35 protein-coding genes and 1 pseudogene (1 of these 36 running past the window's edge) are annotated in these 57,671 nt (G+C 61.0%); 18 read left to right on the top strand and 18 right to left on the bottom strand.

What is annotated here, in order from left to right; genetic code table 11:
• Both J4G38_RS20685 and J4G38_RS20680 read left to right on the top strand, forming a co-directional pair.
• A protein-coding gene (locus J4G38_RS20685) for a tetratricopeptide repeat protein (protein WP_210514007.1) crosses the window boundary here: on the top strand, window positions 1-516 show its 3' portion. Its footprint begins 255 nt before the window's first position; 516 of the gene's 771 nt are visible here — the last part of the coding sequence; its start codon lies off the left edge, out of view; its stop codon occupies window positions 514-516.
• Between the two features lie 80 nt (window positions 517-596).
• Window positions 597-1,334: a hypothetical protein gene (locus tag J4G38_RS20680; RefSeq protein WP_210514005.1), complete on the top strand. Its 738-nt coding sequence runs from the start codon at window positions 597-599 to the stop codon at window positions 1,332-1,334.
• A gap of 30 nt (window positions 1,335-1,364) precedes the next feature.
• Here the strand turns inward: J4G38_RS20680 and J4G38_RS20675 are convergent, their stop codons facing one another.
• Both J4G38_RS20675 and J4G38_RS20670 read right to left on the bottom strand, forming a co-directional pair.
• Entirely contained in the window at window positions 1,365-2,936 is a 1,572-nt protein-coding gene (locus J4G38_RS20675; protein WP_210514004.1) for a M4 family metallopeptidase, read from the bottom strand.
• A gap of 327 nt (window positions 2,937-3,263) precedes the next feature.
• Window positions 3,264-4,577 (bottom strand): amidohydrolase, encoded by a 1,314-nt coding sequence (locus J4G38_RS20670; RefSeq protein ID WP_210514003.1) that lies wholly within the window; start codon window positions 4,575-4,577, stop codon window positions 3,264-3,266.
• 151 nt (window positions 4,578-4,728) lie between these two features.
• Between J4G38_RS20670 and J4G38_RS29025 the strand changes: the two genes are divergently transcribed.
• Complete coding sequence (locus J4G38_RS29025) at window positions 4,729-5,433, top strand: phosphatase PAP2-related protein (RefSeq protein ID WP_210514001.1); 705 nt, start codon at window positions 4,729-4,731, stop codon at window positions 5,431-5,433.
• A gap of 95 nt (window positions 5,434-5,528) precedes the next feature.
• Here the strand turns inward: J4G38_RS29025 and J4G38_RS20660 are convergent, their stop codons facing one another.
• The 5 genes from J4G38_RS20660 to J4G38_RS20640 all read right to left on the bottom strand — a co-directional run bounded on the left by J4G38_RS20660 (window position 5,529) and on the right by J4G38_RS20640 (window position 13,821).
• Window positions 5,529-5,741: a PID-CTERM protein-sorting domain-containing protein gene (locus J4G38_RS20660; protein WP_210514094.1), complete on the bottom strand. Its 213-nt coding sequence runs from the start codon at window positions 5,739-5,741 to the stop codon at window positions 5,529-5,531.
• A gap of 91 nt (window positions 5,742-5,832) precedes the next feature.
• The gene (locus tag J4G38_RS20655) at window positions 5,833-9,672 is read right to left on the bottom strand and encodes a T9SS type A sorting domain-containing protein (protein WP_210514000.1); all 3,840 of its coding nucleotides are present in this window, start codon (window positions 9,670-9,672) and stop codon (window positions 5,833-5,835) included.
• Window positions 9,673-9,705: 33 nt separating this feature from the next.
• A complete protein-coding gene (locus tag J4G38_RS20650) occupies window positions 9,706-11,550 on the bottom strand; it encodes a DUF4331 domain-containing protein (RefSeq protein ID WP_210513999.1) in 1,845 nt (614 codons plus the stop codon).
• Window positions 11,551-12,115: 565 nt separating this feature from the next.
• The gene (locus tag J4G38_RS20645; RefSeq protein ID WP_210513997.1) at window positions 12,116-12,898 is read right to left on the bottom strand and encodes an SDR family NAD(P)-dependent oxidoreductase; all 783 of its coding nucleotides are present in this window, start codon (window positions 12,896-12,898) and stop codon (window positions 12,116-12,118) included.
• Window positions 12,899-13,005: 107 nt separating this feature from the next.
• The gene (locus tag J4G38_RS20640; RefSeq protein ID WP_210513995.1) at window positions 13,006-13,821 is read right to left on the bottom strand and encodes a phytanoyl-CoA dioxygenase family protein; all 816 of its coding nucleotides are present in this window, start codon (window positions 13,819-13,821) and stop codon (window positions 13,006-13,008) included.
• A gap of 577 nt (window positions 13,822-14,398) precedes the next feature.
• On the opposite strand from J4G38_RS20640, the gene J4G38_RS20635 reads away from it, so the two are divergent.
• The 4 genes from J4G38_RS20635 (at window position 14,399) to J4G38_RS20620 (ending at window position 18,131) form a co-directional block, all read left to right on the top strand.
• Complete coding sequence (locus tag J4G38_RS20635) at window positions 14,399-14,737, top strand: hypothetical protein (RefSeq protein WP_210513994.1); 339 nt, start codon at window positions 14,399-14,401, stop codon at window positions 14,735-14,737.
• A gap of 138 nt (window positions 14,738-14,875) precedes the next feature.
• Window positions 14,876-16,438, top strand: coding sequence for a hydroxymethylglutaryl-CoA reductase (locus J4G38_RS20630; protein WP_210513992.1), 1,563 nt, complete (start codon window positions 14,876-14,878; stop codon window positions 16,436-16,438).
• Between the two features lie 57 nt (window positions 16,439-16,495).
• Window positions 16,496-17,242: a hypothetical protein gene (locus tag J4G38_RS20625; protein ID WP_210513991.1), complete on the top strand. Its 747-nt coding sequence runs from the start codon at window positions 16,496-16,498 to the stop codon at window positions 17,240-17,242.
• A 187-nt stretch (window positions 17,243-17,429) separates the two neighbouring features.
• Window positions 17,430-18,131, top strand: coding sequence for a hypothetical protein (locus J4G38_RS20620; protein ID WP_210513989.1), 702 nt, complete (start codon window positions 17,430-17,432; stop codon window positions 18,129-18,131).
• Window positions 18,132-18,228: 97 nt separating this feature from the next.
• On the opposite strand, the gene J4G38_RS20615 is transcribed toward J4G38_RS20620, so the two are convergent.
• Both J4G38_RS20615 and J4G38_RS20610 read right to left on the bottom strand, forming a co-directional pair.
• On the bottom strand, window positions 18,229-19,434 hold the full coding sequence (locus tag J4G38_RS20615) for a homogentisate 1,2-dioxygenase (protein WP_210513988.1): 1,206 nt from the start codon (window positions 19,432-19,434) through the stop codon (window positions 18,229-18,231).
• Between the two features lie 282 nt (window positions 19,435-19,716).
• A complete protein-coding gene (locus J4G38_RS20610; RefSeq protein ID WP_210513986.1) occupies window positions 19,717-21,393 on the bottom strand; it encodes a S41 family peptidase in 1,677 nt (558 codons plus the stop codon).
• 425 nt (window positions 21,394-21,818) lie between these two features.
• Between J4G38_RS20610 and ruvX the strand changes: the two genes are divergently transcribed.
• The 3 genes from ruvX to J4G38_RS20595 all read left to right on the top strand — a co-directional run bounded on the left by ruvX (window position 21,819) and on the right by J4G38_RS20595 (window position 24,017).
• Entirely contained in the window at window positions 21,819-22,244 is a 426-nt protein-coding gene (ruvX, locus tag J4G38_RS20605; protein ID WP_210513985.1) for a Holliday junction resolvase RuvX, read from the top strand.
• Between the two features lie 105 nt (window positions 22,245-22,349).
• Window positions 22,350-22,958, top strand: a complete 609-nt coding sequence (gene def / locus J4G38_RS20600) for a peptide deformylase (RefSeq protein ID WP_210513983.1) — start codon at window positions 22,350-22,352, stop codon at window positions 22,956-22,958.
• Window positions 22,959-23,039: 81 nt separating this feature from the next.
• Window positions 23,040-24,017 carry a zinc dependent phospholipase C family protein gene (locus tag J4G38_RS20595; protein WP_226163616.1) on the top strand — a complete coding sequence of 326 codons (978 nt, stop codon included), beginning with the start codon at window positions 23,040-23,042 and terminating at the stop codon, window positions 24,015-24,017.
• Between the two features lie 79 nt (window positions 24,018-24,096).
• On the opposite strand, the gene J4G38_RS20590 is transcribed toward J4G38_RS20595, so the two are convergent.
• A complete protein-coding gene (locus J4G38_RS20590; protein ID WP_210513982.1) occupies window positions 24,097-25,008 on the bottom strand; it encodes an ion channel in 912 nt (303 codons plus the stop codon).
• Window positions 25,009-25,127: 119 nt separating this feature from the next.
• On the opposite strand from J4G38_RS20590, the gene J4G38_RS20585 reads away from it, so the two are divergent.
• Window positions 25,128-25,502 (top strand): DMT family protein, encoded by a 375-nt coding sequence (locus J4G38_RS20585; RefSeq protein ID WP_210513980.1) that lies wholly within the window; start codon window positions 25,128-25,130, stop codon window positions 25,500-25,502.
• Between the two features lie 245 nt (window positions 25,503-25,747).
• A complete protein-coding gene (locus tag J4G38_RS20580) occupies window positions 25,748-28,036 on the top strand; it encodes a patatin-like phospholipase family protein (RefSeq protein ID WP_210513979.1) in 2,289 nt (762 codons plus the stop codon).
• Window positions 28,037-28,062: 26 nt separating this feature from the next.
• Here the strand turns inward: J4G38_RS20580 and J4G38_RS20575 are convergent, their stop codons facing one another.
• Window positions 28,063-28,776 carry an alpha/beta fold hydrolase gene (locus J4G38_RS20575; protein ID WP_210513978.1) on the bottom strand — a complete coding sequence of 238 codons (714 nt, stop codon included), beginning with the start codon at window positions 28,774-28,776 and terminating at the stop codon, window positions 28,063-28,065.
• Between the two features lie 467 nt (window positions 28,777-29,243).
• Here J4G38_RS20575 and J4G38_RS20570 point away from each other — a divergent pair, with 467 nt between their 5' ends.
• On the top strand, window positions 29,244-29,798 hold the full coding sequence (locus J4G38_RS20570; protein WP_210513977.1) for an RNA polymerase sigma factor: 555 nt from the start codon (window positions 29,244-29,246) through the stop codon (window positions 29,796-29,798).
• Window positions 29,799-29,808: 10 nt separating this feature from the next.
• Here J4G38_RS20570 and J4G38_RS20565 read toward each other — a convergent pair whose 3' ends face one another.
• The 3 genes from J4G38_RS20565 to J4G38_RS20555 form a co-directional block, all read right to left on the bottom strand.
• Window positions 29,809-30,735, bottom strand: a complete 927-nt coding sequence (locus J4G38_RS20565; protein ID WP_210513975.1) for an NAD(P)/FAD-dependent oxidoreductase — start codon at window positions 30,733-30,735, stop codon at window positions 29,809-29,811.
• Between the two features lie 144 nt (window positions 30,736-30,879).
• Window positions 30,880-38,013: an IPT/TIG domain-containing protein gene (locus J4G38_RS20560; RefSeq protein WP_210513973.1), complete on the bottom strand. Its 7,134-nt coding sequence runs from the start codon at window positions 38,011-38,013 to the stop codon at window positions 30,880-30,882.
• Window positions 38,014-38,840: 827 nt separating this feature from the next.
• Window positions 38,841-41,669, bottom strand: a complete 2,829-nt coding sequence (locus J4G38_RS20555; RefSeq protein WP_210513971.1) for a 4-alpha-glucanotransferase — start codon at window positions 41,667-41,669, stop codon at window positions 38,841-38,843.
• A gap of 205 nt (window positions 41,670-41,874) precedes the next feature.
• On the opposite strand from J4G38_RS20555, the gene J4G38_RS20550 reads away from it, so the two are divergent.
• A complete protein-coding gene (locus J4G38_RS20550) occupies window positions 41,875-47,121 on the top strand; it encodes a translocation/assembly module TamB domain-containing protein (RefSeq protein WP_210513969.1) in 5,247 nt (1,748 codons plus the stop codon).
• An 83-nt stretch (window positions 47,122-47,204) separates the two neighbouring features.
• A complete protein-coding gene (tamL, locus tag J4G38_RS20545; RefSeq protein WP_210513967.1) occupies window positions 47,205-49,526 on the top strand; it encodes a translocation and assembly module lipoprotein TamL in 2,322 nt (773 codons plus the stop codon).
• A 110-nt stretch (window positions 49,527-49,636) separates the two neighbouring features.
• On the opposite strand, the gene J4G38_RS20540 is transcribed toward tamL, so the two are convergent.
• Window positions 49,637-50,809 carry a hypothetical protein gene (locus J4G38_RS20540; RefSeq protein WP_210513965.1) on the bottom strand — a complete coding sequence of 391 codons (1,173 nt, stop codon included), beginning with the start codon at window positions 50,807-50,809 and terminating at the stop codon, window positions 49,637-49,639.
• Window positions 50,810-51,156: 347 nt separating this feature from the next.
• Here J4G38_RS20540 and J4G38_RS20535 point away from each other — a divergent pair, with 347 nt between their 5' ends.
• A complete protein-coding gene (locus tag J4G38_RS20535) occupies window positions 51,157-53,154 on the top strand; it encodes a tetratricopeptide repeat-containing sensor histidine kinase (RefSeq protein WP_210513963.1) in 1,998 nt (665 codons plus the stop codon).
• Between the two features lie 539 nt (window positions 53,155-53,693).
• On the opposite strand, the gene J4G38_RS20530 is transcribed toward J4G38_RS20535, so the two are convergent.
• From J4G38_RS20530 to J4G38_RS20520, 3 genes are all read right to left on the bottom strand, one after another.
• Window positions 53,694-54,599, bottom strand: a complete 906-nt coding sequence (locus J4G38_RS20530; protein ID WP_226163615.1) for a YeiH family protein — start codon at window positions 54,597-54,599, stop codon at window positions 53,694-53,696.
• A gap of 503 nt (window positions 54,600-55,102) precedes the next feature.
• On the bottom strand, window positions 55,103-55,468 hold the full coding sequence (locus J4G38_RS20525) for a hypothetical protein (protein ID WP_210513959.1): 366 nt from the start codon (window positions 55,466-55,468) through the stop codon (window positions 55,103-55,105).
• A 72-nt stretch (window positions 55,469-55,540) separates the two neighbouring features.
• The gene (locus J4G38_RS20520; protein ID WP_210513957.1) at window positions 55,541-56,440 is read right to left on the bottom strand and encodes a LysR substrate-binding domain-containing protein; all 900 of its coding nucleotides are present in this window, start codon (window positions 56,438-56,440) and stop codon (window positions 55,541-55,543) included.
• A gap of 130 nt (window positions 56,441-56,570) precedes the next feature.
• On the opposite strand from J4G38_RS20520, the gene J4G38_RS20515 reads away from it, so the two are divergent.
• Window positions 56,571-57,335 carry an SDR family NAD(P)-dependent oxidoreductase gene (locus J4G38_RS20515; protein WP_210513955.1) on the top strand — a complete coding sequence of 255 codons (765 nt, stop codon included), beginning with the start codon at window positions 56,571-56,573 and terminating at the stop codon, window positions 57,333-57,335.
• Between the two features lie 76 nt (window positions 57,336-57,411).
• Window positions 57,412-57,671, top strand: a pseudogene (locus tag J4G38_RS20510) (ureidoglycolate lyase); the annotation flags it as partial.

The raw sequence follows: 57,671 nt of genomic DNA, 5'->3' as shown, positions 1-57,671 counted from the left end.
TTCACTAATAAAGACGAAGCCAGCGCGTTTTTCACCACCAAAGGCTACGATTATCTGCGCGAAAACAAGCCCGACACGGCCACCTACCGCTTCAACCTGGCCTGGCTCCTCAACCCGCAGAATGCCGAAGCCTATCGCGGCTTGGGCATCATCGCCAGCTCCCAGCCCTCGCCCGATGCCGCCATCGGCCTCCTGGCCAAGGGCCTGGCCCTCTCGCCCGGCAGCACCCTGCTCATGAGCGACCTGGGCGCCAGCTACCTCATCCGCTACGGCCAAACCAAGAAGAAAAAAGACCTCACCGCCGGCATGGAGCTCCTGCAGCGCGCAACTGCCGCCGAGCCCACCAACGCCGTGGCCTGGCAGCAGCTGGCCCGCGGCCTCTACTACCAGGAAAAATACCCCGAAGCCTGGGCCGCCGTGCACAAAGGCCAGAGCCTGAGCGTCACCAGCCTCGATTTCGACCTCATCACCGACCTGCTGGCCAAGCTGCCCGACCCCCAGGGCACCTTCAAATAAAGCCGGGGCCACAGACGGATTTCAGCCGTTTGGTCGTTACTCGCCGTATGGGCGGTTTTCCTCACCTTCATTTGAATAGTATGCGGATTCGCGCAATGATTTTTGGCGTGTTGGTGGCGGCCAGCCTTTTCAGCGGCCACGCGGCCATGGCCCAGTATCACTACCAGGTGCGCCACTACAATCACAAGGGGCGGCCCTTCTACCAAGGGCCGCTGCACGTCACGCTGGGCGGCGGCACGGCCTTTTACGACGGCGACCTGGGCCGTAGCCCCGGCAACGATTTTCTGGGGCCCGCCATTAGCCTGGGCGTGCTCTACCGCCTCACCGCGCACCTGCACCTGGGCAGCGAGTTTTCTTACTTCAAGATGGGCGCCCACGACAAAGCCCCGGAGCGCGGCCTGGCCTTCACCAGCACCAACGGCATGGGCACGGTTTTCCTGCGGTTCGATTTGCTGCCCGATGAGTCCATATTCGCGGCCTCGACGGCGGAAGCACCCATCTTTCAGGTGTACGTGCAGGGCGGGGCCGGCCTGCTGCTCTACGACCCACAAGCCTACATCGGCACGGCACGGGCCAACTCCAACACCTCCTTCCTGGCCCCGGAACGCAACGACTACCCGGCCATGGCCGGCGTTGCGCCGGTGGGCCTCGGCTTCGCCGTGCGCCTCACCGACCAGCTGCGCGCCAACCTCGAAGGCAATTACTACTTCACCACCACCGACCAGCTCGACGACATCAACGTGCGCCTCGGCGGGGCTTCCCTCAACAACGACGGCTTTGCCACGCTCATGCTAAAGCTGGATTATTCCATCAAATAAGCGGTTCGTAATTAGCCCAAAAAAGAGCACCTATTCTTTCACGAAGCGCTGACGGAAGGTTTGCTGCCCGTCGCTCACGCGGATGAGGTACATGCCCTTGGCGAGGCTGCTCACGTCGAGCGTGCCGTTGCCGTTGTAGCGGGCCGTGCCAACGGCTGCCCCGCGAACATCGGTCACGCGCACACTGCTGATTTCGGCATCGCCGCCCAGCATCGGGTGCAGTTCGTTGGTAGCAGGCACCGGATACAGGCTGAGGGCATGGGCGGCATCGGCCAAAGCGCCGGAGAGGCTGGCGTTGGCGGCCGGGCTGCTGGTGCTGCCGGTGCCGGTGTTGGCAACGAGGGCCGCGCCGGTGGTCACGCCCACGGCATTCCAGGCATTGGTCACGGCCGTTACCTGGGTCGAACCCATACCGTACAGGTCGGTAGCGGCCTGGATGGAGTAGGTGCGCGCCTGCTCATAAGTCGAGCTGGCCACCATGTACACGTCTTCCATGCGGAAGGTGATTTTGGCCGCGGCGTTGATGCCAATGCCGGGCACGGTGTAGGCCACGCCCTTCTCGTTGGTGCCCGACTTACCCACCGAAATCAGGTAGTACCAGTAGTTAATCACGCCGGAGTTGGTGTGCACCCCGCCGTTGTCGGAGGTGCCGGTGTACCAGTTGATGCCCTTGTAGTAGTCGGGCTGGCCCTGCGATTTGGGGGCGCTCATGGAGCGCAAGGCCGCCTGCTGCTTGTCGATTTCCTCGCCAATCAGCCAGGTGCTTTTTACTTTGGCCCCGCTGGAAGTCACGCCCAGGGTGGTCACGGCATAATCCTCGATGCTGGCACCCCAGATGTCGGAGAGGCCTTCGTTCATGGCGCCCGACTCGTTGGAATAAGTCTGGTTGGCCGGATTCTCACACACGGCGTGGCCGATTTCGTGGCCGCATACGTCCATGGCTGTCAGCGGGCGGAAGCGGGTGGCCCCGGCGTTGTAGGTCATGCGCGTGCCGTCCCAGAACGCATTTTCGTAGCTGCGGCTGTAGTGCACGTAGCTTTTGATGCTGGCCCCGGCGTTGTCGTAGGAGTTGCGGGCGTGCACGTTTTTCCAGTAGTCGTAGGTGCACTGGGCGCCCAGGTGGGCATCGCCGGCTACGTTGTCGAAGTTGGCGTTGTTGTATTCGGCGGCGGTCCAGTAGTTGTCGGCATCAATGAAATCGACGGCCCGGTTGTACTGGGTGCCCTTCTTCATGTTGTAGGTCTGGATGCCACTGCCGCGCGTGGTTTCGCGCAGGAAGTAGCCGCCCGTGGTGGTGCCGTCGGCCACGAAGCGGGTGCCGCTGTAGGCCGTAGCGAAGGTGCCCGTAGCGCCCGCGTGCTTGATGATGTTGTCCTGCAACACCACCTCGCCGGTTCTGGCGTCCACGTAGATGTAGGCGCGGCTCACCGGCTCCTGGGCGTAGATGTCGAATTTCCAGGCCAGCACCGGCTGGTCCTTGGCGCTGCCTTTGGTGGCCAGCTCATTGCGCACAATCACCAGCTCGCCCTGGGGGTAGTAGGTGGCAGCCGAATTGTTGGTTTCCTGCTTCAGGCCGGCTTCTTCGCCTAGGTCCTGCCACATGTATGTGGTGGCGCCCGCAGCCCACATGGGCCAGCGCGCGTTTCAGGGCCGCCGAGGCACTCAGGAAGGCGTAGTATCGAAATCAACAAGTTTCTCGAAATCGCCGCTGATGCTCTCAATCGTGCCTGCCCTGGCGGCAATTATGAATTTCGCATTTAATAAGATGAAACATACTTATTAAATGCGAATAAACTTACTTATTGCTGAAAATTTTATTACAAATACCCAAATTGCACACACCACGGGCAAAATAAACTGCATTCACGCAACTCGAATCCGCCTTTAAACATGAACATCAGGTGAGCGGCTCAATCGGTCCGTTTTTTGCTAACGGGGTTTCTCGCTGAGATAGTCGGCGGCCAGCGTGGCCAGGGTTTTTACGCCCAACGTCAGGCCGCTTTCATCGATGCGAAAACCGGCCGTGTGGTGGTCGGCCGTGGTGGCGGGGTCCTGGCCTTTGGCCATGCCGCCCACGAACAGAAACAGGCCGGGCACCTTCTCCTGGTAAAAGGAAAAGTCTTCGGCGCCGGTCACGGCCTTGATTTCGCGGACGTGGGCCGGGCCGGCCGCGGCCTGCAGCGTGGGCAGCATCCGGGCCGTGAGGGCGGGGTCGTTGGTGGTCACGGGCACGTAAGGGTCGATGGTGACGTCGGCCGTGGCGCCGGCGCTTTCGGCAATGTTGGTGGCAATGCGGCGGATGGAAGCCCATATTTGCTTCTGCACCTCCGGGTTCAGGGCCCGGATGGTGCCCGACATCTCCACATCGGGCGGGATGACGTTGTAGCGCACGCCGCCGTTGATGGTGCCGACCGTGACCACGGCGGCGTCGTCAATCAGCTTCACCTGCCGGCTCACGATGGTTTGCAGGCCCATAATAATCTGGGCGGCCGTCACCACGGGGTCCACGCTGTTCCAGGGGTAGGCCCCGTGCGAGCCCTTGCCATGCACTTTGATGGTGAACCGGTCAGACGAGGCCATTTCGCCGCCGGGGCGGTAGGCCAGGTTACCCACCTCGGTTTGGGCGTTGATGTGCACGCCGAACACGGCATCCACCTTGGGTTTGTCGAGCACGCCTTCCTTCACCATGAGCCTGGCGCCGCCTTCCACACCGGGCAGCGAGCCTTCCTCGGCGGGTTGGAAAATAAACTTCACGGTGCCGGGCAGGTCGTTTTTCACCTGACTCAGCACCTCGGCAGCGCCCATGAGCATGGCTACGTGGGTGTCGTGGCCGCAGGCGTGCATCACGCCCACGGACTGGCCCAGGTAGGTGGTCGTGACTTTGGAAGCAAAGGGCAGGCCGCTGGTTTCGGTGAGGGGCAGGCCGTCCATATCGGCGCGCAGGGCCACCACGGGGCCGGGCTTGCCGCCGCGCAGAATGCCCACCACGCCGGTGCGGCCCACGCCGGTCTGCACCTCCAGGCCCAGTTTTTTGAGGTGCGCGGCGATGAGGCCGGCCGTGCGGGTTTCCTGGTTGCCCAGCTCGGGGTGCTCGTGAATGTCGCGCCGCCAGGCGATGACCTTGCTTTCTTCCTGGGTGGCCAGTTGGGCGATGCGGGCATCGAGGGCGGCGTTTTGGGCCTGGACCGGGCTGGCCAGTAGCAGGGCCAGGCCAGTTGAAAAAGCGGGGATATAATTGCGCATGAAGAAAAAGTAGGGTGCGAATGATTTCGGCGCGGCACATTTTGGCCGGTTAGCAATGTTACGCCAGCGTTGCTGACTAGCGCGCTACTGTTCAGCCTCTGATGTATTTTTGTGCTTTATAATTTGTTAATTCTCCGATTGCTTCTATCTCGTGGCCACACTCCTCAAACCTCTTGACTTCCCCCAAACTGCCAGCCGGTCACGGGAAAATCATTCGGAAACGCAGTCCTGGCCCGTGGCCTGGGCGCAGCCGGGCTTTCGCCTGCGGCTGGGGCTGGTGGTGGCATTGCTGCTGAGCCTGCTGCCGGTAGTGCCCGGGTTTTACCACTTCATTCAGGCGCGGCCCGGCCGGCTGCTGGCCGACCCCCTGCTGGCGCTGCTGCCGGTGCACGACGTGTCGGTGCCCACCTTCACGCTGATTTATGGCGCCATCGCGGCCACGCTGGTCTACCTGCTGCCCCGGCCGCAGCTGCTGCTACGGGCCTTCTGGGCCTATTATTTCCTGCAATTGCTGCGCATGGGCACGCTGTGGCTGCTGCCGCTGGAGCCCCCCACTACCCTGCTCATCCTGCACGACCCGGTGATGGACCGCATTTTTGAGGTGACCACCCAGCCCATTGTGCGCGACTTGTTTTTCTCGGGCCACACCGCCACCATGATGCTGCTGGCGCTGGCCGGCCGGGGCCGCGCCTGGCGCTGGGTGCTGGGCCTGATGATGGTGGCCGTGGGCCTGCTGGTGCTGGTGCAGCGCGTGCACTACTCCTACGATGTGCTGGCGGCGCCGTTTTTCGGCTGGCTGGCGTATTGGCTGGCGGGCCGGGTGGTGCTTGGTCAGGCGCCCAAGCCGGCCGCCTGATGCCAGGCTAATTCGACCAACTCGTCATTTACCGAACAAACAAAAAGCCCTGCCGGACCGGCAGGGCTTTTTGTTTGGGGCCAATATTCAGCCGGCTATTTTTTGGCTCGGCTGGCCCGCAGACGTTTCAGGCCATACGCCCCACCGGCGGCCAGCAGCAGCGAAACGCCGCCATCAATGGGAGTATCGGTGGGAGTAGTGCCGGGCGTGGGGCCACCCGAGCCGGGCTGGGCCACCGCAGCGGCAGCCGTGAACAGCACGCATCCGACCGTGGCGTAGATGGCGCGTAAGAGAAAGGTTTTTTTCATCAGAAAGGCTATTTGAGGAAAACTGAATAAGAAAACTTCGGCATCAACCCAGACCGGAAAAGCCGGCCTGGGTTGTGTTACCGACCATTTGCTACTCTACCACCACGCGCTTCACTACCTGGGCCGGGCCACCGGTCAGGCGCAGTGAGTACACGCCGGGAGTGAGGCCCGACACATCGAATTGCGACGAGGCACCAGCAGCCGTCACCGTCAGGGTGCGCGTGGATACGAGCTGGCCGAGCTGGTTGTAGAGCTTGGCCGATACGGCGGCGCGGCCCATTTCGGCGGGCAGCATCAGCGTGAAGCTGGCATGGGCCGGGTTGGGGTAAAGCTGCACCATGTCGGCCAGGGCGGCGGCCGTGGTGGCCGTGGGGCTCAGGGCCGGGCCGAAGTACAGGCTGAACCGACCAGCCAGCGACGTTACCTGCGTGGTGAACGTGTAAGTAGGCTGCTGGGCCAGGTTGATGCGCGCCCCGGTCTGGGTATCGAGCAGGAACACCTGGTTGGTGCCGCCGAAGTTCAGCAGGTCCACCGCGTTCAGGGTGTAGGTGCCGGCCACGGGCAGGCCCACGTTCAGGGGTACCGTGACGGGCGCCGTGGCGAGGGGCATCAGGCCATTAATCGACAGCTCGTCGCCGGCAATGATGCTGCTCAGGTTCAGGCCCGTGGAGTTGGGAATCTTGTAGGCATCGAAGCGCGGGTCGAAGGCCGCCGTGGCGCCTTGCTCAAAGTATACCGTCGTTTCGTCGATGAGCGGGCTGCTGCTTTGCAGGCGCAGCTTCACCATGGGGCGGGTTTCGGTGGTTTTGTTAAAACTCGGAGTAGCGCCGAAAGTGGTGACGCGGGCCGCGTTATTCAGCGCAAAGCTGCCGGGGGTGCCGGCCGTCGTCACGCGGGTGAAGAATCCCTGCATGGCCGCCACCTGCGGCGTACCCACGCCGTTGACGTAGCTGCGGTACTGGCCTACGTACTGGCCGGTGCTCTGGTACACGTAGATGGCGTCGTCCACGTTGGTGCGCGTCACGCCGGCCGTCTGGCTGAAGTCGACGGGCGACGGGTACGGGTTGCCAAGCAGCTGCCAGCCGCTCTGGGCCAGTGCCCCGCGAGTAAGACTGCCGCGCGTCACCACGCCCGTGTTCAGCGTGCCGGTCAGGTCCACCACCGAGCTGGCCCCGATGTTCACGGTGTAGCCGGTCAGCAAGCCCATGGGGTCGCTGGCCAGGGGCACGAAGAAGCCCTGGTCGAACGCGGCTACCGAGTTGGCGGCCAGGGTCACGCGGCTCTGGTCGTAGCCAAACACGTTCGGGAACGGCGTTACGTTGGCCGGTATCGGGGCCGTGTTGTAGGTGGTGTTGAATATCGGGCTGAAGCCAGCGGTGCCAGTGGTCAGGTCGGCCAGCGTCCCGTTGGTCAGCGGCGAGCTGTAGTGGCGGTAGCCCGCGCCGGCGTTCAAGCTCGGGTCGATGGCGCGCTGCATGGTGGCCGGCCCAACCACGGAGCCGTTGGTATTCACTACCAAGGCAGTGCCAGCGGTCGGCGTCGAGAGCAGGGTCAGCATCTGGCCATTGGCCGTATTCAGGTTGCCATTGGTGAGGGCCAGGGTCTGGGCCACGCGCACGCCGCCGTTGTTCACGGTGAGGCCGGTGGCGTTGTTCACGGTCAGGCTGCGTACCTGAGCAGGCAGGCCCGCGCCGGTGGTCTGGGCTTCGCTGCCGTTGTACACATAGCTGGCATCGGTAGAGTAGCTGCGCGAGCCGGTGAGCTGAACAGCGCCGGTAGCACCCGTGGCAGTGAGGCCATCGGGGTTGCATACGCGTAGCGTGGCGCCGGCTTGCAGCACAAAGCTGCCGGGGCCGGTGATGGGCAGGCAGCTGGTGGCCAGCACGCCCTGGGTGCTCAGCGTGCCACCCGTTTGCACGGTCAGAACGCCATTTACCTGTACGGGGCCATTGAAGGAAGCTACGCCGGTGCTCGTGATGGTCACGTTGTTGTACGTGCCGGCATCAACACCCGTAGCGGTGCTCACCGTCAGGTCAGGGTAGGTAATGGTGTTGGTCGGGCCGCTGGCCGAACCGGTGCCGTTCCAGGGCGTTTGCACGTAAGGGAAGGCGGCGCGGAAAGTTGTGTCATTGGCTTCTACGCCGCTGGTGAAAGTCACTTGCCCGAGCAAGGCGGGCGTTACCGGCGAGGGGCTGGTGGGCGTGTAGTCATCAAACCACAAGCCAATAGCAGCCAGCACGAGGCCACCGGCAGCTTTTAGCTCAATCTGGTCCACGGCATCCTCCAGGCGGCGGCCGTTGGGGAAGCCGTCCATGTTGGGGATGCGCTGCAGCAAGGTAGGCCGGGCGGTGAAGCGCGGGTCGGTGAGGCCCAGCACGGCGGCTTTCAACAAGCCCTGGTTGCTGAAATCAGCCGAGTTGCGCGGGGTGGCGGGCACGGCCATGTTCAGGCGCAGCATGTCGCCACCGGGGTTGGCACGGCCCCCAGCCTGCAACGGCAGGAAGTTGTTGATGAACGGCTTGCCGGCCGTGAGCGGGTTGCCGGGCGTTTTGCCCGTGGCCAGCTGGTAAGGAATCAGGTTCGGCACGCCGGTGTGGAAGATGGGCTTCACGTCCACCGAGCGGGGCTTGCCAGCCACCAGCAGGTATTCGCCAAAGCCGCCCTGCGCAATGGGGGCCAGCGCCGTGCCAGCCACGTTGGGGCTGCCGGCCAGGCCGGAAAGGCCCGAAGCCTGGTTGCGGAAGTCGAAACCCGTGAAGGCATTGCCGCCCAGGGCCGGCTGCCCGGCCAGCGATTTGGTCTGGATGCGCAGCGCATTCAGGGCCGGCACGGCCTCACCGTAGAAGGTTTGGCCGTTGGCCTTGGGTGCGGCCGGAGCCACGGGCGTGTTGTCGGCCATGTACAGGTCCACTTCAGGGTTCGAGAGGTAGTCGTCGGTCACGGCGGCTTCGGCGTAGGGCGTGGTCGCGTTCCAGGCATCTTTGCCCCCGATGGGGTTAATCACCTCGTTGGTGAGCGGCATGCCCAGGCGCGATACCTGCACGTAGCCACCGCTGGCGCCCTCGCCCGTACCGGTGCTGAAGGTGCGCATCTGCGGCCGGCTGGCCGAGGCCCACACGCCAATCACGTAGTTGGGGTCAAGAATGTTGGTGGCTGCCGTCACTGGCTGACCAGTTTTTTGCAGCGTCGCAATCGGAATATTCAGCGCGATGGTGTGGCAGTTCTTGCGCGAGAGGCCATCGGTGGCCGAGCCGGGCCGCAGGCCGGCCAGGTCGAAAATAGCGCCCAGGTCGGCGAAGAACGGGTCATCGGCCGGGCCGCAGTATATCTGTTCGCCGCCGCCGCCCGTGGCCGGCGTAATGGCCGCCGTCCGCAGCGATTCATACGGCGCGGCTTGGTTCAAGCCGGCAGCACCGTTGATGGAGCGCGGTCCGATGTTGTTGGGCGGCACAACGCCGCTGGCCACGATGGTGGAAAACGTGGCGCCACCGTCCGTGCTTTTCTCGCAGAGGTAGGTGGTTTTCAGGTTTTGCTGGCCCAGCCGGATGTTGAAGAACGTGCTCGGGTCCTGGTTGGTGCGCGTGAAGGTGAACCGGTAGGTGATGTCGTCGCCGGCCGTCGTGCTCTTGTTCTTCACGTGCACTTCGTAGCGAATATTCTCACCGAACGTCGAATAGTTCGGCCCGCCCTGGGGCAGCTCGAAGGGAATATAGTTGGCGATGATGTTAATCCGGGTGCTGTCGTTGGGGTCGCGGAAGGCGTACAGGTCGGTGTTGTCGGCCAGCGGGTCTTCGGAAATCAGCGGGGCCTCGCGGTGCGAGGAAGCCTCCAGGGGAGTGTGCCGCACCTGGCCCCACAGGGCGAGGCCAACGGCCGCCGTGGCCGCCACGGCGGGCAGCATCACGAATTTACGTAAACGTTTAAAAGTCATTTGCTTCGGACGATTCTAGGTTGAGAAATTGAGTTAGCGCTTCACGGCATAGCCTTCCCAGGGAGCGGCCACGTAGGGGAACGTGGCGCTGAAGGGCAAGTCGTTGTGCTCCACCCCGGTCGAGAAGTTGAGCACGCCTTTCAGGCGCGGCGTCACCGGCGAAGTGCTGGCAGTCGTGTAGTCGTCGTACCACAGGCCGATGGCGGCCAGCGCCGCGCCGCTCACCGCTTGTAACTCAATTTTCACCACGTCGTCCTCCAACCGGCGGCCGTTGGGGAAGCCGTCCATGTTGGGGATGTTCTGGACGGTGGTGTTGCCGTTGAAGCGCGCATCCGTCAGGCCCAGCACGGCAGCGGCAAACAGGCCTTCGTTGCTGAAATCAGGCGAGTTGCGGGGCGTGGCGGGCACGGCCATGTTCAGGCGCAGCATGTCGCCGCCGGGGTTGCTGCCGCTCAGGGGCAGGAAGTTGTTCACAAACGGCTTGCCAGCCGCCAGCGGGTTGCCGGCCTTGCCAGTAGCCAGCTGGTAGGGAATCAAATTCGGCACGCCAGTGTGGAAAATAGGCTTGATATCCACCGAGCGCGGCTTGCCCGATACCAGCAAATAGTTGCCAAACGCGGCGTCGTCGAGGGCCGTACCGGCCACGGCCGAGCTGCCTTTGAGCGGAAATAAGCCCGACGCCTGGTTGCGGAAGTCGAAGCCCCCAGCAGGTAAACCGGGCTGGCCAGCCAAGGACTTGGTTTGCACGCGCAGCGCATTCAGGGCCGGCACGGCCTCGCCGTAGAAGGTTTGGCCGTTGGCCTTGGGCGCAGCCGGGGCTACCGGCGTGTTATCGGCCATGTAGAGGCCCAACTCGGGGTTCGAGAGGTAGTCGTCGGTGATGGCGGCTTCGGCGTAGGGCGTGGTGCGGTTCCAGGCGTCCTTGCTGCCCACGGGGTTGATGGCTTCATTCAGCAGCGGCATGCCCAGGCGCGACACTTGCACGTAGCTGGTATTCACGGTGGTAGCACCAGTGCCGCCCGTGGCGCTCAGCGTGCGGATGCTGGGGCGGCTGGCCGAAGCCCACACGCCAATCACGTAATCCGCATCGAGGATGCCGCCGGGTGCGGGCAGGCCCTGTCCCGTCTTTTGCAGGGTGGCAATCGGAATAGTCAGCGCGATGGAATGCACGTTGTATTTACCGAGGCCGTCGCGGGCTCCCTGGTTCACGCGGAAACCGGCGAGGTCAAACGTAGCGCCCAGGTCCACGAAAAACGGGTCGTCGGAAGGACCACAAAATATCTGTTCGCCGCCGCCGCCGGTGGCGGTCATCACGGCATTCTGGCGCAGGGTGGCGTAGGGCGACGGCTGGTTCAGGCCCGCAGCGCCGTTGATGGAGCGCGGCCCAATGTTGTACACCGGCACCGTGCCGCCCGTTACGATGGTGGTAAAGGTGTTACCACCGTCTGTGCTTTTCTCGCAGAGGTAGGTAGTTTTCAGGTTCTGCTGGCCCAGCCGCACGTTGAAAAACGTGGTCGGGTCCTGGTTGGTGCGGCTGAACGTGAAGCGGTAAGTGATGTCATCACCGGGCGTTGTGCTCTTGTTTTTCACGTGCACCTCGTAGCGAATGTTCTCGCCGAACGTGTAGTAGTTCGGCCCGCCCTGGGGCAGTTGGAACGGGATGTAGTCGGCGATGAGCACGACGCGGTTAGGGTCGTTGGGCGACACGAAGGCGTAGACGTCGGTATTGTCGGCCATGGGGTCGTCGGCAATCATCGGTGCTTCACGGTGGCTACTCGCCTCCAATGGCGTGTGGTGGGCGGTGCTCCACACCGAAAGCCCCGTGACGGCACAGACCCCAAACATCCAATGCAGGGGCTTGCTTAAAAGGTTTTTCATAAGGTTCAGCAAACGAAAAAGTGTAAAAAAAAGGACCAAACAACAAGTATTAAAAAGGAAACAAAATCTTGATTTATAACGACTTAAATATTGCATAGGAATCCAGCAACTAGCATTCGAATAGATTGACGAACGATAGGCGAACTAGCAGTAAGAATAGCAAACGGCCCATTTGGGCGCGGGAATCCAATAGTGCGGACCAGCAAAATCCAACGAGCGTTAAGAGGCTCGTCGTTCGGCACCGCCAGGCTCAACACTGAGCCCATAATCAGCCCCTGGTCAGCAATTAATTTGCGGCCAACAGGCTGGATAGGAAATAGAATATTGAACTACTGCAGGTGCCCTGGCACCGGTCGATAATTATTACGTACCCGATTATGAAATTGGATTTACCAGATGAAACTATTTTGTATTAAATAATTACAATCCTGCTTCCCAGTGGCAACAGGCCTTTTTTGCCCTCAAAATCTACTGACCGGACAACCAAACGAGGAGCTGTAAAACCAAAAAAGGGCTGCTCCCAACGGAGCAGCCCTTTTTTGGCAACTATTCAACTGACCATAGCCTATAAATACTTCTCGTAAATCCCGGCCGCGATTTTCTCCACGAGGCCCTTGGGCACGAAGCTGGTGAGGCCCGCCGACACCTTGTTGAGCACGCCGGGCACGATTTCTGCCTCGCCAGCCAGCAGGCCCTGCACGGCGGCTTCGGCCACGGCTTCGGCGGTCATCGATACTTTGTTGGCGGTGGCTTGCAGCTCGGCGCCCATGCCGGCGCGGTCGGCAAAGTTGGTGGTGGTGGCGCCGGGGCACAGGCAGGAAACCGAGACGTTGGTGGGTTTCAGCTCGTAGCGCAGGCCCCGGCTGAAGCTCAGCAAAAAGGCCTTGCTGGCCGCGTAGAGCGACAACGACGGCACGGCCTGGTAAGCCGCGGTGCTGGATACGTTCAGAATATAGCTTTTGGGTGCTTGGTGCAGGGCCGGCAGCAGGGCGTGGGTGAGGGCCACGGGCAGCGCCATGTTCAGCTGCAACATGTTTTGCTGCTCGGCCAGGCTGAGCTGCTCGAAACGGCCCCAGAGGCCGTAGCCGGCGTTGTTTACCAGCACGGCCAGCTGGTCGGTTTGCGCGGCAGCCCAGGCCGCCACCGTTTCGGCCGCACCGGGCGCAGCCAAATCCAGGGCCAGCACGCGGGCCTGATGCTGGTGCTTCTGCCCTATTTCCAAGGCCAGCGCGGTTAGCTGCGCCTCGGAGCGCGCCACCAGAAGAAGGTCGTAGCCGCGTTGGGCCAACAGGAGCGAGATGGCGCGGCCAATGCCGCGCGAAGCGCCGGTAACGAGGGCGTAAGCCATTTCGGTTATTAGTTATCAGTGAGCAGTTGGCAGTTGGCAATGCGCGGATATTAGCTGGCAGCCATTCGGCGCTGCTAACTGCTCACTGATAACTGATAACTAATTTTCTACTTTACCAGGTGCAGGAAGCGCAGGTAAAATGGCGTGGGGCTGTCCTCGCTTTTGGGCTGGTACTTGCCCGAAATAATGGGCACGTACATCACGCGGCGGCGGCTGGCTTCGCCAATAAGCGGCGACTGGGCCACGCGGTGCCACATGCGGCCGTCGTGCACGGTGAGGTCGCCGGGCTCGGTTTCGATGGCTATTTCGTTGGGGTCGTAGAACACGTCCTTGTAATATTTCTTGCGAAACAGCATCTTGTGCAGGCCCTGGCGGTGGGTGCCGGGAATCACGCGCAGGCCGCCGTTGGTGGCCTTGGTGCCGTCGAGGTGCAGGCCCACGTTCAACATCGGGCCAATGCGCTTGCCGTAGAACACGTCGCGCAGCGAGTCGGTATGCCAGCCCATTTGCGAGAATTCGGAGCCGGCTACGTTCACGTAATGGTTCACCACGAGGCCGTCCTTTTCGTTTTCGCCCACCCGGCCGCCTTCGGCTTCGAGCAGCGGAAAAAGGGCTTTAAACCGGTCGTCCTGCAGCAGCTCATGCAGCACGGGGTTGTGTTGCGAGGCAAAGGCAAACCGCTGCACAATGCGCGAGCCGTCCACGTCGTGGCCGTACTTGATGGGCACACCGTTCACTTTCTCCACGCCCTCGGCCAGCCACTTAGCTTGCACGTCCTGGGTTGCTTTCAGGATTTGCTGAACGTATTCGGGAGAGGCAAAGGGGCGAAAATGAAGAAAGCCGTGTTTGGAGAAAAACGCTCGTTGTTCGGCCGTAAGTGTGGTGCCGAGCGTGAAGCGTGGATAATCAGAGGATAAGGCCATAGCAGAAAAGAGGCGGCCGGCGGGTGCTCCCCGAACGACACACAAAGGTAATACGTCCGGCCCAGCCCTCTGCCAATCGGCAGGCTGACTGGTCCAACGCGGCGGCTATAACCGCGCCGGGGCGCGGGAGTTTTAATTCGCCAAGTACGGAGTGGGCGCGTAAATGGATGATGAAACCCTAGCTGCCGTATCCCCACTGACGATTGGCGGGAGCATTTACCGTACTATTTTCTCCATTTATCACTTCCGCCTGGCCCGGCCAGCCAACGCAGTACCGTAGATTGAAATACAAGCAAGGCAGGTATATTACTGAGTAAGGCTTACTTGCATTTCAGCAAGGCCGATACTAGTAGTAATAGGATGATTTACTATCTCACTGAGACAGAAAGTAAATGTACAGATGTCAGCATATTTCCCGGTAGCGCACACTTGATTGCAATCAGGCCAAATGGGCATTGCAGTAGTTTATACATAGTTGATTAACAGTAGATTTCGGAACTGAGTATGCTAAAAATGCAGTTGGTTCGGGGCCTGCTTGTATATTTCAGCTCTCCTGCCCCACTCACTTGCGCTTGCCATGCCAGAAACCTTGTCTGCCGAAGCCCGCGTGACCCAATTTGCTGAGCGGGTGGCCCGGCGCGACAACCGGCCCTTGCCCGACCCGGCCCGCTTCGAGCCGGCCGGCGTGGGCCAGATTACCGGCCGCCGCGCCCGCGCGTGCCTCGAACGGGCGGGCCTGCTCCGGCACAGCCACCGCCGCTACCACCTCACCCGCTTCGGCGATGACTGCCTGCTGGCTGTGGCCCAGGCTACGGCAGTGCCTGCGCCGCCCGTTGCGGAAGTGGGGAGCGCCACACCACGGCCAGGTTTTCCTTCCCCTATTGCGCCTGCTATGCTCCGGCTGCCCATCAGTTGAAGCGGCCGGCCGCGGCCGGTGCGCGGGCTCAAATAGGGTCATGCGAAGTATTCTTTGGGGATTTCCCCCAAAATTCCCCACCTTCACCCTCGCACACCGCACTTCCTCAATTCCCACCTAATCTCAACGCTCCCCAAAATGGTTTTCACCCCCAGCCCCATGCTTCTGAAGCTGCTCTACACGCGCGGCAGCCTGCACAATTTGCCCCAGGACGCGGGCGTGGCTTTCAGCATTAAAAACCGGCTCGATACCGTCAGTATCACGGGGTTTAAGCAGGTGCAGATTGGTGAGGTGGTGATTCCGGCCGACAAAATCCGGGTCGATTTGGGCAACGGTGAGCTGCGGGCCGCCGCCGACATCAGCGCCGATGGGCAGGCCATTGAGCTGCCCGTGGGCCGCTCGCTGATGATATTGCTTGACACCCCGGCCCTGGCCGAGGGCATGCACCCGGTGCAGGCCTGGTTTTCGACCGATGCTTTTGGCGACCTGCACGTGGAGGTGGAAGACGCCATTGTGGGCGTGGCCAATTCCAAGCCCCGCATTCCGCGCTCCGACGAAGACGACTATTCCGAAGCCGCCATCGCGGCCCGGCAGCGCTTTGCCGAGCAGTTTGCGGGCCAGGAGTTCACCCACCTCAAGCACTACTCCTTCGATGCCCATAAGCTGCAGGGCAACTGCGAGCATTTCATGGGCGTGGCCCAGATTCCGGTGGGCCTGGCCGGCCCGCTCACCGTGAACGGCGAGCACGCGCAGGGCGATTTCCTGATTCCGATGGCCACCACCGAAGGCACGCTGGTGGCGAGCTACAACCGCGGCATGCAAGTGCTCAACCTGTGCGGCGGCGTGAAATGCACCGTCATCGGCGATGCCATGCAGCGGGCCCCGGTGTTTGTGTTCAGCGATGCCCGGGGGGCGCGCGACTTTGGCAAGTGGGTGGAAGACACCATCGACCAGATTCGGCCGCAGGCCGAAAGCACGTCGAGCGTGGCCAAGCTGCAGTACATCGACACGTATTTGAGCAACAAATTCGCCTACCTGCGCTTCAATTTCAGCACCGGCGACGCGGCCGGGCAGAACATGGTGGGCCGCGCCACCTTTGCGGCCTGCTCCTGGATTCTGGAAAACTACAAGGGCCCGAAAGTCGAGCACTTCTACCTCGAATCGAACTTCGCGACGGACAAAAAGGCCTCACAAATCAACGTGATGCGCACCCGCGGCAAGCGCGTGGTGGCCGAGGCCGTGGTGAAGCGCGACGTGCTGATGCAGCGCATGCGCGTGACGCCCGAGCAGTTGGCCTACCACGGGCAGGTAAGCAACGTGGGGGCCTTCATTTCGGGGGCCAACAACAACGGCGCGCACTCGGCCAACGGCATCACGGCCATGTTCATCGCCACCGGTCAGGACGTGGCCAACGTAAGCGAATCTTCGGCCGGCATCCTGTATTCGGAAGTCACGCCAGAGGGCGATTTGTACATCAGCATCACGATTCCCTCGCTCATTGTGGCCACCCACGGCGGCGGCACCGGCCTGGCCACCCAAAACGAATGCCTGCAAATGCTGGGCTGCGTGGGCCGGGGCACGGTGCGAAAGTTTGCCGAAATAGTGGCCGGCGTGGTGCTGGCCGGCGAGCTAAGCCTGGGAGCCGCCATCAGCAGCTCCGACTGGGTGAGCAGCCACGAGCAGTACGGCCGCAACCGGTAAGTGCGCGTGGTGAACCTGCAAATCCGCCGCAATAAACCGTCACGCTCATCTCGCAACATGAATTCCTCTACTAAAATCAAAATCCTGGCGGGGCTGCTGCTTGCGGGGGCCGCCCTCACGCCCGCTGCCCACGCCCAGACCCAACGCGACCTCACCGAAATTGGCATGGACCTCTACCAGCGCGCCAACTCGCCCGATGCCCTGGAGCGCATGCACAAAGACCTGGTGAACGCGCCCGAAGCCTACGTGGTGGCCGTGGACCAGCCCGGCACGCTGGTGCTGCCCAGCAAGCGCCGCATCCGGGTGCCGGCCATCAAGTACAACGTGGCGCTGCACCTGGTCGAAGCGCGGGACTCGACCGGCAGCCACGTGTGGCCACCCGGCAGCCTCGACGGCTTTTACATGGGCCAGGGGGCCGATGCGCGGCATTTCCGCACCTACCTGGTGCGCAACGGCAGCACCAAAAAGGACTTTGTGGAGGTGCTGACTCCTGTCGACGACAGCCCCGTGGTGCTGGGCCTGCAACACGTGTACATCCACGAAGACGCCCAACTCGACCCCGTGCTGCACACCGAAACCAGGAAAGCCCGCACCGAAATTGGCCAGGTGGTATTGGTGGGCGCGGGCGCTACGCCTCAGGAGCCCCTGCGCCCCCTCCAGCTCAACCAAAAGAGCGTGACGCGCCTGTTTGTGCCCCTCGCCAGCCAGGTCGATGCCTATGCTACCAAAGAACACCTTGGCTACACCGACCTGGGCCAGGTGCTGCATCTCGTGGAATACTACAACCGGAACCTGGCCAAGTAGGCATCGGAATAAGGAAAGCACGTTTGCGACCATCGAGGAAGTCCCAGTAGTGGCCAAGGCTGGCACGGTGCTTGAAAATGAGCATCAAACCCCATTGCCGGCCGATGTTATCGTCATTTCGGCCCCCTTATTCCCAGCTTGTTTTTGTTGTCAGTTAGTGAAGCCTTCTCTTTACTTCTTTTTCCTTATGCTAGTGGCCTGCCTGCAGCCCGCCGCCGCCCAAACCTCCCGCGACCAAATCGAAGCACGCGCGCTGTACCGCCAGGCCAACGCCAAGGCGGCCAGTGCCGTCCTGCGGGCCTCGCTGGCGCGGCAGGCATCCGGTTTTTTTGGCGATGGCTCGTTCCAGCCCGGCGCCTTGCGCACGTTTGACGGGCGCTATCGGCCCGTGCCGGGCCTGCGTTTCCACGCCGGCCTGCACGTTATTGAGGCGCAGGATTCCATCGATACCGATTCAACGCACCTCTGGCCCGTGGGCAGCCTGCGCGGTTTCGACCTGGGCGAAGCCGGGGGCGTGGGCACGGCGGCCCTGCGCCGCTTCCGCCCGCGCCTGGTGAAGGAGGGCAGCGCCGGCACCCGCCGCGATTTTGTGGAAGTTCTCACCGCCGTCGATGCCGGCCCCTTGCTGCTGGCCTGGCTTTACACCTCAGGCGCCGACGCTGCGGCCGGGCGCCTTTCCTTCGCCCCTATGCTGCTGGTGGGCCCCGGCAACGAGCCCGAAGAACCCCTGCGCCCCCTCGACCTCAACCAGGCCGCCGTGTTGCGCCTCTTTGGCAAGCGCGCCGACGACATGCGCACCTTCGCCGATACCCAGCACCTGCACTTCGACCAACCCGCCGAAGTAGCCCGCATCATCGACCGCTACAATCGGGTAGCGGTGGTGAAATAGATTCCAGTTAGCAGTGAACCGTTAGCAGCCGTTCAACGGGCTTTAAAAGCTTCGTTGAACGGCTGCTAACGGTTCACTGCTAACTGGAAACTGAAAATCAGTCCATCATGTCCGCCGACTTGGGCGGGTCGGGCACGAAGCCGGGGTTCCAGCTCATCGGGTAGCGCGGGTCCACGTAGGGCAACGCGGCTTCGGTGAGGTAGAGCGGGCGGAAGGTGTCGACCATCACGGCCAGCTCGTGGGTTTCTTTTTTGCCAATGCTGGCCTCCACGGTGCCGGGGTGCGGGCCGTGCGGCAGCCCCGTAGGGTGCCAGGTGAAGGAGGCCAAATCGACCCCTTTGCGCGACATGAAATTACCGGCCACGTAGTACAGCACCTCGTCCGAATCGACGTTGGAGTGGTTGTAGGGCGCCGGAATGCTGAGCGGGTGGTAGTCGAACAGGCGCGGCACGAAGGAGCAGATGACGTAGTTGTGCCCCTCAAACGTTTGGTGCACGGGAGGCGGCTGGTGCAGGCGGCCCGTTATCGGCTCAAAATCGTGGATACTGAAGGCATAGGGGTAGAAATAGCCGTCCCAGCCCACCACGTCGAACGGCGAGTGCGCGTAGGTCAGCTCGTGCATCAGCCCTTCTTTTTTGACGTGCACCACGTAGTCGCCCTCCGGAAATTCGTCGGTAATCAGCTCCGACGGCGGGCGCATGTCGCGCTCACAATAGGGTGAGTGTTCCAGCAATTGACCGAAATGGTTGCGGTAGCGCCGCACGGTTTCCACCGGGCTGAACGACTCGATAATCAGCAGCCGCACCGGCCCTTCCTCAAAGTGCAGCTGGTGGATAACGGTGCGCGGCACCACCACATAATCGCCGGGCTCGAAGGCGACTTTGCCCATCTGGCTCCACAGCTCGCCGCGGCCTTCGTGCACAAAAATCACCTCGTCGGCCTGGGCATTTTTGTAGTAATACTCCATCCGCTTTTCCGTCGGATTGCAAATACTCATGGTCACATCGGCGTTGCCGAGCAGCGTTTGGCGGGCGGCCAAGTAGTCGCCGCCGGTGCTGGTTTGGGCCAGCGTGCGCAGGTGTTCGGGCTGCAGGGGCCGGTCTTTCAGCAGCTTGGGCGCGTAGGGCTTGGGCTCGCCAACGTGCTTGATTTGGGTGGGCGGATGCACATGGTAGAGCAACGACGACACGCCGTGAAACCCCAGCGTGCCCACCAATTGCTCCGAATATAGGGAGCCATCGGGCTGGCGAAACTGGGTGTGTCGCTTACGCGGAATCTGGCCGAGGCGGTGGTAATGAGCCATAAAACAGGGGGGTGGGATTAGCTGCGCTGACTTGCAGATGGGGAGCAGCGAAGGTACGGGCTTCGCCGGCATTACGGGAGAAAACCGGCTCGGCAACCTGCTTCTCTCCATCCCCAAACCACGCCTGAAAACCCTGGCAATAAATAGCCCCGTCTCTGCGCGGATGCGCAAGGCCGGGGCTATTTATTGCCAGGGTTTTCAGGTAATTATCGTGGGCTAAACGACAGATTTTATCACGTAGTATTAGTAAGAGGCAGGTTATGAAATAAGGTTTTGGAGTAGTTATTTGCCCAATAGAGCCAGTTGCGCGGTGCTGTCGCTCACGGCGTGCAGGGCGCGCTGCAATTCCGGGTCTTGCTCGCGGAGCACCGTGTAATAAGGCACCAGCCCATAAGCGCTGCGGGCGATATAGGCCTTGAGCTGGTTGCGCAGCAGTGGCGCGCACCGGCGCACGGCGGCTATGTCCGCGCTCACGCCATCTTGCGCGGCCTGCGCGGCCAGGCTCACCAGCTGTGCATCCGTGATGCGGAAAGTGGCGTTGAACTGCTCGAAGCGCAGGCCCTCCAGCTCGGCTTTGTGGGCCTGGTAGAAATTCAGGGCGAAGGCGCGGGTTACGCCGTGGCTCATCAGCTTGGTGAAATAAGCGGAGTGCGCCAGCGAGTCGCGGGGCACGAATACGTCGGGCATGATGCCGCCGCCGCCGTACACGGTGCGGCCGTGGTCGGTGCGAAACCGCAGCTCTTTGGCAAAGTGAATGCTGTCGGCCGATTGTAGCTCGCCGCGGGCCGAGCGGCCGGTGAGTTCGGCGCTGTATTCAGCGTAGTTGGCACCGTAGGGCTTTTGGATGGAACGGCCGGCCGGCGTGTAGTAGCGGGCAATGGTGAGGCGCAGCTCGCCACCGTCGCTCAGGGCAATGGGCTGCTGCACGAGGCCCTTGCCAAAGGTGCGGCGGCCCACTAGAATGGCCCGGTCGTGGTCCTGCAGGGCACCGGCCACTACTTCGGCGGCCGAAGCGCTGCCTTCGTCCACGAGCACCACCAGGGCACCTTCTTCGAATTCGCCGGCTACTTTGGCGTAGGTCTGCGAGTCGTATTGTTCGCCCTTGCCATCGGTGTACACGATTTTGCGGGAGCCGCCGATGAACTCATCGGCCAGGCGGGTGGCGCGGTCGAGGTAGCCGCCGGGGTTGCCGCGCAGGTCCAGCACAAGGCGGGTGAGGCCCTGGCGGCGCAGGTCGGCCAGGGCGGCCTTAAACTCGTCGTAGGTATTCGAAGCAAAGCGGCTGACCTTGATGTAGCCGGTCTGGTCGTCAATCAAATACGCGGCATCTACCGAAGTGTTGGGGATGCGGCTGCGGGCAATGCTGAGGCTGAGCGGGCGCGGCTGGTGCCGGCGGCGCAGCTCCAGCGCCACACTGGTGCCGCGGGGGCCGCGCATGAGCTCGGTGAGGCGAGCCGTGGTGAGGTGAGCACCCGACACGCGCTTGCCGCCGATGCTCAGAATCTGGTCGCCGGGCTGCACGCCGGCCTGCTCGGCCGGGCCGCCGCTGATGGGGGCCACCACGGTGAGGGTATCGCGAAACAGGTTGAATTCGATGCCGACGCCGTCGTAGTCGCTTTGCAGGAAGGAATCGGTTTTTTCGCGGTCGCGGGCCGGGATGTAGACGGAGTGCGGGTCGAGCTTTTCCAGCATCTGCACCACCGCGTAATCGGCCAGGCCTTCGGTGTCGACGGAGTCGGCGTAGTCGCGGTCCACGTAGCTCAGGATTTCCTTGAAGCGCAGGTAGCCGCGGGCCGTGGCATCGGGATTTTCGGAGGACGGCCGGAACGGATTGTTGGCCACCAGCACCCCGCAACCCATCGCCAGCACCAGCAATATACACTGCCGGAGCCACCCGGCCCGCCACCGTGAGGCAGCAGGCCGGCCTGTTTCCGGGGCGGCGAGCGAAGCAATGAACATGAGTCGGGTAGAATTGCTAGCGAATAGAAATGAAGCAAGTGGAATCCAAAATTATTGAAATTTTCTTAGTTACAATCCTTAATGCATAACAACCACCGTGTTTATTCAATCAATGCAATTAACTAGTTTAAAAAGGCTAATTCAAATTCATATTAGCGGCATATTACAATTATGTTGCGCAATAACTCACTAGTTAAACCGAATCAAATTTATAATTTTATCCAGAACGCCTTGTTCGATTTTCGATAAACCCAGTTGCTTTCCCGGTAAGCGGAATTATTTCTGGCACCAACGGTTGGGCTTGGCGAACTCGGCCTAACTACGGCCAACGGTTGCCTGTGGATTGAGGCCCTTGCCCCTGCCGTATCTTTGCGGCTGGTCGGCGTTGCCGCGCCGTTTCCCCTTCCATACTTTACTCCGGGCACATGAGCCGCATCCTTGCCATCGATTACGGGAACAAGCGCGTGGGGCTGGCCGTCACCGACCCGCTGTGCATGATTGCCTCGCCGCTGGAAACCATTCACAGCAAAGACCTGGTGGCTTATGTGCTGGCTTACCACCAGCGCGAGCCGCTGCGGGCCATTGTGGTGGGCATGCCGCGCACGCTGCTCAACGAGCCCACCGACGTGACCAGCGCCGTGGTGGGGCTGCTGCGCACGTTGCGCCGCGCCCTGCCCGAACTGCCTATTCATGAGCTTGATGAGCGGTTTACTTCGCGCATGGCCCACGCCACCATGCTGGCCGGCGGCCTTGGCCAGAAGGCCCGCCGCGACAAAGCCACGGTGGACCGCATCAGCGCGGCCATCATTCTCCAATCATTCCTTGAATCGCCGATAATGCGGGAGATTTAGTTGCTCGTTATTCGTTGTCAGTTGTCAGGCAGTGCTGTCGGCAACTGACAACGACCGGCCGACAGCAACATCCTAGCAACTGACAACGAACAACTAATACCTGCCATGATTTATTCCATTGTCGCCATTGGCGACCCCGTGCTGAAAGCCAAAGCCAAAAACCTACCCGCCGATTTGCCCGCCGCCGACTTGCAGCAGCTCATCGCCGACATGTTTGAAACCATGTACTACGCCCACGGCGTGGGCCTGGCCGCGCCCCAGATTGGCAAAGGCGTGCGCCTGTTCGTGATGGATTCGGGACCGATGGTGGAGCTGGACGAGGAAGACCTGGCCGAGTTGGAAGAAGGCGAAACGCCCGAGCCACCCATTAAGCGCGCCTTCATCAACCCGGTGATGGTGAGCGAAACCGGCGAAGAATGGGGCTTTGAGGAAGGCTGCCTGAGCATTCCCGGCGTGCGCGAGCTGGTGACGCGCTGCGCCGACATTGTGCTGCGCTACGAGGACGAAAACCGCCAGGTGCACGAGGAAGCATTTTCCGGCATGGCCGCCCGCATCATTCAGCACGAGTACGACCACCTCGAGGGCATTCTGTTCACGGATAAGCTGTCGGGCTTCAAAAAGCAGCTGCTAAAGGGCAAGCTGGCCCGCATCAGCAAGGGCGATGTGAAGCACGACTACCGGATGCGGTTTGCGGGCGACGGCAAGCGACGGTAGCGTGGCGGCCGGGCTGGGTAGCAAGGGGATAATGCGGGAGCGAAACTTGACTTTGCAGTCATCTCCCGTACCTTGTTACCCGTGAGAAAATACGTACTCCTGCTGCTGTTTAGTGTGCCTCTGCTGTTCATTGCCCGCCAGGCGCAGGCGTGGGGGTTCTTCGGGCACCGGCTGCTGAACCGGCTGGCCGTGTACACGCTGCCGCCGGCCATGATTGGCTTTTACAAGGCCAACATTGAGTACCTGACGGTGAATGCCACGCGGCCCGACTCGCGGCGCACGGTGGTGCCCGGCGAGGCGCCCAAGCACTTTCTCGACGTGGACCGCTACGGCGACAGCGCCGCGTACAAGCTGCCCCGCAAGTACGCCGACGCCGTGGCCCGCTACGGCGAGGATTCGCTGCTGCGCCACGGCATTGTGCCCTGGAACGTGGTGAGCATGAAAAACCAGCTCACCGCAGCCTTCAAGGCCAAGGACACCAACCGGATTCTGAGCCTCTCGGCCGACCTGGGGCACTACGTGGCCGATGCCTGCGTGCCGCTGCACACCACGCGCAACTACAACGGCCAGCTCAGCGGGCAGCGCGGCATTCATGGGCTGTGGGAATCGCGCCTGCCCGAGCTGCTGAGCACCGATTACGACCTGTTCACGGGCAAAGCCCAGTACATTGAGCGGCCCAGCGACGCCATTTGGGCGGCCGTCATCCGCTCACACGCCGCCGTGGATTCGGTGCTGCGCTTCGAAAAAGAAGTAACCACCCAATTTCCCGAAGACCAGAAATTTGGCTACGAGCAGCGCGGCAGCCAGACGGTGCGGGCGTATTCGCGCGAGTTCAGCAAGGCCTACCACACCAAGCTGAACGGGCAGGTAGAGCGCCAGATGCGCTACGCGGCGGCCCTCATCGGCGATTTCTGGTTTACGTGCTGGGTTGATGGCGGCTCGCCCGATTTACGCCAGCTCCAATCCAGGCCTTCCGATAAGGAGCAGCAGCGGCTGGCCAGCGAAGCCAAGGAAACGGCCGGCACGCCAGTGGTGAGCGCGCCGGGGCACGATGAGTAGCTTGGCACCTGCTTTAGCTTGTGCGTGCGTGGGGCAGGAAAAATTTATCCATTCATTCCGGCCCAAGCAAAATCCTGTGCTACAATGCTTCGGTGAGGTGGAGCTGGTCAAGGTCGACCACGGCAATGCCGTCTTCGTCCACCTCGTAGGCGCGGATGAAGCGGCGGTTCCACTCAATCTCATCGTGGGTGTAGGAGTTGCGGGAGTGCACGTCCTGAGCAAAAGTGTCGTCGTAGCCTTTGAGCTGGATAAGGATTTCCGCGTCCAGCTGCTCATAATCCAGTTGAGTCAGGTCGTGGAGCGGGCTGTCGGGGGTGATGTCGTGAACCAGCGTCCAGCTGAGGGGAAAAAAGCTGATGGCATCACGCTCCAGCGGCAGCAGGGCGTAGGTTTGGTTGCTGGTGTCGGGGTTTACGGTTTTGAGGAGCACACGGGCCTGCAAGTCAATCAGGATGTTGGAGCGCTGGTTGGCGATGCGGAACTGTAGGGTGGGCGTACCATCGGCCCGACGGCTGATGATGGCCGTGCGGCTGAAATGAATGCGCGCCGAAGGCCGTGAAAATCGCCCGTAGAGCAAGCCGGTGGCCAAAGCAAAGGTGAGCACGCCCACCAGCGCTTCCATACTCGAGACAAAACCCGAGCCGTTGCTACCGGGATAAATGTGGCCGTAGCCCACGGAAGTGAAAGTTTGGATGGAGAAGAACAGCGTGCTGAGAAAGTCCTGCCACCAGCCGCGCGGAGCGAGCACGCCGGGCAGGCTGTCCAGCCCCAGGGCCATGTAAAGGAAGGCAAAAACGATGTTCAGCAAACCAAAAAATGTCACCAACACGCCAAAAAATGGCAGCCAGTTCATCTGGATGAGCCATTGGTAGGGGTCGTGGGTGTGCGGGCCGCCGCGCCGCCGCACGTTGAAGGAGCCGTCGTGGTTGATGGCCCGCTTGGTGCGGCGCGAGAACTTTTCGCCAATGCCGGGGTCGAGGGTAGTGGCCATGTGGGGGGGTGATGAATGGATGAATTGGTGAGTTCAGAGCAACAAATCAAAAGTAGAACGCCTTGGCCTGAAAGTGCGACCTTGCGTACACCGGCCCACTCACAACCCAAAACTTCCCCATGAAAGGCGTTTATTCCCTGCTCCTGCTCACCATTTCCAATTTGTTTATGACGTTTGCCTGGTACGGGCATCTGCACTTGTTTAAAAAAATGGCCTGGTTTGCCAAATTGGGCCTGTTTGGCGTCATCATGGTGAGCTGGGGGCTGGCCCTGTTCGAATACATTTTCCAGGTGCCGGCCAACCGACTGGGGTTTGAGGAAAACGGTGGGCCGTTCAGCCTGTTCCAGCTCAAGGTAATTCAGGAGGTGATTACGCTCACGGTGTTTACGTTGTGCGCGGTGTTTGTTTTCAAAACCGACAAGCTGGGCTGGAACCACGTGGCGGGATTTGCGCTGCTGGTGGCGGCGGTTTACGTCATTTTCAAGAAGTGGTGAAGGGCCTGGCGTGAAGAATACCGGGCGAAGGCGAGGCCACGGCGCGTATCTTTAACCAACCCGATGAACCAGCGAAACGGGTGTATGTCGCGGCTTTTACCGGTCAGCTTATTTTACTGAAAATGAAGCGCCCGCAGCAGTTCCTCAGCAAGGCATAACTTAGCCACCCGGCGCGGCGTACCAGCCGCAGTAGCGGGGGCCAAACTCCGCATTTCCTGTCCTATATGACCCATTTCTGCTCACGAATGCTGCTGACTCTATTGCTGGCAGTTTTTTTTGTTTTCACCGCCCAGGCCCAGAAAGTGGGGCTGGTGCTCAGTGGCGGCGGCGCCAAGGGCCTGGCCCACGTGGGCGTGCTGCGGCAGCTGGAAAAAAACCATATTCCCATCGATTACATTGTGGGCACTAGCATGGGGGCCGTGATTGGCGGCATGTATTCGGCCGGCTACTCGCCCGATGAGATTGAACAGATTGTGGTCAGCCCCGAGTTTCAGCGCTGGACTTCGGGCAAGCCGTTGGAGAGCAAAACGTTTAACTTCCTCACGGCCGAGCCGTCGCCGTCGGCCCTGCGGCTGGGCATTGCCATCGACTCCACGCTGAAGGCCCGGATAAGCACCAACCTGGTGAACGATTTGAACCTGAACCTGGCCCTGGCCCGGCTGCTGGCCCCGGCTTCGGCCAGCAGCAACTACAACTTCGACAACCTCTTCGTGCCCTTCCGCTGCATGGCCTCGGAGGTATTTACGCGGCAGGTGGTGGAGCAAAGCAAGGGCTCGCTCTCCGATGCCATCCGCAACTCGATGTCGTTTCCGCTGGCGTTCCGGCCCATCCGCAACCTCGACGGCAAGTACTACTACGACGGGGCCGTGTACGACAACTTCCCCACCAATACGATGAAGAAAACCTTCGCCCCGGACATCATCATCGGGGTGAACGTGGGCGACGTAGCGATGAAGAAATACCCCAAAAACGACGACGACCTGCTGGGCAGCACCGTGGCCTTTCTGGGTACCAGCGTGGCCGATACCAGCAGCGTGGGCCACAACGGCATCTATATTCAGCCCGATTTGGATGGCTTGGGCGTGGGTGACTTTGACCGGGTGAAGGACTTCATTGCCGAAGGCGACACGGCCGCCCTGCGCAGCATGGACAAGATTAAGGCCCGCATCGGCCGCCGCGTCGATTCGACTTCGCTGCAAAAGCGGCGGCTGGCATTTCAGGGCCTGGCCCCCACGCCGCGCTTTATTGAGGTGCGGGTGAATGGCCTGCGACCGGACCAGAACGCCTACGCGGCGCGGTTTTTCCAGAAAAAGGGCCGCGAGTATTCGCTCGACGACATCGAGGAGGGCTACTACCGGCTGGCGTCGGACGACTACTTTAAGAACATTTACCCGCGCATTCGCTACGACGCGGCCCGCAAAGGCTACATCTTCAGCGTGGATGCCCAGCGCAACAACAACGTGAGCACCGAGGTCGGCTTCGTGCTCAGCAACCGGCCCATCGACAACCTGTTTTTTGGGGTGGAGTTCCGCTACCTGCGCAGCCTGCTCTACACGGCCTCGGCCGACGTGAGCCTGGGCCGCTTCTACAACGGCGCGCACGGCTCGTTCCGCATCAACGTGCCGGCCAGGCTGCCCTTTTACTTTGAGCCCGAAATCACTTACAATCAGTGGGATTACCAAAACACGGGCGGCGTGCTGGGCCGCGACGTTATTAACACCCAGGTGCGGCAGCAGGACACGAAGGTGGGCGGGCAGTTCGGCATCAGCCCCAACTACCGCAGCCGCCTGCTGCTCGACGCGGGCGCGTTCGTGAACAAGGACGAGTACACCAACTCCAAGCAAATCAACTCGGCCGACGTACTCGATGCCACGTTGTTTAGCGGGGTCACGGCCGCCCTGCGCCTGGCCCGCAACACCCTGAACCGCAAGCAGTACGCCACCAGCGGCCACCGCTACGTGTACACGCTGCGCGCCGTCACGGGCTCGTCTACCTACACGCCGGGCTCCACGGCCGAGCAGCCGGGCCGGTCGGAGCACCGCGAGTGGCTACAGTTCCGGGCCACCGTGGAGCGCTATTTTTCCATGAAAAAGGACCGGCAGGCCTGGGGCTATTTTGGTGAGCTGATGGCCAGCAACCAGCCCACGTTCACCAACTACCGCTCGTCGCAGACCACGGCCCCGGTCTTCGCACCGCTGCCCGACTCGCGCACTTTGTTTCTCGATACCTACCGCTCGGCCCGCTACGCCGCGGCGGGCGTGCGCTACACCCAGCCCTTCCTCAAGAAGCTGGAGTGGCGAACCGAATTGTACGTGCACGTCAACGCCGAGCCCCTGACCCAGGGCGACCAGCAAGTGGCCGTGCGCCATTCGGGCCTCGACCGGCCCCGCGTCACGGCCAGCACGGGCCTGATTTTCCAGACGCCGGTGGGGCCGTTGGCGCTACACGCCCGCTTTTATGACGACCCTTCCGAGCGGTTCAGCGTCTATGGGCACCTGGGCTTTCTGCTGTTCCGCAGCCGGTCGCTGGAATAATTACGGGGCGGCACTGGCCGACAGCTTCACCGTTTCACCAATTCTGCCACCGCGGCGGGGGTTTCCAGCGGCAGCAGGTGGCCCGCGCCGGGCACCATGGTGTAGGGCGTGCCGGACGGCAGGTACGGCAGGGTTTGCCAGCGTTGGGTGGTGGGGGTAATGGCCGGGTCGTGCTCGCCTACTAGCAGGTGGCAGGGCACGGCAAGCTGTGGCATCAGGGACGTAATGTCTTCCCGCGAGCCCCGGTCCAGCCACACGTCCCAGGCCGGGCGGGTGCTGCGCAGGTTATCGGCAATAACGTCGGCGCGCAGGGCGGCGGACAGGGGCTGCCGGGTGATTTTGTGGAAGGTTTTTTCGGCTTCCTCCGGCTTGCCGTAAGCGGCCAGGGAAGCGGCGCGGTCGTCGTCGGAAATGGGTTCGCCCGAGGGCGGCGAGGGCGACAACAGCAGCAGCCGACGCAAACCAGCCGGGCGGCGGGCGGCCAGCGCCAGGGCAATTTTGCCGCCCATGCTGTGCCCGATGAGCGTGAAATCGGTTAGGCCACGCTGCTGAAGGTAATCGGCCACCCAATCGGCGTAGGCTCTTACCGAATAATCGAATTCCGCCGGGGCCGCCTGCTGGCCGAAGCCGGGTAGGTCGGGCGCCAGCAGCACGGTGTGGGCGGGCAGCAGGGTGCGCAGAACATCGAATTCGCGGCCCGCGCCGGCCCAGTAGTGCAGGGCAAGAATGGTATGAGGCATAGTAGCAAGGGGTAATACCGCCTGTACGGCAGACGCGGGCTGAGCGTCGAAAAATGGCATTGCCGCTGCCCAGCCGGTGCCCGGCCCGGTGCCGCTGGCGCAGGAATTCCGCGCTGCTTATGGAAACGGCACCCGCGCAGCACCAAGGGCTTCCGCGGCCAAAAGACCCGGCTTTTTATTCCCAAATCAGGCGTTAAAAGTTAACCGGATTTCCACCTCCTAATGTCCTGCCAAAGTCGCTGCGAAAAACAACTCATTCATGGCAACGCAATCCGGTCGCAAAAATATCCCGTAGGTTCTTGCTCCATTACTAGTTAGCGCCTCTATTCATTACCCGCCGTTTCACTTCTAACCCCCTGCTTCTATACGCAACCAGCTACTATTTCTGTCCTCGTTACTTTATCCCGACAACTTTTCGCCGGCTTCTTCTCCCGGCCGGCGGCAGGTTTTCTCCTCCCTTTCCACCTATGAATTCAACCCCGGCGTTGCTTAAAGCAACGGACGAAGAAGCGCTTGTGCAGCGCCTGGTAGCGCGCGACGAACAAGCCCTGCGCCTGCTCCACGACCGGTACTCCCAGAACCTGCTGACCGTGGTTCTGCGCCTGGTGCACGATGAGGCGCTGGCCCAGGACGTGCTGCAGGAGGGCCTGCTCAAAGTCTGGCTGAGCATTGCCAGCTACGACCCGGGCCGCGGCCGCCTGTTTACCTGGATGGTGCGCGTGTGCTGCAACCAGGCCATTGATGCGCTGCGCAGCCCGCGCCTCCGCTTTCACAACAGCACCAAGTCGCTGGAGGTGAGCGGGGCCCAGCTGGCCTCGGCGCCGTCCTCGTTCAACCCCGAGCACATTGGGCTGCGCGAGCTCACCCTCAAGCTCAAGCCCCGGCAGCGCGAGGTCATCGACTTGCTGTATTTTGGGGGCTGCACCCAGGCCGAGACGGCCGAGCAGCTCGGCATTCCGCTGGCCACCGTGAAAACCCGGGCGCGGGCGGCCCTGCACGTACTGGCACAGCTGGCCCGCTAGGAACGCTCGATTAGCGTGGGCATTCTTCCCGCGTCAGACTTTCGTTGATGACAATGGCGGCGCGGTTGCCATCGGCGGCGGCCAGCAGGGCTTGCTGAGTGCCGGGCCTGGTGTCGCCAGCGGCGTACACGCCGGGAATGGAGGTTTGCAGGCCCGAATCGACCCACACAGCCCCTTTGCTGGTGAGGCGGGCGCCCAGGTCGGCCGCCAGTGGGGTGCGCTGGTGCTGCGGCGCGTGCAGAAACAGCGCGGCGCGTTCCAGCTCGTTGCCATCTTCGAACTGAATGCAGCGCAGCTCGCGGCCGGGCGTGCCAATGAGGCGGGCAATGGGTGCTTCGCGGATGCCGATTTTCTGGCGGCGCAGGCGCCGCCGGGCGTTGGGCGTGAGATGGCCCGGCCCGTTGGTCACCACCACCACATCGTGGCTCCAGCGGCTGACCAGTAGCGCTAGGCCGGTGACCGTACGGCCCTGCCCGTACACGGCCAGCGGCTGGCCGCGCACCTCCCAGCCGTGGCAGTACGGGCAGTGCAGCACCCCGCGGCCCCACAATTCGCGGAAGCCCGGCAGGGGCGGGAGGATGTCGGACACGCCAGTGGCCAGCAGCACGCGTCGGGCCGTGACGGTAGTGAGCGCATCATCGCCGGTGCCGTGGCCGATGGCCCGAAAACCCCTCCCCTCTTTGCTGAGTTTATCGATGTGCAGGCATTGTACAGTCACGGTTTCGTAGGGCTGCAACTGCTCATGGCCCAAGCGCAGCAACTCGGCCGGCCGGATGCCGTCGCGGGTGAGGAAGCCGTGGACGCCCGGCGACTGCTCGTTGCGCGGCGGGCCTCCATCGGCCACCAGCACCCGGCGCAGGCAGCGGCCCAGGGTGAGGGCCGCCGAGAGCCCGGCGCTGCCCGCGCCGATAATGAGGACGTCGTAATCGTAAGCCATAAATAGGTAGTTGAGGCAGGTTCCGAGCGGCATTAACTTCAACTCCTACGGCGAGGTTATGCAGCCGGTATCTTTAAAAACAAAAAAAGGCCCTCCCCGAAATGGGGAAGGCCTTTTTTATTCACCGGCGAGCCGGGAGTTGCCTTACTCTTTGATGAGGCGCTTGGTTAGGCTAATCACTTGGCCGTTGCTCTGGCCACGCACCAGTACGTTATAGATACCGCTGGCAATGGTGGTGAGGTTCAGGTCATGCACCAGGCCCGCTTCCAGCGTCCGGCCGAGCACCACCCGGCCCAGGGCGTCGAGCACGCTCACCTGGTACGTGCCGGTGGGCAGTTGCATCAGGTCGAGCTGCGTGGCAGCCGTGGCGGGGTTCGGGAACAGAGCAATGGCGGGCACAAGCTTGGTGAAGGCCACCGTGCGCACCGGCGAGTAGGTAGCGGTGCCGTCCACATCCACCTGCTTGAGGCGGTAGTACACCGTGCTGCCGGCCTTAGCGCCGATGCCCGTATCGGTCAGCGAGTAGTCGGTTGGAGCCGAAGCCGTGCCCTGGCCAGCTACCTGGCCGATTTTCACGAAGTCTGTGCCAGTCAGGCTACGCTCTACATCGAAATGGTCGTTGTTCTTTTCCGAGGCCGTGCGCCACCCCAAGGCGGCGTCCACGTTCTTCACCGCCGTGGCCGTGAACGAAACCAGCTCCACCGGCAGCGGGCCGGTAGTTACGGTGACAACACCCGAAAACTCGGAAGTACCGATGCCGGCGAGTGTAGCCGTGGCACTAACTACCGTAGTGCCGGCAGTAACGACAAAACCAGTGGGCAACTTACTGAAGGGAATGGAGAACACGAAAATATTCGTGTTATCGGTGCCCTGGTTGATGCCGTTGATGGTACCGGAATAGCTTGCAACCTGATTATTGCTGTCGTCAACACTGCCTTCAACAGCCGAAGCCAGGTAGGTTGCGCCTTCGCCAAAACCAGTAGGGTCGGCCGTGCCTACCGCGAACAGCTCAACGTTAGCACCGGGGCGGGCATACCCGCGAACGAGCAGATTGGTCCCGCTTACGCGAACCTGCGCGATTACCGGGAAGTTGAGCAGGCCGTTGGCACCAACAGCAGTAGAGCCGTTCGTGCGCCCGTCGACATCGCCCGTGTCATTCAGTGTCTGGGCGGTACCAGTGGTTTCAGAATCGCCGGCGTTCAGCAGGTCGATACCCAACCGGCCGTTGGTGGTGATTCCATTCTGCGTGATGATTGTCGAGCCGGCCACGTTGGCGGTATTAGTTCCGGGCAGTACCAGGACGCCGGTACCGACGTTGTTGGTAATGCTGTTCAGGCTAATCGTGTTGCCAACGCCATAGGCACGGATGCCGGAGGTTTCGGTGCCGCCGGTGGTGCCGTTGCTGCTGACGGTGTTGCTCGTGACCGAGATGCTACCGGCGCTGCCGTTGAGGTCAACCCCCGAGCCTTTGTTGCCCGTGATGAGGTTGGCCTGCACCGTGCCGCCCGCCATGCCCAGGAACAAGCCATCGGCAGTGCTGCTCAGCATTCCGTTGTTCCGAATCTCGTTGCCGGAAATCATCAGGCTGCTGGTCGAAGCAGAAGCAAAATCCTGGATACCGCTGTTGGCGTTGTAACCAATCAGGTTGTTGCTGATGGTGCCACTTACCGTACCAGCGGCCAGGCTGGCCAGCAGAATGCCATTGCCCGTGCTGCGGGCCGCATTGGCGTTGGGGTCGGTGCCGTTGGTGGGGAAGGTCGTAGCCACCGTGCCAATGACGTTGCCCGTGATGGCAACACCGGAAGTAGCGCTCCCCGTAACGTAGATGTTGGCGCCGTTTGCGTTGAGGGTATTAGACGCGCTGCTGTTGCCGAAGCCCAGAATGGCAATGCCTTTCACGCCATCGCCCGCGCCCGACAACGTCAGGCCATAGGTTGAATTGGCCGTGCCCGACACGCCCACAATCTGCACTTCCGGGCCGTTGAGCGTGCCCAGGGCCGTACCCGTGTCGCTGCCCACCGTGCCACCCGTGCCGAGTGTAGCGGAGTTGGTGTTACTGTTGTTGGTCTGCGTCGTACCGTCAATCACCGTGTTGGCATCCGTGATAATAAGCGCACCGTTGGTAGCCGTGTTCGGAGTGAATACGGCCACACCAGAACCGTTCAGGCGATTGGTCAGGCCGCTCCGCAAGCCCGGTACTGCTGCCGCGCCAGGCACCATGAAGACACTCGATTCTTTGTTTGCTGTCAGCGCGGTGGTCACGCCACTGCCGTTAGTATACACCTGCGCCAAGGTACTTTCGCCTCCCAAGGCATTGCTGTTGGCAAGGAACTGCCGCAATGAGCCCTGGCCCGTTTCATTGGTGTTGGTTATCACATCGAAGTTGTAGCCGAAGTCCACGTCGGTGACGCTGGTATTGCTCACTATCAGAGGCACTTGGCTGACACCTGGCACGCTGGCAGCGGCAGTACCGCTCACACTGAATTCGCTGGTCGTAAAGGAGGTATAAGTACTCGACGACGGCGTAATTTGACCAATTTCGACCCCATTGACCCCACCCAAGCGGATGCTAATAGTCAGGTTATTTAAGCGGCTGTCTGTGCGTTGTGCAGTCCGGAATCGTACAGAGTAAACACCGGCAGCCAATGGAATAGTTTGCGACATGGAAGCGCCAGCACCTTGCAGAAACCCTACTTGGGTTCCGGTAGAAGTATTAGGGCTGAACGCACTTCCGTTACCGGCAATGCCTGCTCCAGCGTACGACCATGATGAGCCACTGGGAGCATAGCCAAATGTCGCGCCTAATGATGGCGTCTCGAAGCCCGGATTACCAATTGGGTTGGTAGTAACTGCAACACCGGACTGCAATATCTCTACATTATCAACAAAGGCCGTATTGTCCAAGCCACTGGGATTGAGACCTACGAAGCTTACCGTTGCGCCAACCGTAGCGGCAGCCGGGCTATCAGTCGTAGCCGATGGGTCTTCGCCACCTACCCGGTTCACATCGCCCCGTACATAGGTCTGCACAGCTACTGGAGCCGGCGTAGCCGTTGTGCCGTTAGTACGAGCCGAAGTGACAGTAGGAACCAGGGTACGTACCGTATAATTTCCGGAGGCCACGTTGAATGAATACTGTCCGTTAACATCAGTAGTTGTGGTGCCCACAATTGCATTGGTGTTATCGTAAATTTCTACCGTAGCGCCAGGACGCCCCACGGCACCGGCACCAAGCGTAGCCCGGCTACGGCCAGAACCACCGCCATAATTTGCATCTTCAAATACATAGCCGCTCACAATGGTAGCTGCCAGCGGCGAGTTGGGTGCAAATTCAGAAGTGCCAGTGGTTGCTAGAAACGCCGTAGCGGTGAGGCTCTGACCACTGGTGGTAAAAGTTATTCCGGTAGGGGCTGTGATGTTGCCGGTAAAATCCCCGCTGGCATTGGCCGTCAGAGTGCCGATATAGGTTTGCCCTTCACCGTGGGGGAAATCCAAACCATCGCCAACGAAGATGGGACCATTGTTGGTTCGGGGGGCTACGTCGAGGTTATTCGCGATGTACAGTTCAATGGTTGCATTGGCAAACAAAGCTTTTGTAGCCGTGGTCCCAACGTAACCCGTCACAGTGATACTATTTGCATTATTGTAACGGGTCAGGGTAAATACTGGGTAGTCAATCCCTCCGTTACCAAAAGCAGTATTCAACGTGCCGTCATTAGCAGTTACGCCGTCGCCATTGCCATAGTCAGTTGCACCAAGACCAGGTCCGCTCACATAGTAACCCGGCTGCGAAATCAGGTCAATGCCAAGGTTACCACCAGTGTTGGAGTTTTTGATGGTGCCGTTGCCAAACGTACTGTTGCGGCTGATAATTACATTGCGCTGCCCGTAGCCCACCACAATACCCGATGCTTGGGACTGGTAAATACGGTTGAAGGCGATAGAGTCGGCATTGGTTCCGGTGCGGGAACCGTTGCGTTGCAAGTACAGAATAGCAGCGCCTTCGAGCTGTGCCCGCGCCAAGGAAGTACTGCCGTTGCCGTTGTCGAAGAACGTGTTATTGCGTACCACGTTATATGCAACGCCACCCACGGCATTCTGCCCAATTTCAAACTGCAGGCCGTCCGAGTTGCTCGTTGTGATGAGGTTATGCGTAATAACCATCGGCCCCGAATTGGCTTGGTCACCAACGCTGATAGCATCACCACCAACTACACGGTAGCCATTCTGCACAAATTCGTTACCAGTCACCACCAGTTTGCCTGCCGCGGTTGAACCGCTGGAGCTTGAAAGGCCTGAGTTGCCAGCGTAACCAATCAGGTTATTGCGCACGGTACCATAAGACCCGCCGTTCCGGATGTAAATACCGAACTGTGCGTTGTAAATAGTTCCCCCCGGGTCAGACACAGCCAGGGCGGTGGTGCCAATCAGATTGCTAAGAATTTGCAGGTTGATGGCCGGTGCCGTAGCACCTGCCTGGATAGCTGCACCATGAATGGCAATGCCGCTTACGCCAAGGCTGTCGCCTTCCAGGTCGAGGCCGTAGGCCAACGAAGTATTGGCCTGGATTTCTACTTCGGGGCGGTTTATCTGGGCTAAAGCTACGCCTTTCACGCCAACAGTGCCACCAGTACCCAGTACACCCGTATTTGAATCGTTAATATTAGCCGTTTGCGTAGCTCCGCTGATGCGGGTACGGGCATCCGTTAGTGCAGGTAGTGCGGTGGACAGCTGAATCAGAACCCTTGCGGCTCCTGCGCTTCCAGTCACGTTCGAAGCCAAGCCCGAACGCTGCCCGTTGTGCGCGTTGCCATCCGGAACCATGAAAACACTTACTTCACGCCCGGCCAGTTGGCCTGCTTGCGCCAAGCCGGCATTGGTGAGTGCGTTGGCATTGATGATGAACTGCCGAAGCGAACCCTGGCCGCTGTCATTATCGTTGACGATGGTGGAGTAGTTGTAACCAAAATCCACTCCGGAAACCGTGCTGTTATCAGCAGCCAGTGTGGCAGGCGACTGGCTCTGAGCAGTTGAGGTGCCCTGAGTAAGGGAAGCCAGCGCGTTCGTGCCGGCCGACGGCACCGTGAACGTGGCGGTATAAGTGCTGTACGCCGTGCTAGAAGTCGGGGCCAAATTACCGCCGTTCACCGGGCCACCCGAAAAAGTCAGATTGGTTGTTACTCCGTTAATGACAACGGAGCCTTGGATTCTTTGGCCACCGCCAGCCGTACGCTGAGAGGCTAGCAATGTCAGCGTATAAGTAGTATTAGACGTTAGATTAGCCGTCTGCTGCAACGAACCGGTGTTCTGGACAAAAGCGACCTGCGTACCTGCCGTTGTAGTAGCAGGACCAAAACCACTACCATTAGCCGCAATGCCCGACTGTCCTGCAAATATCCAGGAAGCCCCGTTCGGAGTGTAGGTAAAGCCGCCATTCTGAGATGGGGCTTCAAAACTGTTGTTAGGAAAAGCGCCTCCATTGCTCAGCGTAATGTTATCGATGAACACCGTCTGGTCACCCGTCGTATTAAGGCCAGTGAAACTGAGAGTAACAGGAGTTACACCAGCAAGATAGGCTCCTGCGTCCTGTAATTCGGGGGCCTCGCCACCAACTCGGTTCAAATCGTTGGCACCGACGTTGGTACGAAAGGTCTGAACCGGTACCAAGCCGGCCACGGAACCAGGACGCGTAGAACGCACCGTTGAGTTTACTACCCGCACGATGTAGCTGCCAGCCGAAAGGTTCGGGAAAGAATATTGCCCTGCGACGTTAGTAGTGGTAGTGGCAACGAATGCCCCGGCGCCGGTGTATAGTTCCACGGTAGCAGCGCTACTCACAGTAGCAGCCCCAGTAGTACCAGCCAACGGCCGTCCGGCTCCGCCACCATAGTTGGGGTCTTCGAAAATATTGCCGGTGATAGAGCCCGCTCCTGTATATGTGTAGTTGGTACTAGAAGTAGCCGTGCCACCGTTAGTAGTTACAGTAATTGTACCAGACACACCAATTGTTCGGGCGGGCGTGACGATTGTAATTTGCGAAGTCGAGACAAATGTCACGGTCACGGCCGTACCGGCTATGGTTGCCGTTGTATTTCCGTTGACGAAGTTTGTTCCGTTCACTGTTACAGTCGTACCGCCAGTATAAGGCCCGCTGGGCGGCGTGAAGGTCGTGATGGTGGGCGCGGCCAGGTACGTGTAGGTACCATTATCCGTGCCGCCGTTGGTGGTCACAACGAACGGAACGGCACCGGCGGCGTGCGCTGGAGCCGTAAACTGGATTTGCGTGGGCGAAACGTACGTTACGGTCACGGCCGTGCCGGCCAAGGTAGCCGTTGTGCCGCCCAAAGCCGCACTGGCAAAGTTCGTCCCGGTCACCGTCACGACGGTGCCGGCGGTGATTGGCCCGCTGGCCGGCGCGAGGCTGGTAATGGTGGGGGCGGCTAGATACGTATAGGTGTCGCTGTCCGTGCCGCCGTTGGTAGTTACAACAATGGGAACGGCACCTGCCGCATGAACTGGGCTGGTGAACTTAATTTGTGTGGAGGAGACATACGTCACGGTTGCGGCCGCGCCGGCGATGGTGGCCGTTGTGCCGCCGCCGACGAAGTTTGTCCCATTCACCGTTATAATCGTACCACCGGCGGTGGGGCCGCTGACCGGTGAGACGGACGTGATGGTTGGCGCCGCTGCCCGTAAGGTTATTGACGATTGTGCGTTAGTAGCGCTGCCATCATTATTACCTTGGTTGTTATCTGTATCATTACCACTCTCGATATACGATGCTCGCACACTGATAACCGTAAGCGGCACGTTACCAGGAACCGTAAAAGATGCGGCCTCCGTACGGTTAGCACCTGATGTTAAGTCAGCTATCGGGAATAGGATTGTAATCTCAGAGGTACCTGCATTATAGCTGCGCGTCCCCGCACTGGTAAAGGTCAATAAGGCGTTCAAGGCAGATGAGATATTACCAATAACGAGTTGTTGTTGCACGTTATTAAATGTACCCCCACCTGGGCTCACAGTTCTGGCAGAGAAAGTCACCGTTGAGCCACCCAGCGCAGTACTGCCAGTAACAGGGGCACTAATAATATTGGTAGCCAAGTCGATAGTAAGGGCGGACCCCTGAAAGGACATCAGCAGGCCCAGGGCCAACATTGTTGCAAACAGGTACAGCGGTTTGATGGCTGCGAACCAGTTCGGATTGGGTGGGGAAAGCCGAGCCTCCTGGTAGGACTGTGCTTTAGGCAGTGGATAAAAACGTAAGGGTTTTCGCATTGAATTAGCGTTGGTTGTTAAGGACGGTTATTTAATGAGTTAAGAAGCAGCAACGATTAGCGGCATCCGGCCCAGGAGGGAGCGAATGCTTCAATTAAATAAATACTTGTTTTTGTACAAAAAAAATAAAATTCCAAAGGAAGAGCTTTCCCTATTTGGGTTGCAAAGTAAATGCATGTGGTTAAATATTAGCGTCAATATCTCCAAAAAATAACATAACCAATGCATTTTTAAGCAGAAGATTACCTTCATGTAATGGTATTATGCAAAATATTGCGTAACCATAGCACCCTTGGATGCGTAGCTGAGTCTCATTTTGGGATTGGTTTAACCCCAAGCAAGTCTGGTTTCGCTTTTTATTGCGGACAGAATCATGCGACTTATACTCTTAGAAAAGCACTAAATTTAATATTTGTTATCAATCTGACTGTCTTAGAAATTCTGACACTCAAACCGGGCTTTCCGACCTCTCGGCTCCCACCGAAAGACCTCAAAACATAGCCTTTTCGGAGCACCCCTCTGTCCTAAGGGTGGCCGGCCATCCCCGCCACATCCGTGCTCACGCCACTGGCCATCCCTCGTCAGTCGCTGAGACTGGCAACGAGCATTTATCCGGGTTAAACCGCTAGCTATTTTTCATCTACGAGGCGTGATAACCAGCTCCCGGTGATGGCGGCACTAGCAGCACTACGGCAGTAGCGCCATCTCATGCAGGGATGGAAACGGCCCATCAGCAGAAGGGGCTGGGCTACTTAGAAGATTCTAAGTAGCCCAGCCCCATTGAATTCCCTGAACGAGCCCGAAATGAGCTCAACCCAGCCATCTTGCTACCTCCCGCTGGCGGCTACCAGCTCCTGTAGCGGCTTATTGAAACCAATGGCATCCACCAATTCTTCCAGGGGAAGGTGCAGGCGATATTTCCAGAAATGGAAGGGATTGCTGGGCACGTTGATTTGTTCGTCGTGCGGGTTGGCCCGGCGCAGGTGGCTGTCGATGGCCAGCAGGTCCTGAAGAGGGAATATGGCCCACATGGCGGGGGAGTGGAGATGCTGCACCAGAATTTCGTGCGCTACCCAGGGCTCGCAGTAAAACGGGGCTACTTCGCGCCAGTGGCCGAGGATGGTTTCAAAGAAGCGCTGGGTGCGCACCCGGTCTTCTTCCCACCAGCCGCGGATGGTGCTCATGTCGTGGCTGCTGGTTGTGACCACGCTCAGGTAGGGCGCGGTGTTGGGATGGCCGAACTCGGTTTCGGGGTTGGAAGGCATGCGCTGGATGTTGAGGCCCAGGATGCCGAGCTCTTTCATCACGCCGGGCACGGAGGCGGGCACCATGCCCAGGTCTTCGCCGCAGATGAGCATGTCGGTGGCGTAGCGCACGGGCGGCAGCTTCACGAGGCCCTGCTGACGCCAGAACTCTTCGTGCCGATGGTAGAAGAAGTCAACGTAGATGCCGTCGTAGAGCCGGCGGCGGTTTTCGTCGGAGTCCAGCTCGCGGAACGAATAGCTCTTGTTCAGGGTGATGCGCGGGTGGTAGAAGTCATCGCCGGCGGGCACGAAGAGGACTTCATTCACCAGGGCAAACAGGCCCTTTTGCAGCCAGGCAAAATAGTCGGCGTGCTCGGGGTAGTCGGCCAGCTTCTGGGCGATGTAGGCTTCGATTTTACGCTGATTGTTGACTGGCTCCTTTAAATGAATGCGGCCATAGCTGGCGTCGTACATGTACTCGTCGAACACGGCCTGGGCTTCACCCTGGAAGATATCCTGGAGCATGTGCCAGCGGATGTAGGGCTCGCAGAGGCGGCTGTAGTCGAACCAGCCGAGGCGGCGCTCAATTTCGTGGCGGTGCAACGGCAGGGCCGGCGCAAAGTGGCCCAGCAGGCCTTCGACCGACTCAATGGGCATCTCCCAGATGCGGAAGAAGCCGAGGATGTGGTCGATGCGGAGGGTATCGAAGTAGCGGCTGAGGTGGCCCATGCGCTGTTTCCACCAGAGGTAGCCGTCTTCGGCCATGCGCGTCCAATTATAGGTGGGGAAACGCCAGTTCTGGCCGGTGGTGGAGAAATCATCGGGCGGGGCGCCGGCCTGGCTATCCATGTGGTACAGTTCGGGCTGGGTCCAGGCATCCACGGAGTGGCGGTAGATGCCGATGGGCAGGTCGCCTTTCAGGACCACGCCCCGGCTGCGGGCGTAGGCCACGGCGGCGCGCAGCTGCTTGTCGAGATGGAACTGGGTGAAGAAAAACAGGCCGAACTCGTCGTAGTCGGCGGCGGTTTCGGCAGTCAGCTCCGTCAGGTTTTGAGGCGTGCGGAACTCCTCGGGCCAGAGTTGAAAATCGGCGGTACCGAACCGGTCGCGCAGGGCCGAGAAAGCCGCATAGGGCACCAGCCAGCTCGATTGGCTCGCCAGAAACTCGCGGTAGTCGGGGTCGGCCAGGAAAGTCTTTTCTTCCTGTTGATAAAGCAGCTTGAGGAATTTCCACTTCGCGTTCATCACGGGCTCGTAGTCCACGAAATCTTTGGCATTGAACTCGGCTTTTAGCGTGGCCAGCTCCTTGGCGGCTTTCTTGTCTTTGAGGTTCGCGATGCTTTCGAGGTGAATGAACTGCGGGTGCAGCGCAAACACCGAAATGGCGGCGTAGGGGTACGAATCGACCCAGGTGTGGGTGGCGGTGGTGTCGTTAATGGGCAGAATCTGCACCAGCTGCAGGCCGGTTTGCATGGCCCAATTGGTGAGCAGCTTCAAATCGTTGAACTCCCCCACGCCGAGGCCGCTTTCGCTGCGCATGGCGAAGACGGGCAGCGCCACGCCGGCCCCACGCCAGGCGTCGGCGTGGCGGTAGCTTTCGTCGTTGAAGACGCGGGCGACGGTGCGGTCGGTGGTGGCGGGGACGACGCGGTTTTCGCCGCCTTCCATGTCGAGGGCGTGGCCGGCGGCGGCATCCCACATGGCATACTTATAGAGGCAGTCCTCGGCGGGGTTTTGCAGTTTGGTGGCGGCGGTCCAGGTGGGGTAGTCGGCATCGGAGAGCACCAGGGCCTTGGTATTGTCCCAGGCCCCCAGGGCCGGGTCAGAACCGAGGATGCATAGGCCGTGCTGCGGCGCCACGCGAGGTGCGACGAGGCGAAACACCGTTTCGCCGGCGGCAGGGGCACTGGCTACTGGTTGGCGGCTGGTGGCTGACGGCAAGGCCGTTGCGGCCAGTGCCTTGGCGGCTTTGGTCTTGGCAGCGCTGGTTTTGGCCTTGCTGGCTTGCGGCGCGGCGGCTCCGGCGGGAATAGGCGCGTTGGAAGCCGGGCGGCGGAACAGCGCCTTGGTGAAGGCGGCGGTCAGCAGCTCATTTTCGGGCTGGTCGGGGGCGCGCCAGTAGTCGGCCAGGTGGAGGCGCTGGGTGCGAGCGGCTGAATAGGCGATGGTGCGATTGGGCCCGAACTCCCAGCGTTCGCCGCCGGTCGTGTCATCGCGCAGCACGTATTTATAGGTCAGCTCGCCAGCGGCGTCGGGCACAGTCAGCTCGAAGCTCCAGCAAGTGGTGGCTTCGTCGTAGTGCATGTCGACCGCGGCCGGCAGGTGCCAGCTGCCTAGGTCGGGATGAGAGCCGCAGACGGCCAGGCGCTGGCCGAACACGGTGCGGTAGGGAAGCGAGAAACGTAGTATCATGGGACTCGGTGGGGTTTGGGGCGCGCAAGATAACGCTTTGCGTAGTGAGGAATTGAGAAAGAGGGACGAAGAATTAGGAGTTGTCATTCTTCACTTCTCATTCTCAATTCCCCACTACGCAAAGCGTCGCGTTTCCAACCCCAACCGCTGATTTTGCGTTTGGGGGAATCACCCCGGTTTTCTGACTGCTTACTTCCCTCTCGCCTTGTCCACTTTTCTGCGTCGTGCTCTTTACGGATTACTTGGGCTGTTAGCCCTGGTCTTACTGCTGGTTATCGCGGTAGTGGTTGTGCTTCAGTTCCCGGTGGGGCAGGACTTTGTGGCCGGCAAGGCCGAAAGCTACCTGCGCGGCAAGCTGGGCACGCAGGTGCGCATTGGGAAGTTTCGCACGGATTTCCGCCACGCCATCAACTTCGATGGCGTGTACCTGGAGGACCAAAAACGCGATACGCTACTTTCCGTCGGCCACCTCGGCGCCGACCTCGATATCTGGGCGCTGCTGCACAAGCAGGTCAATGTGTCGAACGTGGAGCTGAACGACGGCCGCGTGCGCCTAACCCGTACCGAGCCAGATTCGGCAAACAACTACGACTTCATTATCAATGCCTTCGTGGACCCCAACGCGCCGGTGGACACCACCGCCTCGGGCCTGAAGTACGACATTGGCAAGGCCCGGCTCACCAACATTTACTTCACTCAGGATGACCAGGTAACTGGTTCCGACATCCGGGCGCGCATCGGCGAGTTCACGGCCAACATGGACGCGGTGGATGTGGATAAGTCTGTTTACAAAGTGGATAACGCGGCCTTGCGGCGCGCTTCCATCAGCATTGTGCAAACCAAAACGGCGCCCGAAGTGGATAACCCCGCTCCTACCGCGCCGCTCACCGTGCAGTTTGGGCTGAACCACGCCACGCTCGACAGCGTGCGTTTTGTGTATAAGAACAACCCATCGGCGCAGTTTATCAGCACGAATATTGGGCTGGCCGACATCACGGCGAAAAATATTGACCTGCAAAAGGAGCTGGTGGCCCTCACCAAGCTCACCCTCAAGAACACCACCTTTGCCTACGCCCAGAACCAGGCCGTGCCCGTGGCCGAGCGCGTGGTGAACCCCGCTGAGGCCGTGCGCAAGCTCGACCAGGCCGCCGACCAGAACAAGGCTGCCACCGGCCAGCGCCTGGCCTGGCGCGTGACGCTGGACCAGTCCGATATCAGCGGCCTGGCGGTGGATTTCGACAATTTCAATCAGCCCAAGCAGCGCACCCGCATTCCGGCGCTCGACTACAACCACCTGCATTTCACCGACCTCGTGCTGAACACGCACGAGTTGAACTACTCCGAAAACCGCACCACGGCCAAAGTCGACAACCTGGCCGGCAAGGAGCAGAGCGGTTTCCGCATCGATTCGTGGAAAGCCAACGTGGTGTACGACTCGGTGCAGATTCGCCTCGACAGCCTCGATTTGGTGACGCCACACACCCGCATCCGGCGCACGCTGGCCATCGGCTACGAGAGCCTGGCCGCGCTCGGCGACATGAAAAAGCTGCCGAATCTGAAGATTGAGGGCGATTTGCGGAATGTGCGGCTGGGCTTCCGCGACATTCTGTACCTGGCGCCGCAGCTGGCGGGCACCTCGCCGTTCAACACCGGCCCCAACCAGAGCGTACTGCTGAATGGGCAGATTGCGGGCCGCGTGGGCGATTTCACGGTGCGCAACCTGGAGTTTGTGGGCCTGCGCAATACGATTCTGAAAGCGCGGCGCGGCCGGATTCAGGGCTTGCCCAACACCGATTCGCGGCTGTACGCCGACCTCGACATTCAGCAGTTCAGTACCTCGCGGGCCGATATTCTGAGCCTGGCGCCGAAGGGCAGCATCCCGAACACTATCAGCATTCCGCCCACGCTGGCGCTGAGCGGCACGTTCCGGGGCCGGCCCACCACGCTGGCGTTTGATACGAATCTGAAGTTGCGCTCGACTTACGGCGACCTCGCTTTCAGCGGGAAGCTGGGGGCGGCGCAGGCCAATGGGCGGCAGCCGCTCATCGGCACGTTCGCGGTAGGCGGGTTCGATTTTGGCAAGCTGCTGAAGAACCCGCAGCTGGGCCGCGTCACGGCCACGGGCCGCATCAACGCCACGGGCAATTTGAAAGACCCAGCCACGCTGGTGGGCCGCGTGCAGAGCACCGTGCAGAGCGCCCGCTACAATGGCTACACCTACCACGGCGTGACGGCTACGGTGGACCTCGACCGCAACCGCTACGTCATCAACGCCAGCAGCAAAAAAGACCCCAACCTAAACCTCGACCTGAGCGCCGTGGTGAACCTGCGCGACGCCAAAAACCCCACCTACGAGGTGACCAGCCTGAACCTGCGTGGGGCCAATATTACGGCGCTGGGCTTCTATACCGGCGGCGACCTGCGGGTGCAGGGCACCCTGGTGGCCAACCTGCGCGGCTCGGATTTGAACTCGCTGAACGGCACATTTAGCGGCCGGCACATTGTGATTGTGCGCGACAACCAGCCCTTCCCGCTCGACTCGCTCAACGGCCGCATCGTGCAGAATGCCAACCGCACGCTGGCCGTCATCACCTCCGACATTGCCAATGTAAACCTCGACGGCAACGTGCACCTCGGCGACATTGCGACCGAGCTGCAACAGCACCTCGACCGCTATTTCGACGTGCCCGGCGTGAAGTACGTGGCCAGCGCAGCCGACCGGCATTTCACCTACTCGCTGCAACTCAAAGACCCCAAGCTGGCCACCAAGCTGGTGCCGGGCCTGAAGCAGATTTCGCCCTTTACGCTGGCCGGCGACTACTCGCGGCAGGCGGCCCGCCTCACGGCCAACACCAGCATTCCCATCATTCGCTACCAGAACTACAAGCTCGATTCGTTGCGCCTGAACGTGGATTCGGACCCCAGCAAGCTGGATTATGGCCTGCGCCTGGCCCAGGCCGCCCAGGATACTACGCTCCGGTTGAAGCGCCCCAGCGTGGTGGGCAACGTGGCCAATAACAAGCTTTTTACCCGCGTGGCCATCCTCGGCGACTCGGCCAACCGCGAGCGGCTGGCGGTGGCCGGCACCCTACAGGCCCTGGCCCAGGGCAGCGGCCGCAACAGCAGCGTGGTCTACGAGTTTGAGGCCGCGCCGGAGCAGGTGATTAACTACGAAAACTGGACGGCGGGCGCCAACAACTTCGTGCGCTACTACCCCAGCGGCGCGGTGGTGGCCGACGGCCTCAACCTGACCAACGGCCGCAGCACCCTGGCCCTGCAAAGCCAGAACCCGCAGGTACCCACTTCGCCGCTGGGCGTCACGTTCACCAATTTCGAGCTGGCCGAGCTGGCGCGCATCGTGCAGCAGCAGGATTCGCTGGTGGCCGGCCAGTTGAACGGCAAGGCCCGCATCGACAACCTGGGCAAGAAAAACCAGGCCTTTACGGCTGATGCCACGGTGAAAAACCTGGTGTTCCAGAAGGCGCTAATTGGCGACATTGCTTTTAATGCGACCAACCCCAGCGCCGGCCGCTACGACATCGACGCCAAGCTCACGGGCGGCGCGGCCGGTACCGTGGGCGGGGCCGGCAACGATGTGCAGGTGCGCGGCACCTATCTCGCTACCAGCGCCACCCCGCTCAACCTGACCGTCGATGCCAACCGACTCAACCTGAAGCTGATTGAGCCGTTCTCGGTGGGCCAGGTGCGCCGGGCCAGCGGCTACGTGCGCGGCCAGCTCACGGTGACGGGCGCGCCCGCCGCGCCGGTGGTGCGGGGCACGTTGAGCACGTCCGACGACGCCGGGTTTGTGGTGCCGCAGTTGGGGTCGCCCTTCCGGCTGCCCAATCAGTCGCTCACGTTTGACGAGCGCGGCATTGCCTTCAACAACTTTACGGTGCTGGATTCAGCCTCGAATAAAGCGGTGGTGAATGGCTACCTGCTGACCAGGGATTTCATCAATTACTCCTTTGATATGCGGGCCACGACCAACAATTTCCTGGCCGTGCGCAACACCCGCGACAACAACCCGCTGTTCTACGGCCGGCTGGTGCTCGACTCGGACACGCGCCTGACCGGGCCGGTTTCCCTCATCAAAATCAACACCAACGTAACCGTGGTGCAGGGCTCGAACCTGACCGTGGAGTCGCCCAGCGCCACGCCCACCACGGTGGAGCGCGAAGGCATAGTGGAATTTGTGGACAAAAGTGCCCCGCTCGACACCATGCTGGCCCGCAAAGTGGCTGTGGATACCGTGAAAACGGCTGCCACCGGCTACGACATCACGGCGGTGGTCACGATTACGGACCGCACGCCGTTCACCATCGTCATCGACCCGGTGAGTGGCGATAACCTGCGCGTGCGGGCGGCCGGCACGCTCAATACCAACATTGCGCCGGATGGCACCATCACGCTGAGCGGACGGCTGGAAGTGGCGCGGGGCCAGTACCACATGTCGCTCTACAACCTCGCCCAGCGGGATTTCATCATCCGCAAGGGTTCGACCATTACCTGGGACGGCGACCCGTATAATGCCGCGCTCAACATTACGGCCGTGTACAAGGTGCAGGCCGCCCCGGCCGAGTTGCTGGCCGGCCAGGGCACCGACGACCTCACCAGCGCCACCGTCTCGCGCAACCGCCTGCCGTTTAACGTACTCCTGAACGTGACGGACCAATTGAGCAAGCCCACCATCGGCTTCGATATTACGCTGCCCGAAAACCAGCGCGGCGCCCTGGATGGGCAAGTGGAGGCCAAGCTGGCCCAATTGCGCCAGCCCAACGAAACCTCGGAACTGAGCAAGCAGGTATTTTCGCTGCTGATTCTGGGCCGGTTCGTGGCCCAGAACCCCTTCCAGACCAGCAGCGGCGAGGGCCTGGTGGCCACGCAGCTGCGCGGCAGCGCCAGCGCCGTGCTCACCGACCAGCTCAACAGCCTCACCGGCAAGTACCTCTCCGGCCTGGGCCTCGACCTGGGCGTGACCAACCAGGCCAGCTACGGCACCGACGGCAGCCAGGGCAGCCGCACCGACCTGAACGTGGCCGTGCGCCGCCAACTGCTCAACAACCGCCTCACCGTGCGCGTGGGCACCGACATTGCCCTGAGCGGCGGCACCGGCACCCAAAGCACCACGGGCCAGAACAGCCCCAGCAATCTGGCCGGCGACGTGAGCCTGGAATACACCGTGCTGGCCGACGGCCGCCTGCGGGCCCGCGTGTTCCGCCAAAACAGCTACGAGGACATTGACGGCCCGCTCATTCGCACGGGCGCGGCCCTGGTATTCCAGCGCGATTACAAGGACCTGCAGGAGTTGTTCTCGAAGGTGCCGAAGAACATTAAAGAGGAGCGGAAAGTGAACCGCAAGCAGGAAAAAGTGGACAAGAAAGCGGCGCAGGATTCCGTTCAGAACCAGCCCACGGCCGGAGTGGATACCACGCGGACGAGTAAGAAATGAGGAATGACGCATTCAGTATGATAACCAACATTTTTAGATTGAAAATCAGGCAATTACTCAAGCAGAAATTGCCTATTATTCAATTGCTATCTATCGTTCTCCTGCCCGCCTGCTCGGGCCTGCGCTACATTCCCGAAGGCCAGAAACTGTATACCGGCAGCAAGGTCATTATCAAGACGTCGGAAAAAATCAAAAACAAGGCGGCGCTGCAAACCGAGTTGCAATCGGTGGTGAGCCCCAAGCCCAACAGTTCCATTCTGGGCCTGCGGCCCAAGCTGTATTTCTGGCACCTGGGCGTGGGCAAAAAGAAGGGGTTGGGCAAGCTCTTCGCCGATAAGTTTGGCGAGGCACCGGTGCTGCTGAAAGACGTAAAAATCAGCGCCACCGAAGGCCTTATTCTCAACCGGCTCTACAACAACGGCTTTTTTAAGGGCACGGTGAGCCATGAGGTGAAGGCCAAGGATAAAACCGCACAGGTCGACTACACGGCCACGACGGGCAAAGTGTACACCATCAAAGAAATTCATTTCCCGGAGAGCGACACGGTGGTGAACGCCGCCGTGCGCGCCACCCAGTCCGGCACCCTGCTGAAAACCGGCGACGCTTACAACCTCAACACCCTCACCGCCGAGCGCGTGCGCATCGACAACGTGCTGAAAAACGAAGGCTATTTTTATTTTGTGCCTGACTACCTGCTCTTTCAGGTGGATAGTACGCTGCACGACAAGGTGAACGTGTACCTGCGCGTGAAGCCTACCGCGCCCGCCAAGGCGGTGCGCCCCTACTGGCTCGACCAGATTAAGCTAAACACGAACTACGTGCTAACTGATACCACCCGGCGTCCGCCGGTGCTGTACAAGAAATATCAATACTATCCCGACGAGAAAGTATTCAAGGCCAGCGCCATTACCCGCGCCACGTTCCTGTATCCGGACAGCCTATACCGGCGGCGGCGGCGCGACCAGACCATCAGCCGCCTGATGAGTTTGAACACGTTCAAGTTCGTGGAAATTCGCCTGAAACCGTCGGTAGCCGGCGATTCGGCCGGCCGCGCCCGCCTCGACGCCGACGTGCTGATGACCCAGCTCAAAAAGAAAAGCCTGCGGGCCGACCTGCAGCTGGTGTCGAAAAGTAACGGCTTTACGGGGCCGGGCCTCAATATCTCGTTCCGCAACCGCTCGGCCCTGCGCGGTGGCGAGCAACTGGTAGTCAACGCGGTGGCTTCTACCGAAACCCAGACCAGAAGTAGCAATGGTGGCCTGGGCCTCACCAGCTACGAGCTGGGCATCAACGCGCAGCTGCTGGTGCCGCGCCTGGTGGTGCCCAACCTGCCGCTGCTGGACGTGCACCTGCCAAACTCCGATTTCCAGCCGCGCACCACCATCGGGGCCGGCATCCGGGCCGTGACCCGCGCCAACTACTTCACGCAGAATTTCTTTAACCTGAACTACGGCTACACCTTCAAAACCAAGATTACCAACGAGCAGGAAATCCGGCCCATTGACGTTACCTACGTTCAGTTTACTCCGACCCAAACCTTTACGGATATCCTGAACACTCCGGAGAAAAGCTTCCTGCGCAGTGCGTTTCAGCAGCAGTTTATTCTGGCCAGCTCCTACCGCTACACCTACAACGAGCAGGTGCTGGAGCAGCGCCGCCAACAGATTTACTTTAGCGGCCAGGTGGAAGGCAGCGGCAACCTGGCACAGGGCATCGTCAGCTCCATTGGCGGCACTAAGGATGCCAACGGCAAATACACCATTGGCGGCCAAGAATATAGCCAGTACCTCAAGTTCGATTTGGAGCTGCGCGAGTATTACCGCATCAGCCAGAACCCGGCCTCTGGCAACCGCATCGTGGCCCGGTTGCAGGCCGGCGTGGGCATGCCCTACGGCAACTCCGACGTGCTACCCTACCCCAAGCAGTACGGCATCGGGGGGCCCAACAGCGTGCGGGCTTTTGCGGCGCGCGGCATCGGCCCCGGCACCTACCGCCCCCAGACCGCCACGCAGGAGCTCAACAGCTTCTACGACCAGGTGGGCGACATCCGCCTCGAAGGCAACGTGGAATACCGCCAGGACCTGATACCCTACGTGAAAGGTGCCGTGTTCTTGGATGCCGGCAACATCTGGCTGGCTAATGCCGACCCTGGCCGCCAAACCCTGGCCGCCGACGGCTTGCCCGATGGCAAAAACGGACAGTTCAAGGTCAACACATTTTTGCAGGAGCTAGCCGTCGGCGCAGGCGCAGGGTTACGCATCGACGTGCAGTTTTTCGTCATCCGCTTCGATTACGCCTTTCCGCTGCGCGCGCCCTACGGCACGCCTACTAAGCGCAATGATGATGGCACCACCAGTCCCGATAGACCAGGCCGCTTCAACCTAGCCATCGGCTATCCATTCTAGTGGTGGGGTAGTAGGTTGGTGGGTTGGTGAGTTCTCTGTTTCAGCGGCGCAGATAGTGCAAACAGAACAGCAACCCCACCACCAATCCCCCATCCCACCGCTCCATCACCTCACCGAATTATCGGGCTGCGCTCGAATGGCCGCTCCCGGTCGAACAGGTACCGGTAGGTGGCGTGGGTTTTCACGATGGTGGCCCCGATGGAGCGCGTCGTGACCAGCATGCGGGGGTTGAAGTCGCCAATCCAGTTCATTTCCAGGTCGGCGTAGCCGGCATCGAGGAAAGCACGACGGGCGTACACCAGCATGGCCGCGTCCACGCCCTTGCCCTGGTACTCGGGCACCACGCCGTAGATGATGCCGAACATCTTCTTGTCGCGCCGCTGGCGGAAGCGCCACCGCTGCCACAGGAAGCGCAGCTTGCCCGCCAGGTTGAGGCGCCGGCCTACGTGCTTGAAAATCTGATTCAATTCGGGCAGGCTCATGAAAAAAGCCACCGGCTCGTCACCATGATAGGCAAACCACAGTAGGCGCTCGTCCAGCACGGGCTTCATCTCCTGGGCAATGCGGCGGGCCTGGTCCAGGGTCATGGGCTTCACGCCCGTGTGCCGGGCCCAGGCCAGGTTGTAGACGTGGTGAAAATCCTGGGCCAGCTTTTCGAGGTCACTCTTGCGGGCGTGGTCGAAGCGGAAGGTGCCGGCGTGCTCCTCGGCCCGCTTCGCGAAGCTGGGGTGCAGCGGCGCGGCGGTGGTGCGGTAGCAGGTGTATTGTTTGAAATAGAGCTGAAAGCCGTATTGCTCGAACAGCTGCCGGTAATACGGCGGGTGCCAGAACATGCCGTAGTTGGGCTCGCGGTCGTAGCCATCAATGAGCAGCCCCCAGAACCGGTCGCGCTCGCCGAAGTTGATGGGGCCGTCCATGGCCTGCATGCCCCGCACCGCCAGCCACTGCCGGGCCGCGTCGAACAGCTGGTTGGCCGCCGCCTGGTCGTTCACGCACTCAAAAAAGCCGAGGCCGCCAGTGGGTAAGTCGGCGTTCAGCACGTCGGGCGCGTCGCGGTTAAGGAAAGCGGCTATCCGGCCCAGCACGGTGCCGGTGCCGGGGTCCGTGAGTATCCAGCGGATAATTTCGCCGTTGGTCAGCTGGGGGTTTTTGGCGGGGTCGAACACCAATTCCACCTCGTTTTCCAGCGGGCCGATGTAGTTCGGCACGTCCTTGTGCAAGCGGGCCGGTAATTCAATAAACTGCCGCGCCAGGCGGGCATCAACAACTTCGAGCAGCGGCATAGAAAGGATGCAAAGGCAAAGCTCCCCAACAAAAAATGAGCGGACAAGGCCCTGGGATATCGCAAATAAACACCCGGCGGGCCATACCGGCCCGGCCCGGCGAAACCCGCCCCCGGACGGCGGCAATATTTCTCGCAGGAAGTACATTTAGTCGCGCATATCGTATTATCTTACTAATTTGCTCATTATACGTACCCCGCGGTTGAGGCTTTTGGCCCTGGCCGCACCCACGTGGCCGGCCTGCCCCCCGGTTCGGCCACCTTTCGAAGCCTTGCACAATGCCCCATTGCGCAGGCAGGCTACCGCGTTTTGTTTTTCCCGTTCAGACAAAGCTTCAGTTTCCTGCTATGAAAACGGTATTTGTCTTCCTGGTGTGGTGGAGCTGGGCGGGCGCACAGCCGCTTTCTCAGCCCGGCACTCAGATAGACAGCCTGCAACAGCTGCTGGCCACCGCCCCGGCCGACTCGAGCCGCGTACTGCTGCTGGCCCAATTGGCCTACGAGCACACCCAAATTGACCCGCTGACCACGATTAGCTACGGCCGGCAGGCCCTGCAGCTGGCGCAGCAGCTCGGGTTCCGGCGCGGCCAGTGCCTGGCCCTGATACGGCTGGGGGCCGGGTTTCGGGAGGCCGGCAACTATCCGGCCGCGCTGCAAGTGGGCCTGCAGGGCCTGCGGCTGGCCGAAGCGCTGCACAACGCCGAGCTCACCGGCCGCGCCCTCAACGGGCTGGGCTACCTCAACTGGGAGGAGGGCAACAGCCGCCCGGCCCTCTCCTATTTTTTCCAGGCCCGGGACGTAGCCGAAAAAAGCCGGAACGTCCCGCTGCAAACGCGCGTGATGGGCAACATCGGCAACGTTTACGTGCAGCTCAACCGCCTCGATTCGGCCCTGCTTTACTCCCAGCGGGGCTATGCGCTGGACCTGCGCAACCACGACCTCATCAGCGAAGTGGGCGATGCGGCCATGCTGGGCAACATTTACGCGGGCCTGGGCAACCCGGCGCTGGCGCGGCGCTTCTACCACCGCAGCATTCGTCGGGCGCAGGGCCCCCGCTTTACGTTTGCGCTGTGCCGGGCCTACATCGGGCAGGCCCGGCTGTTTGAGCACCAGGCCGGGGCGCTGGCCGATTCGGCTCTCTATTTTGGCAAGCAGGCGTTGAGAACCGGGCAACAAGGCCACTACCCCAAGGGAATGCTTGATGCCAGCCAATTTCTGGCCGCTGCCTACGCGGCCCGCCACGACAGCGCGGCGGCGTTCCGCTACCTCACGCTGGCCAGCACCACCCGCGACAGCCTCTTCAGCCAAACCAAAATGGCCCAGGTGCAGGCCCTGGACGTGAGCGAGCGCCTGCGCCAGCAGGAGCTCGCCGACCAGCGCACGCAGGCCGCCGCCGAGCGCCGCCAGCTCTGGCTGCTGGCCGCCCTGGCCAGCACCATGCCAGCGCTGCTGCTGCTCTGGCGCACCAACCGCCACAAGCAGCGCGCCAACCAATTGCTCAATGCCCAAAATGCCCAAATTGCCAGCCAACGCGACGAATTGGGCGATGCGCTGGCCCAGCTAAAGGCCACCCAGGGGCAGCTGGTGCAAAGCGAAAAAATGGCGTTTCTGGGCGAGCTCACGGCGGGCATCGCCCACGAACTGCAAAACCCCCTGGCCTTCGTAAAAAACTTTGCTGAAGTGAGCACCCTGCTCGTCGACGATATTGCCGGCGATGGTCCCCGTGCCGCCCCGGAAGGTACCCAAGAGCTTCTGCTGGCCGGCCTCAAGCAAAACCTACAGGAAATCAGCCAGCACGGCCAGCGCGCTTCCACCATTATTGCCGGCATGCTGTCGCGCTCGCACCACGGCAGCGCTGCCTGCGTCCCCCTCGACCTCAACGCCCTGGTGAGCGAATACCTGCGCCTGGCCTATCAGGGCGTGCGCACTAAAGCGCCGGCTTTCACGGCCACGCTCACCACGCGGCTCACCCCCGCGCTGGGCCTGGTGCCCGCCGTGGGCCCCGACCTGGGCCGGGTGCTGCTCAACCTGTTCACCAACGCTTTCCATGCCGTGCAGCAGCGCCAGAAAACCACTCCCGGCTACGTGCCCGAAGTCAGCGTGAGCACCCGGCGGCTGCCCACTGGCCAGGTCGAAATCCGGGTGCGGGACAATGGCACGGGCATTCCGCAAGGCGTGCGCAGCAAAATATTTCAGCCTTTTTTTACCACCAAGCCCCCGGCCGAGGGCACGGGCCTCGGGCTTTCCCTCTCGCACGACATCATTGTGCAGGGCCACCACGGCACTCTTAAGGTCGACTCTACCGAGGGCGAATTCACGGAGTTCACCATTCACCTGCCGGGCTGATAGCCTACTGGTACGCCCGCTTGGCCGCCGACGATGCGGCGGCCCCTCTTTCGCTGGAGGGGAAACCGGAGCCAGGGCCGGCCGGGGGCCCTTTCCGCAACGCCCGGTTGGCCTGAAATTCGCCCAACAGGAAACAAAACGGGCATTCTTGCCGGCTCTCTCCGGTGCCCGGGACCCGACAAGTGACAGCAATTTTTTGTGCAATTCGACACCTCGGATGCGTATGATATATACGAGGCTCGTTCGCTTCCGACTTGCTGGAATAGAATGGGAAGGAGACTTGCATGACGAGCTTATTGTTTCGAATATAAATATAACAATAAAATATTAACCGTCCATATTTGTTGCAAAATAATATTTTTTCAGGACATATCCATACTTTTTTAAAGAGCAATGTTGAGCTTCTTCCTGAATTGGGAAAACAACGTCTCCTGAGGCTGTTAGATGGCTTATTTTGCTAGTATCACAATCCGGCACAAGGAGAATGCTTCAACACAATAGCCGAAATTTTATACTTTCGGCGACGGGGTGCTCCGCGTTTACACAACGTGCAGCACGACCCAGAGCGAGGCCGTTGAAATCACCAGCCACAGCACAAGGCCCAGCACGTAGGGCCGCACGCCCACCGACCGCACCACGCTGACCGAAAGACCCGCACCAATAAAAAACAACGTCACGGTGAGGCCGATTTTGGCTAAGTGTACCATCACGGGCCCAAGCGGCTGAGCAGCGGGCACAAAGGTGTTGACCAGCATGGCGGCGATGAAGCCAAAAATGAAGTACGGGACGGTTATTTTTACGCCCTTCTGTTTGAAGAGCACCGCCGTGCCAATGGACACCGGAATAATCCAGAGGGCTCGGACCAATTTCACGGTTGTAGCTACTTCCAGGGCTTTACTGCCGTAAGCCGCCGCCGCGCCCACCACCGACGAGGTATCGTGGATGGCAATGGCGCACCAGAGGCCGAACTGATTCTGCGTCATGGCCAGGGCGTGGCCAATGGGCGGAAACGCAAACAGCGCGAAGGTATTGAGTACGAACACCGTGCCGAGGGCCACCGACATTTCCTCGTCCTTGGCGCGCAGCACCGGGCCTACGGCCGCAATGGCGCTGCCGCCGCAAATAGCAGTGCCGCACGAAATAAGGTGTACCACGTGGCGGCCCAGTCCCAGCCATTTGCCCACGAAATACCCCAAAATGAGGGTGCCGGAAATGGACACGACGGTGAATAGAATCCCTTCCCGGCCGGCCTGCACCGCCGCGTGAGCATTCATGCCAAACCCCAGGCCGATGACCGAGAACTGAAGGAGTCTGGCCGTGGCCTTTTTGGTTAGGCGGCTGAAGGGGTTGCCTGCCGTTTGGGCCAGCACCAGCCCGAGCGCCAGGGCTATGGGCGGCGAGGCCCAGGGCGTGAGGCAAAACACCAGGAACAATCCAAACACCACTTGCCGCCACGTAAAAGCCTGCCCAAATACCACCCGTGGCGCCTGAAAACCCTGAAAAAAGCCCGGAACTGCCCCCAGTGCAAGTTTGGGGACCGGAGCACCAGGCACAAGTTGCTGCTTTCGGGTGGGCGGCGATGTGATATAGGCCATAATTAAAAGACTGATTGCAAGACAAATTTACAAAATCAGCCCCCTCTTATGTTATTGCAAAATGTAATCCAGCATTACCATATGTTATAGTATCCTGTATTTCTCCGCTTAGGCAACCGTCCTCCGGCGTTGTGTCATACCCATCATTCACGTTAATAACGTACTTTATTTAAATAACTTAACAACATAACAACGACCAGGCAATGTCTCGTTGTAGCCCATAATTACTGCCAGCAGCTGTTCAGAATTATAAACCACAGAAGCCCGTGCCCAGGGCCAAAAGACAAACCCGCCCGCAACCGGAGCAGATGCTTCGGTTGCGGGCGGGTAGCAGGCGTGGCAACAGGCTCAGCTTATAGCTCGGTCTGTTCGTTCTTCAGGTCATATATATCGCCGCCGGCGTAGCGGGGGTCATCCTTAGCATAGGCCGCGCGCTCTTCGGCCTCGGTGCCGCCCTGGGCTGCGCGGATGGCGGCCGTGTCCTGGTTTTGCTCCACCTGGCTGGGCTGCTCGGCGGGGGCCTTCTGGGCGTTGCGGGCTTCGCTGAACTCGTCGGGGTTATCATTCGAGCCATCGTTTGCGATGGCCTGGCTTGCGGGGGGCACCTGGGCAGCCGTGTGGCCAAAATCACCATAGCCGGGCGTGCCTTCGTGGGCTTCACCTGCCAGGTCGGGAGCCGGCTGCGGGTCGGGTTGAGGGGCTTGGGGATTGTTTTCCATAAGAACGGCGGCAAAAGGTGAATACTGGTGCGGCACCAATTGCATGCCGCTACCCTAAGTTACGCTTCTGCGCTATATAGTGTTCTGGGCAAAGCTGAGGAAGCGCTGCGCCGGGCGGGGCAGCGGCTGCCCCTGCGGCCACACGGCCTCAAACTGCCGGGCCAGGTGCAGCCCGGCCACCGGCACTACTTCCAGCAGCCGGCCCGCCAACTCCCGCGTGAGGGCCCGGCGCGACACGAAGCCCAGGGCCTCCGGAGCGGCTTCGAGGTAGGCTTTGATGGCTTCGGTGTTGTCGAAATAAAAGGCCACCGACAAGCTGCTGAGCTTGATTTTGAGCGTGCGCAGGGCGAATTCCAGGACTTCCAGCGTGCCGGAGCCGCGCTCGCGCAGCACCAGCGGGCGGGCCAGCGCCTCGGCCAGCGGCAGGGGCTGCGCGGGCGGGCCGGCAGCGGTAGCGCCCCGCACGGCCACCAGCTCATCGGTGAGCAGCAGCTCGTAGTGCAGGTCGCGGCTTTTGGAGCGGCCTTCCACGAAGCCCAGGTCGAGCTCGCCGCGCAGCAGAGCTTCGGCGATGTGCTCGGAATTGGCGTTGAGCAGGGTGAGCTGGACTTTGGGGTAGCGCTTCTGGAAAGCCGGTAGCAGGCCCGGCAACACGTATTGAGCCAGGGTGGTGCTGGCGCCCAGGCGCAGGCGGCCAGCAGCTTCGTCGGGGTCGCACAGGGTGTGGAGGTGGTCTTCCAGCTGCTGATGCGACGCCGCCACGGCATCGGCATGGGCCAGCAGCAGGCGGCCGGCCTCGGTGAGGGCCACGCGGTTGCCGCGCCGCTCCAGCAGCCGCTGGCCGTACTGCTTTTCCAGCTCGCTGATGTGCTTGGTGACGGCTGGCTGCGTGATAAACAAGCGCTGGGCGGCTTTGGTGAAGCTCAGGTGCTGGGCCACGGCCTGGAACACGCGAAGGCGAAAATCGGACATGGCCCGAAGGTAAATGCCGGGGTTGAAACACCCCGCCGAGCGAGGCAGGTGAGGGCAGGACGACCGCCCCGGCGCAGGCTTCTAGCTTCGCGGCTATTACTTCCCTTTCGCCCCGAACCCCCACCCCTTCATGTTCAGTTTAACCGGAAAAACCGCCGTTGTGACGGGCGGCGGCAGCGGCATTGGCAAGGCCATCGCGCAACTGTTTGCCCGCCAGGGAGCCGCCGTGCATATCATCGAGCTCAATGCCGAGGCCGGGCAGCAGGCCGCCGAGGAAATTCGCCAGGCCGGCGGTACCGCCCACGTTCACGCCGCCGATGTGAGCCAGCAGGCGGCCGTGGTGGCCGTTTTTCAGGCCATCGGCCCGGTCCATATTCTGGTAAATAACGCTGGCATTGCCCACGTCGGCAACGTGGAAACCACCACCGAGGCCGACCTCGACCGCGTGTATCAGGTGAACGTGAAGGGCGCCTACAACTGCCTGTTCGCGGCCGTGCCGCTGATGAAAGCGCAGGGCGGCGGGGCCATTCTCAATGTGGCTTCCATTGCGGCCCACGTCGGTCTCACCGACCGGCTGGCTTACTCCATGAGCAAGGGCGCCATTTTCGCCATGACGCTGTCGGTGGCCCGCGACTACATGGCGCACAACATTCGCTGCAACAGCATCTCGCCGGCCCGCGTGCACACGCCGTTTGTCGATGGCTTCATTGCCAAAAACTACCCCGGCCAGGAAGCCGCCATCTTTGAGAAGCTCTCCCGCAGCCAGCCCATCGGCCGCATGGGCCAACCCGCAGAAATTGCCGCGCTGGCGCTGTACTTATGCGCTGATGAATCGGGCTTCGTTACAGGGTGTGACTACCCGATTGATGGCGGTTTTATCACGCTGAATAATTGAAGAACGTCATGCTTCGGCTCCGCTCAGCATGACGTTCAATTACCTTCACCCTTCCAATAACTTCCACACATTCCTGATGAAACTCATCCGCTACGGCCAGGCCGGCCACGAAAAGCCCGGCGTCATTCTCCACGACCAGCAGTACGACGTTTCGGCGTTTGGCGAAGACTACGACGAGGCTTTTTTTGCCACCGATGGCCTGCGGCGGCTGGCCGAATTCCTGAAGGCGAACGAGGGCCAGCTGGCGCCCGTGGCCGCTGGCGAGCGCCTGGGGCCGCCGGTGGCGCGGCCGTCCAAAATCCTGTGCATCGGGCTGAACTACGCCGACCACGCCCG

This window comes from Hymenobacter terricola, assembly GCF_017921975.2.
In the GTDB taxonomy this organism is placed as follows: Bacteria; Bacteroidota; Bacteroidia; order Cytophagales; family Hymenobacteraceae; genus Hymenobacter; species Hymenobacter terricola.
Note: the sequence above shows the minus strand (reverse complement) of the source record. Positions and strands in the feature narration are given on the sequence as shown.

Excerpts from the sequence above, each read along its gene's own strand:
- J4G38_RS20625 (WP_210513991.1), top strand. The coding sequence starts at position 16,496 with ATGAATTCCTCTACTAAAATCAAAATCCTGGCGGGGCTGCTGCTTGCG.
- J4G38_RS20555 (WP_210513971.1), bottom strand. The coding sequence starts at position 41,669 with ATGATACTACGTTTCTCGCTTCCCTACCGCACCGTGTTCGGCCAGCGC.
- J4G38_RS20580 (WP_210513979.1), top strand. The coding sequence starts at position 25,748 with ATGCTGCTGACTCTATTGCTGGCAGTTTTTTTTGTTTTCACCGCCCAG.
- J4G38_RS20670 (WP_210514003.1), bottom strand. The coding sequence starts at position 4,577 with ATGCGCAATTATATCCCCGCTTTTTCAACTGGCCTGGCCCTGCTACTG.
- J4G38_RS20560 (WP_210513973.1), bottom strand. The coding sequence starts at position 38,013 with ATGCGAAAACCCTTACGTTTTTATCCACTGCCTAAAGCACAGTCCTAC.
- J4G38_RS20520 (WP_210513957.1), bottom strand. The coding sequence starts at position 56,440 with ATGTCCGATTTTCGCCTTCGCGTGTTCCAGGCCGTGGCCCAGCACCTG.
- J4G38_RS20660 (WP_210514094.1), bottom strand. The coding sequence starts at position 5,741 with ATGAAAAAAACCTTTCTCTTACGCGCCATCTACGCCACGGTCGGATGC.
- J4G38_RS20525 (WP_210513959.1), bottom strand. The coding sequence starts at position 55,468 with ATGGAAAACAATCCCCAAGCCCCTCAACCCGACCCGCAGCCGGCTCCC.
- J4G38_RS20535 (WP_210513963.1), top strand. The coding sequence starts at position 51,157 with ATGAAAACGGTATTTGTCTTCCTGGTGTGGTGGAGCTGGGCGGGCGCA.
- J4G38_RS20590 (WP_210513982.1), bottom strand. The coding sequence starts at position 25,008 with ATGGCCACTACCCTCGACCCCGGCATTGGCGAAAAGTTCTCGCGCCGC.
- J4G38_RS20515 (WP_210513955.1), top strand. The coding sequence starts at position 56,571 with ATGTTCAGTTTAACCGGAAAAACCGCCGTTGTGACGGGCGGCGGCAGC.
- J4G38_RS20650 (WP_210513999.1), bottom strand. The coding sequence starts at position 11,550 with ATGAAAAACCTTTTAAGCAAGCCCCTGCATTGGATGTTTGGGGTCTGT.
- J4G38_RS20635 (WP_210513994.1), top strand. The coding sequence starts at position 14,399 with ATGCCAGAAACCTTGTCTGCCGAAGCCCGCGTGACCCAATTTGCTGAG.
- J4G38_RS20620 (WP_210513989.1), top strand. The coding sequence starts at position 17,430 with ATGCTAGTGGCCTGCCTGCAGCCCGCCGCCGCCCAAACCTCCCGCGAC.
- J4G38_RS20675 (WP_210514004.1), bottom strand. The coding sequence starts at position 2,936 with ATGTGGCAGGACCTAGGCGAAGAAGCCGGCCTGAAGCAGGAAACCAAC.
- J4G38_RS20565 (WP_210513975.1), bottom strand. The coding sequence starts at position 30,735 with ATGGCTTACGATTACGACGTCCTCATTATCGGCGCGGGCAGCGCCGGG.
- J4G38_RS20645 (WP_210513997.1), bottom strand. The coding sequence starts at position 12,898 with ATGGCTTACGCCCTCGTTACCGGCGCTTCGCGCGGCATTGGCCGCGCC.
- ruvX (WP_210513985.1), top strand. The coding sequence starts at position 21,819 with ATGAGCCGCATCCTTGCCATCGATTACGGGAACAAGCGCGTGGGGCTG.
- J4G38_RS20655 (WP_210514000.1), bottom strand. The coding sequence starts at position 9,672 with ATGACTTTTAAACGTTTACGTAAATTCGTGATGCTGCCCGCCGTGGCG.
- J4G38_RS20610 (WP_210513986.1), bottom strand. The coding sequence starts at position 21,393 with ATGTTCATTGCTTCGCTCGCCGCCCCGGAAACAGGCCGGCCTGCTGCC.
- J4G38_RS20630 (WP_210513992.1), top strand. The coding sequence starts at position 14,876 with ATGGTTTTCACCCCCAGCCCCATGCTTCTGAAGCTGCTCTACACGCGC.
- def (WP_210513983.1), top strand. The coding sequence starts at position 22,350 with ATGATTTATTCCATTGTCGCCATTGGCGACCCCGTGCTGAAAGCCAAA.
- J4G38_RS20640 (WP_210513995.1), bottom strand. The coding sequence starts at position 13,821 with ATGGCCTTATCCTCTGATTATCCACGCTTCACGCTCGGCACCACACTT.
- J4G38_RS20570 (WP_210513977.1), top strand. The coding sequence starts at position 29,244 with ATGAATTCAACCCCGGCGTTGCTTAAAGCAACGGACGAAGAAGCGCTT.
- J4G38_RS20615 (WP_210513988.1), bottom strand. The coding sequence starts at position 19,434 with ATGGCTCATTACCACCGCCTCGGCCAGATTCCGCGTAAGCGACACACC.
- J4G38_RS20585 (WP_210513980.1), top strand. The coding sequence starts at position 25,128 with ATGAAAGGCGTTTATTCCCTGCTCCTGCTCACCATTTCCAATTTGTTT.
- J4G38_RS20680 (WP_210514005.1), top strand. The coding sequence starts at position 597 with ATGCGGATTCGCGCAATGATTTTTGGCGTGTTGGTGGCGGCCAGCCTT.
- J4G38_RS20540 (WP_210513965.1), bottom strand. The coding sequence starts at position 50,809 with ATGCCGCTGCTCGAAGTTGTTGATGCCCGCCTGGCGCGGCAGTTTATT.
- J4G38_RS20575 (WP_210513978.1), bottom strand. The coding sequence starts at position 28,776 with ATGCCTCATACCATTCTTGCCCTGCACTACTGGGCCGGCGCGGGCCGC.